Source organism: Streptomyces similanensis, assembly GCF_039543625.1.
GTDB lineage: Bacteria > Actinomycetota > Actinomycetes > Streptomycetales > Streptomycetaceae > Streptomyces > Streptomyces similanensis.
The window spans coordinates 130,433-187,771 of sequence record NZ_BAABKC010000039.1 but is presented as its reverse complement, the minus strand read 5'-3'; the positions used below and the strand labels follow the sequence as shown (position 1 = coordinate 187,771).

At 75.4% G+C, this 57,339-nt stretch carries 18 protein-coding genes (1 of these 18 running past the window's edge); 7 read left to right on the top strand and 11 right to left on the bottom strand.

The annotated features are described in order from the left end of the window. Positions 1-1,223: 1,223 nt before the first annotated feature. The gene (locus tag ABEB07_RS13570) at positions 1,224-1,589 is read right to left on the bottom strand and encodes a hypothetical protein (RefSeq protein WP_345668548.1); all 366 of its coding nucleotides are present in this window, start codon (positions 1,587-1,589) and stop codon (positions 1,224-1,226) included. A 481-nt stretch (positions 1,590-2,070) separates the two neighbouring features. Further along, the gene (locus ABEB07_RS13565; protein WP_345668547.1) at positions 2,071-2,712 is read right to left on the bottom strand and encodes a TetR/AcrR family transcriptional regulator; all 642 of its coding nucleotides are present in this window, start codon (positions 2,710-2,712) and stop codon (positions 2,071-2,073) included. 93 nt (positions 2,713-2,805) lie between these two features. Between ABEB07_RS13565 and ABEB07_RS13560 the strand changes: the two genes are divergently transcribed. Next, a complete protein-coding gene (locus ABEB07_RS13560) occupies positions 2,806-3,552 on the top strand; it encodes an SDR family NAD(P)-dependent oxidoreductase (protein ID WP_176151663.1) in 747 nt (248 codons plus the stop codon). Positions 3,553-3,654: 102 nt separating this feature from the next. On the opposite strand, the gene ABEB07_RS13555 is transcribed toward ABEB07_RS13560, so the two are convergent. The 7 genes from ABEB07_RS13555 to ABEB07_RS13525 all read right to left on the bottom strand — a co-directional run bounded on the left by ABEB07_RS13555 (position 3,655) and on the right by ABEB07_RS13525 (position 48,009). Then, complete coding sequence (locus ABEB07_RS13555) at positions 3,655-4,215, bottom strand: GNAT family N-acetyltransferase (RefSeq protein ID WP_345668546.1); 561 nt, start codon at positions 4,213-4,215, stop codon at positions 3,655-3,657. A gap of 137 nt (positions 4,216-4,352) precedes the next feature. After that, a complete protein-coding gene (locus ABEB07_RS13550) occupies positions 4,353-4,559 on the bottom strand; it encodes an MbtH family protein (RefSeq protein ID WP_164583607.1) in 207 nt (68 codons plus the stop codon). A 106-nt stretch (positions 4,560-4,665) separates the two neighbouring features. Further along, the gene (locus ABEB07_RS13545; RefSeq protein WP_345668545.1) at positions 4,666-24,600 is read right to left on the bottom strand and encodes a non-ribosomal peptide synthase/polyketide synthase; all 19,935 of its coding nucleotides are present in this window, start codon (positions 24,598-24,600) and stop codon (positions 4,666-4,668) included. A 13-nt stretch (positions 24,601-24,613) separates the two neighbouring features. After that, a complete protein-coding gene (locus ABEB07_RS13540) occupies positions 24,614-43,270 on the bottom strand; it encodes a non-ribosomal peptide synthetase (RefSeq protein WP_345668543.1) in 18,657 nt (6,218 codons plus the stop codon). 455 nt (positions 43,271-43,725) lie between these two features. Beyond that, a complete protein-coding gene (locus ABEB07_RS13535; RefSeq protein WP_345668541.1) occupies positions 43,726-45,078 on the bottom strand; it encodes a serine hydrolase domain-containing protein in 1,353 nt (450 codons plus the stop codon). A gap of 108 nt (positions 45,079-45,186) precedes the next feature. Continuing rightward, entirely contained in the window at positions 45,187-46,395 is a 1,209-nt protein-coding gene (locus ABEB07_RS13530) for a cytochrome P450 (RefSeq protein ID WP_345668540.1), read from the bottom strand. A gap of 1,242 nt (positions 46,396-47,637) precedes the next feature. Then, entirely contained in the window at positions 47,638-48,009 is a 372-nt protein-coding gene (locus ABEB07_RS13525) for a hypothetical protein (protein ID WP_176151656.1), read from the bottom strand. A gap of 513 nt (positions 48,010-48,522) precedes the next feature. On the opposite strand from ABEB07_RS13525, the gene ABEB07_RS13520 reads away from it, so the two are divergent. Both ABEB07_RS13520 and ABEB07_RS13515 read left to right on the top strand, forming a co-directional pair. After that, positions 48,523-49,479 (top strand): sensor histidine kinase, encoded by a 957-nt coding sequence (locus ABEB07_RS13520; protein WP_345668539.1) that lies wholly within the window; start codon positions 48,523-48,525, stop codon positions 49,477-49,479. Beyond that, positions 49,476-50,174, top strand: coding sequence for a response regulator transcription factor (locus tag ABEB07_RS13515; protein ID WP_345668538.1), 699 nt, complete (start codon positions 49,476-49,478; stop codon positions 50,172-50,174). Before ABEB07_RS13520 ends, ABEB07_RS13515 begins: the two co-directional genes overlap by 4 nt. 38 nt (positions 50,175-50,212) lie before the next feature. Here ABEB07_RS13515 and ABEB07_RS13510 read toward each other — a convergent pair whose 3' ends face one another. After that, complete coding sequence (locus tag ABEB07_RS13510) at positions 50,213-50,863, bottom strand: FMN-dependent NADH-azoreductase (RefSeq protein ID WP_176151654.1); 651 nt, start codon at positions 50,861-50,863, stop codon at positions 50,213-50,215. 129 nt (positions 50,864-50,992) lie between these two features. On the opposite strand from ABEB07_RS13510, the gene ABEB07_RS13505 reads away from it, so the two are divergent. Together ABEB07_RS13505 and ABEB07_RS13500 are read left to right on the top strand one after the other, a co-directional pair. Next, on the top strand, positions 50,993-51,388 hold the full coding sequence (locus ABEB07_RS13505; protein WP_164585077.1) for a winged helix-turn-helix transcriptional regulator: 396 nt from the start codon (positions 50,993-50,995) through the stop codon (positions 51,386-51,388). Positions 51,389-51,627: 239 nt separating this feature from the next. Further along, positions 51,628-53,583 (top strand): phosphocholine-specific phospholipase C, encoded by a 1,956-nt coding sequence (locus tag ABEB07_RS13500; RefSeq protein ID WP_345668537.1) that lies wholly within the window; start codon positions 51,628-51,630, stop codon positions 53,581-53,583. A gap of 80 nt (positions 53,584-53,663) precedes the next feature. Here the strand turns inward: ABEB07_RS13500 and ABEB07_RS13495 are convergent, their stop codons facing one another. Beyond that, positions 53,664-54,674 carry a metallophosphoesterase family protein gene (locus ABEB07_RS13495; RefSeq protein ID WP_345668536.1) on the bottom strand — a complete coding sequence of 337 codons (1,011 nt, stop codon included), beginning with the start codon at positions 54,672-54,674 and terminating at the stop codon, positions 53,664-53,666. Between the two features lie 200 nt (positions 54,675-54,874). Here ABEB07_RS13495 and ABEB07_RS13490 point away from each other — a divergent pair, with 200 nt between their 5' ends. Continuing rightward, positions 54,875-57,262, top strand: coding sequence for an SCO7613 C-terminal domain-containing membrane protein (locus ABEB07_RS13490; protein ID WP_345668535.1), 2,388 nt, complete (start codon positions 54,875-54,877; stop codon positions 57,260-57,262). Positions 57,263-57,330: 68 nt separating this feature from the next. Then, on the top strand, positions 57,331-57,339 hold the beginning of the coding sequence (locus ABEB07_RS13485) for a YciI family protein (RefSeq protein WP_345668534.1). It continues 540 nt past the right edge of the window; the window shows 9 of its 549 coding nt (coding positions 1-9); it begins with the start codon at positions 57,331-57,333; the stop codon falls past the right edge of the window.

Below are 57,339 nucleotides of genomic sequence, written 5' to 3'. Positions count from 1 at the left end.
GCGCGCGGTCTGCTCCGCAGACACGACGCGCCGCCGCTACGCGGCGGACAAACGCCGCGCTCCGCGCAGCGTAGCCGGCGACTCCGTCACCGGCGTGGCCAACTCCGTTGCCCACGGTCCGAATTGCTCCGCAATTCGGGCTATAAGAATTCGCTCCGCGAATTCCTGGGGCTGGCGATAGCACCCCTGCGGCTTGCATGAGCCCAGCTCAACTCTCTTCACCCATGCTTCATATGGAAGGAACCGGAACTCCGTTGTCGGGTAGAGGACTTCGGTTCTGCCGGATTCCTCCCCCTTCTGAGCCTGCTCCGCAGTCCCGTACGGGACGTTGGCGGGCACTCCGCGCACGCCAACTGTCAGCAGTAGTCAAAGGCGGGGGGTGGAGCGGGAGTCCGGGTGAGAATTGCTCCTGGCGGCCAGTCCGTTCTTCTTGAGCTGGTGGTTTACTGACAGGAGATTGAGCAGGAAGACAACGGAGCCTCCCCCTGTCGCCCATACATGCCATGACGTGGCATCCGGGTCCATCAGCGCCAGAACACAAGCGACGAGTTCAGCGGCAGTGACTGCCGCGAACGCCCACCTGAAGCACCGCAGCCTCTTCACCGTGCGCTCAGGTAACGGATAACGAGCTCTTGCCTGCATCTCCATGCTCAGCGCTTGCCCACTCGCCCCTGCCCCACGCCCGGTCGCGAGAGACTATCTTCCCTACGATCCGAGTCGTGCCCACTCGACTCCCTGAGCCAACTGAGCAACCAGCCTGTGCGTCACTTTTCTAGCCCGCTAGCTATAGAGGCCTCGATAGTACCCCTCCGGCTGGCGAAGCAATTCTTTCCGAAGATTCGCACAACTGAGGTGCGTTTCTTCCGGGCAATGAGAATTTCTGCGATCACGGCACAGACGGCGATAAAGACAAGACTTCCGTTTTGCGGTCCTCCTCGAACGCCGCGCCGATCTGCTCGGGAGTGTCTCCAAGGCGGATCTGCTGATTAAGAACCCGACGGGGAAGGGCCGCAAGCGGTGGACCATGCGCTGGAAGGCGCCCCTGACACGTTCCAGATCACCCCCGAGGACCGCCTGACCCCGAGCAACAACTGACCACTCAACAACCAAGATCAGCCGTTAAATTGACACACCCGCACCTGGATGGCTTTGCGGTTTCCCCAGGACAGCGCGCACCTTGCCATACCCCCGCCGGCGGGCGGGCCGGGTTGCGGGTTCCAACCTCAGTCGGCGTGGCGCACCACGTAGGCGGTGGCGACCGTTTCGGGTGTGTCGGAGTCCGCCAGGACCGCGAGGCGTGGCGCTGTCGTGGTGAGGCGGAACGCCTTCGTCACTGGCTGCGCGCAGTCGAGGCGCCTGACGGCCTTGGCGGTGCCGGATACGGCCGTGAACGTGACCGTTCCCTCTCCTGCGCAGGCCACCTCCACACGCAGCGCGGTGCCGGACTCGATGGTCTCGTCCAGGTTCTGTCCGGGGATCGCGAGTGTCCCGGACGCTATGAAGCCGTCGCCGTCCGTACTGAGACGGCCGGTGGTGCCGAGGAGGCGGCGGGCCTTGTCGTCGAGCCGCTCATGGTCGGGCCGGGACACCCTCTGTGCAGGGGATGCGGCCGGAGCGCTGGCGGACGTCTTCTTCGACGAGGAAGCCCTTGGCGTCTCGACCGAGCCGGAGCAGCCCGGAGTCACGGCCGTCAGGAGTGCGACGGCAGCCAGAGCCGTGGTGGTACGGCGGGTGCGCCGGTACATGGGGTCCCCCGATGAACGCGAGCCGGACCGGGCGGGTGCACGGGCCCCCGTGATCATCCCTTGCAGATCCCCGAACCGGAAGTACCTGCCCACACCAGTGGCACCGATCGTGCGCCCCATACCCTCCCCGGCACAGGGTGTCGCAGGGTTCTGGCTCAGCTTTCGTGCAGTGGCCCCAGTGAGTGACGGCTGAGCGCCTCAGGACGGTATGCCAAGTGGCCCGAGAACAGGCGTCGCCTGCCCGGGATGCGGAGCCTGCTCGACCCGGGTTCGCAACTCTTACTCGCGGTTTCTCGCTGATGTCCTGTGCGCCGGACGAAGTGTCTTAGTCGCGATCCACTCCCACGGGCGCCTGCTGGCGGGTGGGGGGCCAGTTGGTCAGTGCGGTGTCGGCCACTTGTTGGAGTTCGTTGCGGGTGGCGCCGCCGGCGGCCTGGACGGCGATGCCGTTCGCCACGGTCATGAGGTATCGGGCGAGTAGGTCCGGGTCGGTGTCAGGGGGCAGGTCGCCCTCGTCGACTGCTCGCTGGAACCGGTGGCGGAGGCGTGTGCGGCCTTCGTCGCGCCAGGCGATCAGCGCGTCCTGGGCGACCCGTCCGGAGTCGCCGGCGGCCAGCGAGCCCTGCACTCCCAGGCACCCGGCGGGGCAGCCGGGGCGGGTGGTGGCGCCGACCGAGCCGGTCAGGAACTCCGTGGCCACCTCCCGGGCGGTCGGCTTCTCCAGTGCGCGGGCCGCATAGGCGGCGGGGCCTTCGGTGTAGCGCTCCAGGGCCTTGCGGAACAGTTCTTCCTTGTTGCCGAAGGCCGCGTACATGCTCTTGCGGGTGATGCCCATGGCGCTGGTGAGGTCGGTCAGGCTGGCGCCTTCGTAGCCCTGCTCCCAGAAGACCTTCATGGCCTGTTCCAGGGCCTCATCGGCGTCGAAGCCTCTGGGGCGGCCGATCGGCGCTTTCCGGGTGGTCTCCACGGGTCCCATCCTAACGCCTCGATACCGATCGGTGCAGAAGTGCTACGGTTGAGTTCTACACCGATCGGTATCTAAGTTTCTGGAGTTCAGGAAATGGGACAGCTGGAAGGCAAGACCGCCGTCGTCACCGGCGGCAGCACGGGGATCGGCCTGGCCACCGCCGTGCGACTGGCGTCCGAGGGCGCCCATGTGTTCATCACCGGCCGCCGCCAGGACGTGCTCGACCGGGCCGTCGAGTCGATCGGCCCCGCGGTGACGGCGGTGCGGGGCGACATCGCGGAGCCGGCCGACCTCGACCGGCTGTACGACGCGGTCCGTGACCGCGGTCGGGGTCTGGACGTGCTGTTCGCCAACGCGGGCCTGGCCACACTCGCAACGCTGGCGCAGGCCACCCATGAACAGTTCGACCAGATCTTCGGCGTCAACGTCCGGGGCACGCTGCTCACCGTGCAGAAGGCGCTGCCGCTGCTCAACGACGGCGCCTCGGTGATCCTGAACGACTCCGTCCGCGCCGACGACGGCCGGGAGGCCTTCGGCCTGTACGCGGCGTCGAAGGCCGCGGTCCGGTCTCTCGCCCGGACCTGGGCCAACGAGCTGAGGAGCAAGGGAATCCGGGTCAACACGGTCGCGCCGGGCGCGATCGACACCCCCGGAGTCGACCTCGCCGTCGGTGAGGAGAACGCGGCCGCCGTCAAGGCCGAACTCGCCGCGGGAGTGCCGATCGGCCGCAGGGGGCGACCGGAGGAGGTCGCCGCCGCCGTGGCGTTCCTCGCCTCCGCGGACAGCAGCTTCGTGCTCGGCACCACCCTGCACGTGAACGGCGGCGAGAACCAGTTCTGACCCCCGCCGTGCCAGGGCCGGCCGCTTCGGCTTCCGCGGCGGGTGCTGTGCCTCGGGCAGTGGCTGGACGGTCAGGTGGCAGTGAGTACTCCCTGGTCGGAGTCAGGCCGGCAGGGGCGGTGCGGAGTCCGTCGTGGGGGGCGTGGCCGGAGTCGTCGAGGGCGTTGTGGGGATGATCAGGAGTTTGGTGACGGAGCCGTCGTCGCCGACGACGTCGCGCAGTTCGCGGAAGCCGAGCCTGCGGCACATGGACAGGCTGGCGGTGTTCTCCGCGCCGACCATGCCGTAGGCCTCCTTCAGGCCCAGTTCGTCGGCGGCGTACCGGAGCAGACCGCGGACCGCCTCGCCGCCCAGGCCGCGGCCCCAGTGTCCGGGGACGAGGGCGGTGACGAGTTCGTGTCCGTCGACGTTGCCGGTCTTCTTGACCTCCGCGTGGCCGACGTAGGCGCCGTCCAGCCACAGGCCCCACACGTCGAAGAGGCGCTGCGGGTACACGTCGTCGAGGATGGCGCGGAACAGTTCGCGGATCTGCGGTTCGGGCACGAGGTCCTGGCCCATCCAGCGGCACACCTCCTCGTTGCGCAGCAGGGCGACGAAGTGGTCCTCGTCCTGTGGGCGGTAGGGCAGGAACTCCAGGCGTTCGGTGCGCAGGGGCGGGGTCATGACGGTCTCCTCGGTTCGGGTGGTGCGCGGGGTGGCGGGCGGGGTGGTGGGGCACCGAGGGCGCCGGGGACCGTGGGGGGAGGCGCCGGGCCGGCGCGGTGCGCGCGGCCCGGCGTGCCGGTGGTGCGGCGGGCGGGTCAGGCTCCGGTGGGGCTGTCCATGCGCTCGCGCAGGCTGCGCGGCCGCATGTCGGTCCACACCTCGTCGACGTAGTCGGAGCACTCCGCCTCGGTGCCCTCCTTGCCGACGGGCTGCCAGCCGGCGGGCACCTCCACGTCGACGGGCCACAGGGAGTACTGCTCCTCGTCGTTGCGCAGCACCTGGTAGCGGGTGTTCTCGTCCATGTCGTCTCCTCGGGTCGTCATCGTGCGTCGTCGGGGGGTTGGGATCGTGTGCGTCCGGTCGGGGCCGGGGGTGCGCGGGACCGGCCGGGGCGGTCGGGGTGGTCCGTCACCGGCCTCCCCTGGCGTGCCGGGCGAGGCGGCGCAGGGCTTCGGCGAAGTCCTCGGCCGCGCGGCGCACGCTCGGTGTGTCGTGGATGGCGGGCCGGTGGTGCCAGGTGAAGGCGAGCCGGCCGTTCTGGACCGCGCCCACCACCTCCACCAGGTGTGAGCCGGGGTCGCGGGGGTCGTGGTCCTGGCCGAAGGAGCCGTGCTCGGTGCGGACCAGGCCGCCGTGCGCGGTCTCGGGGCGGGCGTCCCACTGGCCCAGGTAGTTGAAGACGACCTGGCTGTGGGCGCCGTCGCCGAGCCGTCGGCGCACCTCGGGCGGGCCGAAGGTGCGCAGGGCGCCGTAGCCGAGCCCGTTGCCGGGCACGGCGCGCAGCTGGCGGCGCACCGATTTGACCAGGCCGCGCCAGTCCCGGTCGGGGCCGAGGTCGTCGGGGGCGGTGACCTGGAGGGCGACGGGGTGGACGGTGGTGAACCAGCCGACGGTGCGCGAGAGGTCGACGCCGTCGAGCAGGTCCTCGCGGCCGTGGCCTTCGAGGTCGAGGCGGACCCGGTCGTGGCCGCTCCAGCGGGCCAGGGCCAGGGCGAGCGCGGCGAGCAGGACGTCGTTGACGCGGGTGCGGTAGGCGGTGGGGGCGTGGCGCAGCAGGGCGGCGGTGTCGTCCTCGTCGAGTTCGACGGCGACCACGGCGGTGGTGGCGGTGTCGGCGTCGGCCGGTGGGTCGGCGGGGGCCGGTTCGGCCTGTACGGCTTCTTCCCAGTGGGGCAGTTCGTGGTCGAGGCCGCCTTCGGCGACGTGGGCGGCCAGGCCGCGCGACCAGTCGCGGAAGCTGGTGCCGCGCTCCCCCAGGTCGATGTCCTGGCCCTGGACGGCCTGGTGGTAGGCGGTTTCCAGGTCGTCGCGCAGGATGCGCCAGGAGACGGCGTCGACGACCAGGTGGTGGGCGATCAGGAGGAGGTACGCCGGCCGGCCGGTCCCGGTGAACAGGGCGGCTCGCAGGTGCGGTCCGTGGGCGAGGTCGAAGGAGACGTGCAGGTCGTCGGCGGCCGCGGTCATGGCGGCGTCGGCTTCCCGCTCGTCCAGGCCGGTGAGGTCGTGGCGGGTGAGGACGTCGTAGGCGCCGGCGGGCGGCGGGTCGAACTGCCGCCAGCCGTCGGCCTCGTGGGTGAAGCGCATCCTGAGGGCGTCGTGGTGGTCGAGCAGCGCGTCGAGTGCGCGGCGCAGTGCCTCGGGGTCGGGGGCCGCGCCGAGTTCGAGCAGTGCGGACTGGTTGAAGTGGTGGTGTGCGGCGCGCGGGGTGGTCAGGAACCAGTTCTGGATGGGGGTGAGGGGGACTTCGCCGGTGGCGGGGCCGGTGTCGGCGCGGCGGGGGGCGTCGGTGACGACGGTGGCGAGTTCGGCGACGGTCTGGTGGGTGAACAGGTCGCGGGTGGCCAGGTGCAGGCCGTCGCGGCGCAGTCGGGAGACCACCTGCATGCTGAGGATGGAGTCGCCGCCGAGGGCGAAGAAGTTGTCGTGGGCGCCGATGCCCTCGACGCCCAGGACGTCGGACCAGATGCGGGCGATGCGCTGTTCGGTGGGGGTGCGCGGGGCGGTGCCCGTCTCGCCGGCCGTCCGGGCGGGGCCGGGGGCGGGCAGGGCGCGCCGGTCGGTCTTGCCGTTCGGGGTGAGCGGCAGGCGCGGCAGCGGGACGAACAGGGAGGGCACCATGTGCGGGGGCAGTTGCTCGGCCAGGTGCTGGCGCAGTTCGGTGACGGGTACGGCGGTGGCGGCCGGGTCGGTGGGCACGACGTAGGCGACGAGGCGGGCGGGGCCTTGGGCGCCGTCGGGTGCCTGGTCGGTGCGGACGACGACCACGGCGTCGCGTACGAGTGCGCTGCGGCGCAGGGCGCTTTCTATCTCGCCGGGTTCGATGCGGAAGCCGCGCAGTTTGACCTGGCCGTCGGCGCGTCCGGCGAACCGGAGTCGGCCGTCGGCGCTCCAGCGCACCAGGTCGCCGGTGCGGTACATGCGCTCCCCCGGCGCGCCGAACGGGTCGGGGACGAAGCGGGCGGCGGTCAGTGCGGGGCGGTGCAGGTAGCCGCGGGCGAGGCCGGCGCCGGCGACGTACAGCTCTCCGGTGACGCCGGGCGGGACGGGGTTGAGGGCGGCGTCCAGGACGTAGAGGCGGGTGGCGCCGGAGGGGCGGCCGATGGGCGGGGCGCCGGCGCCGGGGGTGAGGGGGCCGGTCCAGGTGGCGACGACGGTGGCCTCGGTGGGGCCGTAGGAGTTGATCATGCGGCGGCCGGGGGCCCAGGTGTCGACCAGGTCGGCCGGGCAGCTCTCGGCGCCGACGATCAGGGTGCGCAGGTCGGGCAGGTTCTCGGCGGTGCCGGGCGGGACGGTGGCGAGCGCGGCGGGCGGGATCAGGGTGTGGCTGATGCGCCGGTGGGCGAGGACCTCGGCCAGCCGCTCCCCGACCAGGGGGCCTTCTTCGCCGGTGACCAGGGTGGCGCCGCTGAGCAGGGAGGTGCACAGCTCCAGTACGGAGGCGTCGAAGCTGGGTGAGGCGAATTGCAGGACGCGGTCGCCTGGTCCTGCGGCGTACCGCTCGGCGGCGGCCGCGGCGAAGGAGGCGAGGCCGCGGTGGGTGACCGCGACGCCCTTGGGGGTGCCGGTGGAGCCGGAGGTGTAGATGACGTAGGCGGGGTGGTCGCAGGTGAGTGCGGTGGTGCGTTCGGTGTCGGTGGGCGCGGTGTCGGGTCCTTCGGCGCTCCACACCTGGGCCGGGTCGTCGAGGACGAGGTGGGCGCCCGCGTCGCGGATCATGAACGCGCGTCGCTGGGCGGGGTAGTCGGGGTCGACGGGCAGGAAGGCGGCGCCGGCCTTGGCGACGGCGAGCTGGGCCACGACCGTCGCGGCGGAGCGGGGCAGGGCGAGGGCGATGACGTGCTCGGGTCCGGCGCCGTCGCGGATGAGCCGGTGGGCGAGCCGGTTGGCGGCCTTGTCCACGTCCGCGTAGGTGAGCCGTCGTTCGCCGTCGGCGAGCGCCACCGCGTCGGGGGTGCGGGCCGCCTGGCGCTGGAAGAGGTCGGCGAGGGTCGCCTCGGGGACCGGGCGGAAGGCGCCGACTCCTTGTTCCAGCAGGGCTTTGGTCTCGTCGGGGCCGGTCAGCGGGAGGGCGCCCAGGGGGCGGTCGGGGTCGTCGGCGACGGCGGCGAGCAAGGTGGCGAGCTGGTCGGCCATCCGCTCGGCGGTGGCGGCGTCGAACAGGTCGGTGCTGTAGGTGATGAGGCCGTGGAGGGTGCCGGACGGCGTCTCGGCGAACTCCAGGGTGAGGTCGAACGCCGCGTGCTCGGAGTCGGGTTCGAGGTCGGTGACCTCCAGGCCGGGCAGGTCGAGTCCGGCGCCGGGGGTGTTCTGGAGGACGACCATCACCTGGAACAGGGGGCTGCGGCTGGTGTCGCGGGCGGGCCGTACCTCGTCCACGACTCGTTCGAAGGGCACGTCCTGGTGGGCGAAGGCGTCCAGGACGGTCTGCCGTACGTCGGTGAGGAACGCGCTGAAGGGCTGGGCGGCCTCGACGCGGGAGCGCAGGACCAGGGTGTTGACGAAGAAGCCGACGAGGCCCTGTGTCTCGGTCCGGTCGCGGCCGGAGGTGACGGTGCCGACGGCGATGTCCTCGCCGCCGGTGAGCCGGGCCAGGTAGCTCTGGGCGACGGCGACGAGTGCGGTGAACAGGGTGGTGTTGCGGTCGCGGGCGATCCGGGTCAGCGCGCGGGCGGTGCGGGCGGGCACCACCAGGCGGGTGGTCGCGCCGCCGCCGGTGCGCACCGGGGGCCCGGGGCGGTCGGTGGGCAGTTCCAGGGTCTCGATGCCGGTCAGGCGCTCCTTCCAGTGGGCGAGCTGCTCGTCGGTGCCGGTGGCGCCGGTGGTGGTGCGCTGCCAGTGCGCGTAGTCGGCGTACTGCACCGGCAGCGGCGGCAACTCGGTTTCTTCCCGGCCGAGTTCGGTGCGGTAGAGGTGGGCGAGGTCGCCGAGCAGGACGGAGGTCGACCAGCCGTCGGTGACGATGTGGTGCAGGGCGAGGGCGAGGACGTGCTCGTCCTCGGCGGTCCGGAACAGGGTGGTGCGCAGCAGCGGGCCGCGGCGCAGGTCGAAGGGGCGGGTGCGCTCCTGGGTGAGGTGCCCGCGCAGCGTCGCTTCGCGGTCGGCGGCCGGCAGGTGGGTGAGGTCGTGCAGCGGCAGGTGTGTCGCTCGCGGCGGGTGGACGATCTGTACGCCGTGGCCGTCGGCGCTGTCGAAGGTGGTGCGCAGGGATTCGTGGCGGGCGGTGAGGGCGTCGAGGGCGGCGCGCAGGGCGCCGGTGTCGAGGGCGCCGCGCAGGCGCAGGGCGAGCGCGGTGACGTATTCGGCGCCGCCCGGGGCGAACTCCTCAAGGAACCAGAGGCGTTGCTGGGCGTAGGACATGGGCGCCAGCGCTTCGCGGGCGACCGGGACGATGGGCGGCCGGACGTTGTCGTGCCGTGCGCCGATGAGTTCGGCGAGCGCGGCGGGGGTGGGGTGGGTGAAGACGGCGCGGGGGGTGAGGTCGGCGCCGAACTCCTCGGCGAGGCGGGAGGCGAGGCGGATGCTGAGGATGGAGTCGCCGCCGAGCTGGAAGAAGTCGTCCTCCACTCCGGGGGGCTGGATGCCGAGGACGTCGGCGAAGACGGCCGCGGTGCGGCGTTCGGCGTCGGTGCGGGGGGCGACGCGTGCGGGCCGGGGGGTGGCCTCGGGGACCGGGAGCGCGGCGCGGTCGACCTTGCCGTTGCCGCTGAGCGGGAGGGCGTCGAGGGGGACGAAGGCGGTGGGGACGAGGTAGTCGGGCAGGGTGCGGGCGGCGAAGTCGCGCAGTGCGCCGGTGTCCACGGCGGTGGTGCCGCTCGCGCCGACCACGTAGGCGACGAGCCGTTTGGCGCCGGGCCGGTCCTCGCGGGCGAGCACGGCGACGTCGGCGACGTCCGGGTGGGCGGCGAGCGCGGCCTCGACCTCGCCGGGTTCGATGCGGAAGCCGCGGATCTTCACTTGGTCGTCGGCGCGGCCGAGGAATTCCACGGCGCCGTCCGGCCGGCGGCGGGCGAGGTCGCCGGTGCGGTACATGCGGGCGCCGGGCGGGCCGAGGGGGTCGGCGAGGAAGCGGGCGGCGCTCTCGCCGGGGCGGCCGAGGTAGCCGCGGGCGACGCCTTCGCCAGCGAGGTACAGCTCGCCGGCGCAGCCGGGCGGGACAGGGCGCAGCCGGGCGTCCAGGACGTGGACGCGCATGTCGTCCAGGGGGTGGCCGATGGGCACGGTGGCGGGCACCGCGGCCGGGTCGGCGAGGGCGTAGGAGGTGGCGAAGGTGGTGGTCTCGGTGGGGCCGTAGCCGTCCACCACGGTCAGGCCGGGGCAGGCGGCGAGGACGTCGCGGACGGCCTGGGCGGGCACCACGTCGCCGCCGGTCCACACCTGGGCGAGGCCGCGGAAGCAGTCCGGGGCGTCCTGGGCGAGGAGCCGGAACAGGCCGGCGGTGAGCCACAGCGCGGTCAGCCGGCCGTCGGCGGCCAGGCGCCGCACCAGGGCGGCGTCGACGTCGCCCGCGGGGGCGACGACCACGCGGCCGCCGTTGAGCAGTGGCGCCCACACCTCGAAGGTGGCGGCGTCGAAGGCGGCCGGCGAGTGCAGCAGCACGCGTTCGCAGGCGCCGCCGGCGAAGCGGCTGTCGGTGGCCAGCGCCGCGATGTCGCGGTGGCGTACCGCGACCGGCTTGGGCCGGCCGGTGGAGCCGGAGGTGAACATGATGTAGGCGAGCCGGTCGGGGTCGACGGCCGGGAGCGCCTGGCCGGGCGGTGCGGTGCGGGCGGCGGCGACGTCGGCCGCGGTGAGGCGGACGGCGGCGCCGGCCTGGGCGAGCAGGGCGTGGCGGCGTTCTTCGGGGGCGCGGGTGTCGACGGGGACGTAGGCGCCGCCGGCGAGGAGGACGGCGAGCTGGGCGACGACCAGTTCGGCCGAGCGGTCGAGGGTGAGCGCGACGCGTTCCTCGGCGGCCAGTCCGTCGGCCAGCAGCCGGGCGGCGAGCCGGCCGGCCCAGTCGGCGAGGTCGGCGTAGGTCAGGTCGCGTTCGTCGTCGGAGATCGCGACGGCGTCGGGGGTGCGCCGGGCCTGTGCGGTGAACACGTGCGCCGGACCGGTCCGGGCGGGCGGGCGGGCGGTGGTGTTCCAGGTGGTCAGCAGTTCGCGGTCGGCGTCGGTGAGCAGGTCGAGCCGGGCGAGGTCGCCGTCGAGGCCGTCGGCGAGGGCGGTGAGCAGGGCGGCCAGCCGGTCGGCGGCGCGTTCGGCGGTGCCGTGGTCGAACAGGGCGGGGTCGTAGGCCAGGTCGAAGCCGAGCCGTTCGGTCAGGTGGGCGCGCAGGCACCAGGGGAAGGTGGTGGCGTCGTCGGCGCGGACCTCCTCGACGCGTACGCCGGTGCGGGCCGTCGCGGACTCGTCCACGGGGTAGTTCTCGAAGACCACCATGCTGTCGAACAGCGCTTCTCCGGGCGGGACTTCGCTGACGGCCTGGATGCGGGACAGGGCGAGGTGGTCGTGGCGGCGGGACTCGATCTGGTCGTCCTGGAGGCCGCGCAGCCAGGGCAGCACCGCGCCGAAGGGGACGCGGACCCGGGTCGGCACGGTGTTGATGAACATGCCGATCATGGTCTCGACGCCGGGGAGTTCGGCCGGGCGGCCGGAGACGGTGGTGCCGAAGACGACGTCGTCGCGGCCCGCCTGCCGGGCCAGGAGCAGCCCCCAGGCGCCCTCGACGAGGGTGTTGACGGTGAGGGAGGCGCGGGCGGCGGCCTCCCGCAGGCGCTGTGAGACGTCCTCGTCCAGTGCGCGGTGGACGGCGGCGCCGGAGCGGGCGCGGTGCGCCTCGGTGGGGACGCGGTCGTAGGGCAGCGGGGTGCGGGCGGTGAAGCCGGCGAGCGCCTCGGTCCAGTGCGCTTCGGCGGCGGCCGGGTCCTGTGCGGCGATCCAGTGCAGGTAGTCCGCGAACGGGCGGCGCAGCGGGGGCGCGGTGTCGGGGCCGCCGGTGAGGGCGGCGTAGCGTTCGCAGACCTCGGTGAGCAGTTGTCCGGTGCTCCAGCCGTCGAGGGCGATGTGGTGGGTGGACCACACCAGGAGTACTTCGTCGTCGGGCAGGGCGGCCAGGGTGAGGCGGGTCAGCGGTGCGGTGGTGAGGTCCATGCCGGCCGCGCGGTCGTCGGCGAGCAGCCGTTCGGTGCGCTCGGCCCGCTGGGCGGGGGTGAGTTCGCGCCAGTCGAGGTGGGTGACGGGCAGTTCGGCGCGGTGGTGGACCAGTTGCACGGGGTGCGGCAGCGCGGTCCAGTGGACGCTGGTGCGCAGGGCGGGGGTGCGGTCGGCGACCTGCTGCCACGCGGCGGCGAAGGCGTACGGGTCGGTGACGCCGGAGAGCCGGACGGCCGTGCGGTCGGCGTAGGCGCTGACGGTGTCGACCAGGCCGTGGAAGAGCATGCCGGACTGGAGCGGGGTGAGCGGCAGGACGTCCTCGGTGGCGCGGCCGTCGCCGACGAGCCGGTCCAGCTGGTCCTGGGTGAGGCGGGCCAGCGGGAAGTCGGAGGGGGTGCGGCCGCCGGCGCCGGGGCGGGCGCAGTGCGCGGCGATGTCGGCGAGGGCGGCCGCCGTCTCCTCGGCCAGGCGGCGCACGGTGGCCTCGTCGTAGACGGCCGGCGGGTAGGTCCAGCCGAGTTCGAGGCGGCCGTGCTGGACGACGCCGGTGACGTCGAGCAGGTAGGGGCGGTCCTCGTCGGGGTCGGTGTCGCGGCCGGCCGGGGGCAGGGAGCCGCGGATCAGGCCGTCGGCGGCGGGGCCGCCGGTGTCCCACTGTCCGTGGTAGTTGAAGCCGATCTGCGGGGCGGGGGCGGTGTCGAGCGGGCCGCCGGGCGTCAGGTGGCGCAGGGCGCCGTGGCTGAGGCCGTGGCGGGGCACGGCGCGCAGCTGTTCCTTGACCGAGCGGAGGGTGTCGTGCCAGCCGGCGTCGGGGTCGACGCGCAGGGCGAGCGGGAACTCGGCGGTGAACCAGCCCACGGTGCGCGAGAGGTCCACGTCGTCGAAGAGGTCCTCGCGGCCGTGTCCCTCCACCCCGAGCAGGACGCTGTCGCGTCCGCACCAGCGGGCGAGGGTGCGGCCGAGGGCGCTGAGCAGGACGTCGCCCACCTGGGTGCGGTAGACCTCGGGGACCTGCCGCAGCAGGGCGTCGGTCGTCGTCTCGTCCAGTGCGACGGTGACGGTGTCGGCGGCGCCGTGGGTGCGGGGGCCGGGCCGTCCGGGCGGCAGGGCGGCGGGTGTGTCGGCGGCGCGGGTCCAGTAGGAAAGGTCGGCGTCGAGTGCGCCGGAGCGGGTGTGCTGCTCCAGCCGGGCGGCCCAGTGGCCGAAGGGTGTTCCGTTGGGCGGGAGTTTGACCGGTTCGCCGGCCGCGGCGGTGCGGTGCGCGGCCTCCAGGTCGGCGAGCAGGATGCGCCAGGAGACGCCGTCGATCACCAAGTGGTGTGCGGTGAGGACGAGTTGGCCTGGGCGTCCGGGGCCGCGGTCGAGGAACAGGGCGCGGACGACGCGGCCTTCGGTGGGGTCGAGGGTGCGCTGCGCCTCGTCGGTGAGTCGCTGGGCCTGCGCCTCCAGGGCGATGTCGTCGAGCGTGCTCGTGTCGTGCCGGGTGAGGACGGGCTGCGGCGGCGCGGGCAGAGCTTCCTGCCGCCAGCCGTCGGGGGTGCGGCGAAAGCGGGTGCGCAGGGCCGGGTGGTGGCGTACGACGGCGTCCACGGCCTGGCGCAGGGCGGCCGGGTCGGTGTCCGGGGCCAGTTCCAGGCGCTGGGTCATGGTGAAGCGCAGCGGGTCGCCCGGGTCGCGGCCGTCGAGGTACCAGTGCTGGATCGGGGTGAGCGGCGCCTCGCCGGTCTCCGGCAGCGCGCTCGCCGGGACGGGCGGGGCGGACTCGGCGGTGCTCAGGGCGAGTTCGGCGATCGTCTGGTGGCGGAAGACGTCCTTGGTGGTGAGGGCGAGGCCGGCCTGCCGGGCGCGGGAGACGATCTGGATGCTGAGGATGGAGTCGCCGCCGAGCGAGAAGAAGTTGTCGCGGGCGCCGACCCGTTCGACGCCGAGCACCTCGGCCCAGATCGCGGCGAGGCGTTCCTCGGCGCCGGGGCGCGGGGCGACGTAGGCGGTGCTGCTGTCGGGCTGGGCGGGCGGGGCGGGCAGCGCCCGCCGGTCGGTCTTGCCGCCGGTGGTGCGCGGGATGCGGGCCAGCGGCACGAACGCGGCGGGCACCATGTGGTCGGGCAGGGTGCGGCGCAGCTCCATCCGCAGCGCGTCGGCCGAGGGCACGCGCTCGCCGACGGGCACGACGTAGGCGACCAGCATCAGGCGGCCGGCGTGTTCGCGGGCGGCGACCGCGGCGTCGGCGACGTCCGGGTGGGCCAGCAGGGCCGCCTCCACCTCGCCGGGCTCGATGCGGAAGCCGCGGATCTTGACCTGTTCGTCGACGCGGCCCAGGAACTGGAGCAGTCCGTCCCGGTCCCAGCGGGCGCGGTCGCCGGTGCGGTACATCCGCTCCCCCGGCGCGCCGAACGGGTCGGCGACGAAGCGCGCGGCGGTCAGGCCCGGCCGGTCCAGGTAGCCGCGGGCCACCTGCGCCCCGGCCAGGTACAGCTCGCCGGGCACTCCGGGCGGCGCCGGGCGCAGCCGGCCGTCGAGGACGTAGGCGCGCACGCCTCCGCCGGGGCGGCCGATGACAGGCCGGTCGGGGCTGTCCTGGACGCGGCCGTAGACGGCGTCGACGGTGGTCTCGGTGGGGCCGTACATGTTGAGGACGGTCACGCCGTGGTCGCGTTCGGCGGCGGCGAGGTCGCGCCACAGGGCGGCGGGGACTGCCTCGCCGCCGACGAGGAGCAGGTCCGGGTGGTGGCGGCCGGGCGCGAGCAGGCCGGCGGCGAGCAGTTCGCGCAGGAAGGACGGGGTGACGTTCACCCAGTCGAGGCGTTCGCTGTCGATCCGGTCGCAGAACGCCTCCGGATCCAGGCGTACGTCCTCGTCCACGAGGTGCACCTGGTGGCCGAGGGCGAGCAGCAGCGGGCCCTCCCAGGAGGTGTCGAAGGAGAAGGAGGCGCTGAGCGCGGCCCGCAGCCGGCGTCCGCCCCGGGTGTGCGCGGCGAGCAGTCCGTCGCGGTGGTCGTGGCAGAGGTTGACCAGCTGGCGGTGTTCGACCAGGACGCCCTTGGGGCGGCCGGTGGAGCCGGAGGTGTAGACGATGTAGGCGGCGTTCTCGGGCAGCAGCGGCCGGGCGCGGTCGGCGTCGGTGGGGTCGTGGGCGGGCAGCCGGTCCCAGGGCACGTCGTCCAGGGAGGTCAGCAGGGTGTGCGGGCGGGCGTCGGCGAGCAGCAGTCGCCGTCGTTCGGCGGGCAGTGCGGGTTCGAGGCAGAGCAGGGTGGCGCCCGCCTTGAGGACGGCGAGCACGGCGGCCACCAGGTCGGCGGTGCGCGGCAGTTGGACGGCGACGACCTGTTCGGGGCCGGCTCCCAGGGCGATGAGGTGGTGGGCGAGGCGGTTGGCGCGCTCGTTCAGCGCGGTGAAGTCGTAGGCGGTGTCGCGGGCCGTCAGGGCGGTGGCGTGCGGGGTGCGGGCGGCCTGCGCCTCGAACAGGGCGGGGAAGACGGTGGCGGGTGCGGGCAGCGGGATGCCGCGGCCCTGGCGCAGCACCTGTTCCTCTTCGGCGTCGGTCATCAGCGCCAGCGCGCCCACGGCCCGGCCGGGGTCGTCGGCCGCGGCCCGCAGCAGGGTGGTCAGGCGGGCGGCGAGGAGGCCGGCGGTCTCGGCGTCGAACAGGCCGGTGTCGTACTCCAGGTAGCCGGTGAGGCCGCCGTCGCGCTCGACGAAGTCGAAGGCGAGGTCGAAGGTGGCGGTGCGCACCGGCGGGGTGATCGCGCTCGCCTCGACGCCGGGCAGCCGGGGCGCCTCGGCGCCCAGGTTGTGCAGGGCGACCATGACCTGGAAGAGCGGGGTGCGGCTGGTGTCGCGTTCGGGCTGTACGGCGTCCACGACGCGTTCGAAGGGCGCTTCCTGGTGGGCGAAGGCGTCCAGGACGGTGCCGCGCACCTCGCCCAGCAATTCGTGGAAGGACTTCTCCTCGCGCACCTGAGAGCGCAGCACCAGGGTGTTGACGAACATGCCGACGACGTCGTGCAGTTCGGGCCGGTCGCGGCCGGCGGTGACGGTGCCGACCGTGATGTCCCGCTGGCCGGACCAGCGGGACAGCAGGATCTGGCAGGCGGTCACCAGCGTCATGTACAGGGTGGCGTCGGCGGCCCGGCCGCGTTCGCGCAGCCGTTCGGTGAGGTCGGCGGGCAGGGTGAAGGTCGTCAGGGCGCCGGTGCGGCCGCGGGTGGCCGGGCGCGGCCGGTCGGTGGGCAGTTCCAGCGGGGTGACGCCGTCCAGGACGCGGCGCCAGTGGTCGAGGTGGGCCTCGACGTGGTCGGCGCGGGCGCGCTGCCAGGCGGCGAAGTCGGCGTAGCGCACGGGCAGGTCGGGCAGGTCGGCCGGGCGGCCCTGGAGGGCGGCGGCGTACAGCTCGCCCAGGTCGCGGCCGATCACGCCGAGGGACCAGCCGTCGGTGACGATGTGGTGCACGGCCAGGACGAGGACGTGTTCGTCGGTGTCGACCTCGGCGAGGCGGGCCCGCAGCAGCGGTCCGGCGGCCAGGTCGAAGGGGGTGCTCGCCTCGTGGTGCAGCAGGGCGTCCAGTGCGGTGTCGTCCGGGCAGTGCGTGCGGGCGAGCTCGACCGGGGCGGGCGGGTGGACGATCTGCCGGGCGGCGCCGTCGTGTTCGGCGAAGGTGGTGCGCAGCGCCTCGTGCCGGGCGACCAGGCCGTCCAGGGCGCGGCGCAGCGCGCCGGTGTCGAGCGGGCCGCGCAGCCGCAGCACGGACAGGGTGGTGTACTCGGCGCCGCCCGGCTCAAACCGGTCGAGGAACCACAGGCGTTGCTGGGCGTGCGACAGGGGCGCCGGGGTGTGCGGGTCGGCGGCGGGGATGGTGTCGGCGGCGTCCGGGGCCGTGCCGTCGCCGAGGGCGGCGGCGAGATCGGCGAGGACGGGGTGGGTGAACAGCAGCCGCGGGGACACGTCGGCGCCGAAGGCGGTGCGCAGCCGGGAGACGACGCGGACGGCGAGCAGGGAGTCGCCGCCCAGGGCGAAGAAGTTGTCGTGCGCGCCGACCTCGTCGGTGTCCAGGACGTCGGTCCAGGCGGCGGCGACCAGGTGTTCGGCGGGGGTGCGCGGGGCGACGCGTTCGCCGTCGGCGGCGAAGCCGCCGGGTCCGGGCGCGGGCAGGGCGCGCCGGTCGAGCTTGCCGTTGACGGTGAGCGGCAGCGCGGCCATCGGCACGTAGGCGGCGGGCACCATGTGCGCGGGCAGCGAGCGTTCCAGGTGGGCGCGGAGTGCGGCGGCGGGCGGGGGCGGCGCGGCCTGGTCGCCGGCGCCCGTGCCGACGACGTGGGCGACGAGGCGGCGGGTGCCTGCGGCGTCCTCGTAGACGCCGACGGCGGCCGCCGCGACGCCGGGGTGGGTGTGCAGGGCGGCCTCGATCTCGCCGGGTTCGATGCGGTAGCCGCGTATCTTGACCTGCTGGTCGGCGCGGCCGAGGTAGTCCAGTGCGCCGTCCGGGCGCAGCCGGGCGCGGTCGCCGGTGCGGTACATGCGCTCGCCGGGCCGGCCGAAGGGGTCGGCGAGGAAGCGGGTGGCGGTCAGGCCGGGCCGGTTGAGGTAGCCGCGGGCCAGGCCCTGTCCGGCGACGTACATCTCGCCCACGGCGCCCGGCGGGACGGGGTGCAGGGTGTCGTCCAGGACGTGGACGCGCAGGTCGGGTATGGCGGCGCCGATCGGGCTGCCCGCTCCCGCGCCGGGGGTGGTGCGCTCCAGCGGGGCGTAGGTGACGTGCACGGTGGTCTCGGTGATGCCGTACATGTTGACCAGGCGGGGCGCGGTGTCCGGGTGGCGGGTGTACCAGTCGGCGAGGCGGGTGACGTCCAGTGCCTCGCCGCCGAAGATCACCGTGCGCAGGGCGAGCCGGGCGCCGGTGTCGGGGTGTTCGGCGTCGGCGCGGATGAGCGGGTAGAACGCGGACGGGGTCTGGTTGAGGACGGTGACCCGTTCGTCGGCGAGCAGGCGCAGGAAGTCCTCCGGGGAGCGGGCGGTGTCGTCGGGGACGACGACGAGCCGGCCGCCGTGCAGCAGCGGCCCCCACAGTTCCCATACGGAGAAGTCGAAGGCGTAGGAGTGGAACAGCGTCCACACGTCGTCGGGACCGAAGCCGAACCACTGCCGGGTGCGGGTGAACAGCCGGACGACGTTGGCGTGCGGGATGACGACGCCCTTGGGGCGGCCGGTGGAGCCGGAGGTGTAGATGGCGTAGGCGGGGCTCTCGGGCAGCGGGCGGCGGGCCGGGTCGGCGGGGCCCGCGGCGGGGCGGCGGGCCAGGTCGGCGCGGACGTCCGGGTCGTCGAGGGCCAGCACAGCGACGGCGGTGTCGGCGGTGTCCACGGCGGCCGCCGTGGTGGTGACCAGGGCCACCGGGGCGGTGTCGGCCAGGAGGTGGGCGACGCGTTCGGCGGGGAGCCGCGGGTCCACGGGCAGATAGGCGGCGCCGGTCTTCAGGACGGCGAGGACGGCGGTGACGAGATCGGCGCCGCGGGGCAGGGCGAGGGCGACGTACCGCTCGGGTCCGGCGCCGAGTTCGGCGAACCGGTGGGCGAGGCGGCCGGCGCGGGCGTCCAGGGTGGCGTAGTCGACGCGCTCCTCGCCGCAGGTGACGGCCTCGGCGGCCGGGGTGCGGGCGGCTTGTGCCTCGAAGAGGTCCACCAGGGTCAGCTCGGGGCGGTCCGCGGTGTCCGCGGCGTCCGGCGCCGGGCGGAGTTCCTCGGCGGGGGTGCGGGCGAGGGCGCGCAGGGGGCGGTCGGGGTCGTCGGCGAGCTGGGTGAGCAGCAGGCACAGCCGGTCGGCGAGGGAGCGTACGGTCGCGGCGTCGAACAGGTCGGGCTCGTAGGCGAGGTCGAAGCCGAAGCGTTCGCCCTGGTGGGCCCGCAGGAGGAGCGGGTAGTTGGTGGCGTCGCGGCCCGAGACGTCCGTGAGGCGGATTCCGGAGGCCGCCGAACGGGCCTGGTCGAAGGGGTAGTTCTCGAAGGCGACCATGCTGTGGAACAGCGGGCTGCCGGACGGCACGTCGCTCAGGCCGGTGAGTTCGGCCAGGGAGACGGCGGCGTGCCGGCGGGCCTCGGCCTGGGCCTCCTGGAGGTCGCGCAGCCAGGCGGCGGCGGTGCGGGCGCCGTCGACGCGCACCCGGGTGGGCAGGGTGTTGATGAACATGCCGACCATCGACTCGACGCCGGGCAGGTCGTCGGGGCGGCCGGAGACGGTGGTGCCGAACAGCACGTCCGGCTCGGCGCTGTAGCGGGACAGCAGCAGCGCCCAGGCGCCCTGGACGACAGTGCCGAGGGTGAGTCCCGCGCCGCGGGCGGTGCGGGCGAGCCGGGCGGAGGTCTCCTCGGACAGGGCGCCGATGTGCACGGCCGCCGAGCGGGTCTCGTGCCCGGGGCGCGGGGCGCGGTCGGCGGGCAGCGGGGTGGGGGCGGCGAAACCGCCGAGTACGCCGCTCCAGTGGGCGCGGGCCGTCTCGGCGTCCTGTCCGGCCAGCCAGCGCACGTAGTCGCCGAAGGGGCGGCGCACCGGCGGCGGCGCGCCGGCGCCGGTGGTGAGCGAGGCGTACTCCTCGAAGACCTCGGTGAGGACCTGGGCCAGGCTCCAGCCGTCGAGGATCAGGTGGTGGGAGGTCCACAGCAGGTGCAGCCGGGCGTCGGGCAGGCGGATCAGGGTCAGCCGCATCAGGGGCGCGGCGGCCAGGTCGAGTCCCCGGGCCAGGTCGTCGGAGCGCAGCCGGTCCAGGCGTACGGCGCGTTCGTCGGCGTCGAGGCCGCGCCAGTCGAGGACGGTGAGGGGCACGGGCACGTCGCGGTGCACGACCTGGAGCGGGACGGGGACGTCCTCCCACACCACCGAGGTGCGCAGGGCGGGCGTGCGGTCGGTCACCCGCTGCCAGGCGGCGGCCAGGGCGTCCGGGTCGTTCACGCCCTCCAGCAGCAGCGCGGCCTGGTCGACGTAGACGTCGTCGGGGCCGCCGACCAGGCGGTGGAAGAGCATGCCCTCCTGGAGCGGGGTGAGCGGGAGCAGGTCCTCGATCCGGCGGCCGTCGCCGGCCAGGCGGTCCACGCGGGCCTGGTCGAGGCGGGCCAGCGGGAAGTCGGAGGGGGTGCGGCCGCCCGCGCCGGGCCGGGCGCAGTGCTCGGCGACGGCCGTGAGGGCGCGGACCATGCCGTCGGCCAGTTCTTCCACCGTCGCGGCCCGGTGCACCTGGTCGCTGTAGTGCCAGGTGATCTCCAGTTCGCCGTCGGCCACCAGGGCGGAGACGTCCAGGAGGTGGTCCAGCGGCTCGTCCGGCTCCGTCTCCCGGCCGGGCGCCTGGCCGGTGGGCGCGAAGTCGCCGCCGCCGGGGGCCTCCCACTGGCCGTGGTAGGTGAAGCAGACCCGGGGCAGCGGCACCTCGCGCAGGGCGCGGGCGTCCGGGTGCGGCGAGCCGAGGTGGGCGAGGGCCTGGTAGCCGAGGCCGCGGCGGGGCACGGCCCGCAGCTGCTCCTTGACGGCCTTGAGCGTGGCCCCCCAGTCGCCCCGGGGGCCGGGGGTGAGCGTGACGGGGTACTGGGTGGTGAACCAGCCGACGGTGCGCGACAGGTCGGCGCCCTCGACGAGGTCCTCCTCGCGGCCGTGGCCCTCCAGGGCGACGGTGACGCGTTCGGCGCCCGTCCAGTCGGCGAGCACCCGGCCCAGGGCGCTCAGCAGCACGTCGTTGACCTGGGTGCGGTACGCGCCCGGCACCCGGCGCAGCAGCGCGTCGGTGGTGGCGCGGTCCACCCGGGTCCGCACGGTGCGCACGGTGCCGGCGAGCGGGGCGCCGGGCAGGTCGGCGGGCAGCGGGGCGGGGGCGGTGGCGACCTGGGCCGTCCAGTACGGCAGGTCGTCGTCGAAGGCGCCGGCGCGCACCTGTTCGGCCAGGCTGCGGGCCCAGTCGGCGAAGGCGGTCTGCTCCGGCTCCGGGCGGGGCTCCTGTCCCGCCGCCGCCCGGCGGTAGGCGTGCTCCAGGTCGGCGAGCAGCACCCGCCAGGAGACGCTGTCGACGGCGAGGTGGTGGGCGGTCAGGAACAGGCGCGGGCGGGGGTGGTCGCGGCCCGGGAGCAGGACGGCGCGCAGCAGCGCTCCGGTGGCCGGGTCCAGTGCGGCACGGGCGGTGTCCGCGGCTTCGGCGTCCACGGCTTCGGCGTCCACGGCTTCGGCGTCCGCCGCCTCGGTGGGTGTGGCGGGCGTGGTGGGGCGGGTGAGGAGGCCGGTGGCCGGGCCGGTACCGGGTTCCTGGCGCCAGCCGTCCTCGGTGCGGGTGAAGCGGGCGCGCAGCGCGGGGTGCCGGGTCACGACGGCTTCCAGCGCGCGTTCCAGCGCCCGGTCGTCCAGGTCGGCGGGCAGGTCGAGCAGCATCGACATGCTGAGGCGGCGCGGGCCGTGGGTGGCGAGGAACCACTCCTGGACCGGGGTGAGCGGGGCGGGTCCTTCGTCGTGCCGGGGGCGCCGGGGTGCGGGCAGGGCCGAGCTCCGGCCGGACGCGGCGGCGGCGAGGTCGGCGACCGTCTGGTGGCGGAAGACGTCCTGGGAGCCGATCCGCAGCCCCGCGGCGCGGGCGCGCGAGACGGCCTGGATGCTCAGGATGGAGTCGCCGCCCAGCTCGAAGAAGTTGTCCGTGACGCCGACCCGGCCGACGCCGAGCACCTCGGCCCAGATGCCGGCCAGGGTCTCCTCGGCGGGGGTGCGCGGGGCGACGTACTCGTGCCGCCGCTCGGCGTCCTCGACGTCGGGGGCGGGCAGGGCGCGGCGGTCCAGCTTGCCGCTGGTGGTCAGGGGCAGCGCGGGCAGCGCGGTGAAGGAGGACGGCACCATGTGGTCGGGCAGCACCCGGCGCAGGGCGGCGCGCAGATCGGCGGGCGCGGGCGCCGCGTGACCGGAGGCGGGGACGACGTAGGCGGCGAGCCGGGTGTGGCCGCCGGGGTCGGTCAGGCCGACGACCGCCGCCGCGGCGACCTGTTCCAGGTCCAACAGGGCGGCCTCGATCTCGCCGGGTTCGATGCGGTGGCCGCGCACCTTGACCTGGTCGTCGGCGCGGCCGAGGTAGTCCAGGCGTCCGTCGGCGGTCCAGCGGGCCAGGTCGCCGGTGCGGTACATGCGGGCGCCGGGCGGGCCGTAGGGGTCGGCGAGGAAGCGGGCCGCGGTCAGGGCGGGGCGTCCGGCGTAGCCGCGGGCCAGCTGTTCGCCGGCGAGGTACAGCTCGCCGCCGACGCCGGGCGGCACCGGGCGCAGCCGGTCGTCCAGGACGTACGCGTTCACGCCGGGCAGCGGGCGGCCCACCAGCGGGCGGTCGGCGGCCTCGATACGGCAGGCCAGCGCGTCGACGGTGCATTCGGTGGGGCCGTAGAAGTTGTAGGCGGCCACGTCCGGCAGCGCGGCCAGTTCGCGCCACAGGGCGGGGCCGAGGGCCTCGCCGCCGAGCATCAGCACGCGGGGGTGGTGGCGGGGGTCGGTGAGCAGGCCGGCGGGCAGCAGTTGCCGCAGGTAGGAGGGGGTGACGTCGAGGAAGTCGACGCGGTGTTCGACCACGTACTCCACCAGGGCGGCCGGGTCCCTGCGGGTCTCCTCGTCCACGAGGTGCAGCGGGTGGCCGTCGGCCATCAGCAGGACGCCTTCGAGGGAGGTGTCGAAGGAGAACGACGCGGTCAGCGCCACCCGCAGCGGGCCGCCGCCGGCGTCCGCGACGAAGCCGGCCCGGTGGGCGGCGAGCAGGCGCGTCGCCGAGCGGTGCGAGACGGCGACGCCCTTGGGCCGGCCGGTGGAGCCGGAGGTGTAGATGACGTACGCGGTGTTCCGCGGATCCAGGCCGTCGCGGGCGGGCTCGGTGGCCGGGGCGGTGTCGGGTACGGCGCGCAGCGTCTCCTCGTCCAGGACCAGGGCGGGGCGGGCGTCGTCCAGCAGGTAGGCGACGCGTTCCTCGGGCAGGGCTGGGTCCAGGGGCAGATAGCCGGCGCCGGACTTCCAGACGGCGAGGATCGCGGTGATCATGTCGGCGGTGCGCGGCAGTCTGAGCGCGACCAGCCGTTCGGGGCCGGCGCCGAGGGCGGTGAGGTGGTGGGCGAGGCGGTTGGCGCGGGCGTTCAGGGTGGCGTAGTCGAGGCGTTCGCCGCCGGCGACGAGGGCGAGGGCGTCGGGGGTGCGGGCGGCCTGCCGGGCGAACAGGTCGGGGTAGGTGGTGTCCTCGACGGGGCCGGGTTCGGTGACGCCGGTGGCGACGGTCCGCAGCGCCTCCTGCTCGGACAGCAGCGGCAGGGCGCCCAGCGGGCGGTCGGGTGCGGCGGCGGCGCCTTCGAGCAGACGCAGCAGCTGCCCGGCCATGCGCTCGGCGGTGGCCGCGTCGAACAGGTCGGTGCGGTACTCCAGCAGGCCGGTCAGCGCTTCGCCGTCGGGGACGAACTCGACGCTGAGGTCGAAGGTGGCCGCCTGCCGGGGCACGGTGACCGGGGTGGTGGCCAGGCCCTCGGGGGCGGTGGCGGCGGGCGGGTCGGGGTGCAGCAGCACCATCACGTCGAACAGCGGGTTGCGGCCCGCCTCCCGGACCGCGCCGACCGCCTCGACGATCCGCTCGAACGGCGTGTCGCCGTGTGCGAAGGCGCTGCCCACGGTGTCGGCGGTGCTGGTCAGCAGGTCGCGGAAGGAGGCGGCGGGCTCGACGCGGGTGCGCAGGACGACCGTGTTGACGTAGAAGCCGACGGCGCGTTCGAGGTCGGTGCGGGTGCGGCCGGGGGTGAGCGAGCCGACGGTGATGTCGTCGCGGCCGGACCAGCGGGCCAGCAGGGCCTGGGTTGCGGCGACCAGGGCGGTGTGCAGGGTGGTGTGCCGCTCCCGGGCCAGTGCGCCGAGCCGGGCGGTGAGCGGTGCGGGGACGGTGAAGGTGTGCACGGCGCCCGCGCCGGCCTCCTCGCCGCGCCGCGGCCGGTCCATGGGCAGTTCCGGGGCGACCGCGCCGGCCAGGTGCTCGCGCCAGTGCGCGAGGTGGCGCTCCAGGCGCTCTCCGGAGAGCCGGTCGCGCTGCCACACGGCGAAGTCGGGGTACTGGACCGCGACCGGCGGCAGGTGCACGTCGTCGCCCTGGGCCAGGGCTGTGTAGGCGGTGCACAGCTCGTCCAGGACGACGCCCATCGACCAGCCGTCGATGACGATGTGGTGGGCGGTCAGCAGCAGGACGTGGGCGGTGTCCGACTCGCGCAGCAGCAGGGCGCGCAGCAGGGGGCCGTGGCGCAGGTCGAAGGGGCGGGCGTACTCCGCGAGCAGGTCGGCGTCCAGGTCGGCGGTGTCCCGCAGCGGCAGCGGCACCGGGGCGGCGGGGTGCACGCTCTGCGCGGGCCGGCCGTCGCTCTCGTCGAAGGTGGTGCGCAGCGCCTCGTGCCGCTCGACCACGAGGTCCAGGGCCCGCTGGAGGGCGACGTGGTGCAGCGGGCCGGTCAGGCGTACGGCGACCGCGCTGTTGTAGCGGGCGTCGCCGGGGCGCAGCCGGTCGAGGAACCACAGGCGCTGCTGGGCGAAGGACAGCGGCAGCGGACGGTCGCGGTCGGCGCGCGCGATGCCCCGCGCGGCGGCGTCCGGGGCGGCGTTGCGGGCCCGTCCGGCCAGCCGGCGGCGCAGCGCTTCCCGCATCTGTTCGGGCAGGGCTTCGGCGCGGTCTCGCTTCGAAGGGTTCGAAGACGTCATGGTCGTCGGTTCCTCACCGTTCGTCGTGGTCGTGGCCGCCGTACGCGGCGTCTTCGAGTTCGCTGAGCACCTGTTCCTCCACCAGTTCCGCCAGGGCGGCGACGGTGGCGGAGGTCAGGACGTCGCGGGGGGTCAGCTCGGTGCCGAAGGCGTCGTTGGCCCGGGAGGCGATGAGCAGGGCGCGCAGGGAGTCGCCGCCGAGCAGGAAGTAGTCGTCCTCGGCGCCTACGGTCCGGCCGAGCGCCTCCTCCCAGATCTCGGCCAGCACCTCCTCGGTGGGCGTGCGGGGCGGCACGTGTCCGGCCGTTTCCTCCTCGGCGGCCGGCGCCGGGGCGGGCAGCGCGGCCCGGTCGGTCTTGCCGTTCTCGGTGAGCGGGAAGCGTTCCAGCGCCACGAACGCCGAGGGGACCATGTAGCCGGGCAGGGTGCGGGCGGCCAGGGCGCGCAGGTCGGCCGGGGCGGGCGCCTCGTGGCCCGGCGCGGTGAGCAGGTGGGCGACCAGGCGCGGCAGGCCCGGTTCGTCCTCGCGGACGCTCACCACCGCGTCCAGTACGGCCGGGTGGGCCGTGAGCGCGGCCTCGACCTCGCCGGCCTCGATGCGGTGGCCGCGCAGCTTGAGCTGGTGGTCGGTGCGCCCCAGGTAGTGGGTCTCGCCGCGGGCGTCGCGGCGCACCAGGTCGCCGGTGCGGTACATGCGGGCGCCGGGCGGGCCGTAGGGGTCGGCGACGAAGCGGGCCGCGGTGAGTCCGGGCCGGCCGAGGTAGCCGCGGGCCAGGGTGGGGCCGCTGAGCCACAGTTCGCCGGGTACGCCGTCGGGCACCGGCCGCAGCCTGGCGTCCAGGACGTAGGCGCCGGTGGCGGGCAGCGGGCGGCCGATGGGCGGGGCGGCGCCGTCGGGCCGCAGGGGCGCGGACCACAGGGCGACGACGGTGGCCTCGGTGGGGCCGTAGGAGTTGACCATGCGGTGGTGCGGGGCCCAGCGGGCGACGAGGTCGGCGCCGCAGGCGTCGGCGCCGACGATGAGCGTCTTGAGGTCCGGGAGGCGGCCGGGGACGTCGGCGGGCACGGTGGCGAGCGCGGCCGGCGGCAGCAGGGTGTGCGTGATCCGCTCGGCGCGCAGCACCTCGGCGAGTTCCGCGCCGAGCAGCGGTCCCGGGCGGGGCACGACCAGGCGGGCGCCGTGCGGGAGGGACATGCACAGTTCCAGTACGGAGGCGTCGAAGCTGGGGGTGGCGAAGGCGAGGACGCGGTCGCCCTCGGTCACCTGGTAGTGGGCGGCCTCGGCGGCGGAGAACGCGGCGAGGCCGCGGTGGGTGACGACGACGCCCTTGGGGGTTCCGGTGGAGCCGGAGGTGTAGATGACGTAGGCGGGGTCGTCCAGGTGGAGGGGGCGGGCGCGGTCGGCGTCGGTGGGCCGGTGGGCGGGCGCCCGGTCCGTGTCCTCGGGCGCGGTCAGGAGGTCCGCGATCTCCTTGGCGTCCAGGGTGAGGGCGGGGGCCGCGTCGTGCAGCATCAGCGCGATCCGCTCCTCCGGGTAGCCGGGGTCGACGGGCAGGAACGCGGCGCCCGTCTTGGTCACGGCGAGCTGGGCGAGCACCATGTCCGCCGAGCGCGGCAGGAGGAGTGCGACGAGGCCGCCGGGGCCCGCGCCGCGGGCGATGAGCCGGTGGGCGAGGCGGTTGGCGTGGGCGTCGGTCTCGGCGTAGGTGAGCAGCCGTCCGGGTTCGGCGAGCGCGGGCGCGTGCGGAGTGCGGTCGGCGGCGGCCTCGATCAGGTCGGGCAGCAGGGCCGGGGGCGCCGGGTCGAGGGCGGGGCGGGCCGGGCCGTGCAGGAGCCGGGCGCGCAGCGCGGACGGCAGGACGTCGAGGTCGTCCAGGCGGGCGGTGTCGTCGCCGTCGGCCAGGGCGCGCAGGGTGTGCAGCAGTTGTTCGGCGAGCGAGCCGGCGGTGGCGGCGTCGAAGCACCGTTCGTCGTAGCCGAGTTCGACGGCGAGCCGGTCGCCGGGCGAGATGACGACGGTGAGGGGGTAGTTGGTGGCCTCCCGGGCGTCCAGGTCGCGGACGGTGAGGCCGTGGGCGCCGGCGGTGGCGTCGCCCACCGGGTAGTTCTCGAAGACCACCAGGGAGTCGAACATGCCGGTGCCGTGCGGAAGTTGTGTCAGGCCGTGCAGTTCGCCGAGCGGCATGTGGTCGAAGCGGCGGTCCTCGGCCCGGGCCTTCTGCACGGTGCGCAGCCAGGCCCCGCAGCGGGCGGAGCCGTCGACGTCGATGCGGGCGGGCAGGGTGGTGATGAACAGGCCGGTGACGGTGTCGGCGCCGGGCAGGTCGGCGGGGCGGCCGGAGACGGTGGCGCCGAAGCACACCTGGCGCTCCCCGCTCCAGCGCGCCAGCAGCAGCGCCCAGGCGCCCTGTACGACGGTGTTGAGGGTGAGCCGGTGGCGGCGGGCGAACTCCTGGAGCCGGCCGGTGTCCTCGGCGGCCAGCCGGTGCGAGAGCCAGGCTCCGGAGCGGGCCGGGTGTCCGGGGGCGGGCCTGCGGTCGTAGGGCAGCGGGGTGGGGGCGGCGAGGTCGGCGAGGACGCCGCTCCAGTGCGCACGGGCGTGGGCGGTGTCGCGGCCGGCCAGCCAGGCGGCGTAGTCGGCGAACGGCCTGCGCTCGGGCAGCCGGGGCGCCTCGCCGCGGGCGAGGGCGGCGTGCGCGGCCATGACGTCGGACAGGACGTGGAAGACGCTCCAGCCGTCCAGCAGGACGTGGTGGAAGGTCCACACCACCCGTACGGCGTCCGGGCCGAGCCGGATCAGGGTGACGCGCAGCAGCGGCGCCCGGTCCAGGTCGAGGCCGCGGGCGCGTTCGCCGGCGAGCAGCCGCTCCAGTTCCGCCGTGCGCCGCTCCTCGGGCAGCTCGCTCCAGTCGAGTTCGGCGACGGGCAGGGTGACGTCGCGGTGGACGATCTGGAGCGGCACGGGTACGTCGCGCAGGGCCACGGAGGTGCGCAGCACGGGGGTGCGCTCGACGACGTGCCGCCAGGCGTCGGCCAGGACGCGCACGTCGCGGGCGCCGTCGGCGACGAAGGTGATCTGCTCGACGTACAGGCCGTGTTCGGCGTCGTCCAGGCCGTGCACGACCATGCCGGTCTGGGTGGGGGTGAGCGGGTAGACGTCGGCGACGCCGGCGCCGGTGCCGACGAGGCGGTCGACGGCGGCCTGGTCCAGGGGGGCGAGCGGGTAGTCGGAGGGGGTGCGGCCGCCGGCGCCGGGCCGGGCGCAGTGCCGGATCACGGCGCGCAGTTCGTCGGCCAGTTCGCCGGCGAGGCGGGCGACGGTCTCGCGGTGGTGCACCTGGTCGGAGTAGGACCAGGTGAACTCCAGTCGTCCGCCGCTGACTTGGCCGAGCACGTCCAGCAGGTGGGGTCGCTCGGCCGTACGGTCCATGCCGCCGGTGAGGCCGCCGTGCGGGGCGTGCAGCAGGCCGCCCGGGGGGGTGCCGGCGTCCTGCTGGCCGAGGTAGTTGAAGCAGATGCGCGGCAGGTCGGGCAGGCCGGCGCCGGCCGTGGGGTGCAGGAAACGCAGGGCGCCGTGGCCCAGGCCGCCGTGCGGCACGGCCCGCAGGCTCTCCTTGACGGCCTTGAGGGCGGCGCCGGTGTCCGCGTCGCGGGGCACGTCGAGGGCGACCGGGTACAGGGTGGTGAACCAGCCGACGGTGCGGGCGAGGTCGACGTCCGCGAACAGTTCCTCGCGTCCGTGTCCCTCCAGGGTGACCGCGACCCGGTCGCGGCCGGTCCAGCGGGCCAGGACGCGGCCGAGCGCGCACAGCAGGACGTCGTTGATCCGGGTGCGGTAGACCTCCGGCACGTCCTGGAGCAGCCGGCGGGTGTCGGCCTCGTCCAGGCCGGCGGTGACGGTGCGCTCCTCGGCGGCGGTGTTGCGGCCGGCGCGGTCGGTGGGCAGGGAGGTGTCGGCGTCCAGGGCGTGCCAGTGGGCGAGTTCGGCGTCGAAGCCGCCGGCGGCGGTGTGCGCGGCCAGCCGCCGGGCCCAGGCCGGGAAGGAGGTGCTCTTGGCGCCCAGGCCGGGCCGTTCGCCCGCGGCCAGGGCGCGGTAGGCGCTGTCCAAGTCCTCCAGCAGGATCCGCCAGGACACCGCGTCCACGACGAGGTGGTGCGCGGCCAGCAGCAGCACCGGGCGCCCGCCGTCCTCGGGCCGGTGCAGCGCGGCCCGCAGCAGCGGTCCGGCGGCCAGGTCGAATCCGGTGGCGAGCGCGTCGGCCGCGCCAGGGGCCGGGGCGGTGTCGTGGACCTCCAGGTGCGCGGCGGCGCCGGGCGCGTCGGCGTGCTGGCGCCATCCCGCGTCGCCGTCCGGCGTGAAGCGCAGCCGCAGCGCGTCGTGGTGCTCCAGCAGGGCGGCCAGGGCGCCGCGCAGCAGCGTCTCGTCGGCGTCGTGGGCGAGTTCCCAGGAGACGGCCTGGGTGAAGTGGGCGGGGTCGCCGGGCAGGGTGTCGAGCAGCCAGTGCTGTACGGGAGTGAGCGGGGCGTCGCCGGTCACCGGGCCCTGTTCGGCGGTGGCCGCCTGGAGGGGCAGCCGTTCGGCGGCGGCGGCGAGTTCGGCGAGGCTCTGGTGGGTGAACAGGTGGCGCGGGGTGAGGGCGAGGCCCGCCCGGCGGGCGGCGGAGACGATCTGGATGCCCAGGATGGAGTCGCCGCCGAGGGTGAAGTAGTTGTCGTCGGCGCCGACCTCGGGCACCCCGAGGACATCGGCCCAGATGGCGGCGAGGGCCTGTTCCGCCGGGGTGCTCGGCGCGCGCCGGACACCCTGGGCTGCGGCCGCCCACCGCGGGTCGGGCAGCGCCCTGCGGTCGAGCTTGCCGGTGGCGCCCAGCGGCAGCCGCTCCAGCGGGACCACGAGGGCGGGGACGAGGTGGTCGGGCAGGCTGCGGGCGAGGAAGGCGCGCAGCTCGGCGAAGTCCGGCAGGCCGCCCTCGCGGGGCACCGCGTAGCCGACGAGGCGGCGGTGGCCGTCGTGCTCGACGACCCGGGCCGCCGCCTGGGCGACGGCCGGGTGGCGGGCCAGCGCCGCCTCCACCTCGCCGAGTTCGATGCGGAAGCCGCGCACCTTGACCTGGTCGTCGCCGCGGCCTAGGTAGACGAGGTCGCCGTCGGCGCTCCAGCGCACCAGGTCGCCGGTGCGGTACATCCGGCTGCCGGGCGGGCCGTAGGGGTCGGGCAGCAGCCGGGCGGCGGTCAGGCCGGGCCGGCGCAGATAGCCGCGGGCCACGCCGTCGCCGGCGAGGAACAGCTCGCCGGGGGCGCCGACGGGCACCGGGCGCATCCGCTCGTCCAGGACGTAGGCGCGCGCGGCGCCGACGGGGCGGCCGATCGGCGGGTCGCGGTCGGGGTCGGCGGGGTCGCAGGTGAAGGCGGTGGCGTAGACGGTGGCCTCGGTGGGGCCGTAGATGTTGCGCACCTGGCAGCCGGGGATCGCCTCGCGCACCCGGCGCACCGTGCGGGCGGGCAGCCCCTCCCCCGCCAGGACGACGGTGTCCGCGCCGACCTGGACGGCGCCCTCGGCGAGCAGCCGGTCCAGGGCGGAGGGGACGGCGCTGATCAGTCCGGCGCGCCAGGGGCCGGGGCGTTCGGCGAGGGCGAGCAGGTCGCGCACCACCTCCACGCAGCCGCCGGACAGCAGCGGCGAGAAGATCTCGAAGACGGACACGTCGAAGTTGAGCGAGGTGGACGCCACCACGTGTGCCAGGCCGCGGCCGGTGAATTCGGCGGCGGCCCAGTCGGTCAGCGCCAGCACCGAGGCGTGGGCGACGACGACGCCCTTGGGGCGGCCGGTGGAGCCGGAGGTGTGGATGACGTAGGCGGGGTGGGCGGGCAGCAGGGGGGCGCGGCGGTCGCCGTCGCCGACGGGGGCGGCGGACAGGGCGTCGTCCGCGGCCGGTGCGGCGGCGGTGCTGGGTACGGCCGGTGCCGCGGTGGTGCCGGGTGCGGCCGGTGCGGCGTCGGGGGCCGTCTCGTCCAGCAGGATGCGGGTGTACGGGCCTTCCGGCAGGCGTCCGGCGGTGCTCGGGGCGGCGATCGCCGCGTCGGGCCGTACGTCGTCGAAGAGGAACGCGACGCGCTCGGCCGGGTACTGCGGGTCCACCGGCAGGTAGGCGGCGCCGCTCTTGAGGACGGCCAGCAGCGCCACCACCAGCTCCGCGGTGCGCGGCAGGCACAGGGCGACGAACCGCTCGGGGCCCGCGCCGGCGGCGATGAGGCGGCGGGCCAGCCGGTTGGAGCGCTCGTCGAGTTCGCGGTAGGTGAGGAGCCGGTCGCCGCCGCGCACGGCAAGGGCGTCGGGGGTGCGCGCCGCCTGCCGTGCGAACGCCTCGGGCAGGGTGGCGTGCGGGGCGCGCGCGGGCGTCCCGCCGAACCGGGTGAGCAGGTCGAGGCCGCGTCCGGCGTCCAGCAGCGGCAGGTCGCCCAGGCGGCCGTCCAGGTCGGCGGCCATCGCGGTCAGCAGGGTGCGCAGGCTCTCGCCCAGTCCTTCGACGGTGGCGGCGTCGAAGGCGGCGGGGTCGTAGTCGAGGTTGACGGACAGGGTGCGGCCGGGCGCGACGACCACGCTGAGCGCGTAGTTGGTCGGCTCCAGGTCGCGTTCCTGCTCCATGGCCAGACCGTGCCGGGCCAGCGCGTTCTCGTCGAAGGGGTAGTTCTCGAACACCACGATGGAGTCGAACAGGCCGGTGCCGCCGGGGATCTCGCTCCACGCCTGCAACTGGGCCAGCGACACGAAGTCGTGGCGGCGCGCCTCGGACTGGGCGGTCTGGAGTTCGCGCAGCCACTCCAGCAGCGGCCGGCGGCCGTCCACCCGGGCCCGGGTGGGCAGGGTGTTGATGAACAGGCCCACCATCGAGGTGACGCCGGGCAGTTCGGCGGGGCGGCCGGAGACGGTGGTGCCGAACACCACGTCGTCTCCGCCGCCGTAGCGGGACAGCAGCAGCGCCCAGGCGCCTTGGAGGACGGTGTTGACGGTCAGGCCCGCCTGCTGGGCGGTCTCCCGCAGCCGGGCCGAGATCCCGGCGTCCAGGGTGACGCGCACCGTGCCCGACGAGGAGTCGCGGTGGGCGCCGGCGGGCCGCCGGTCGCGGGGCAGTTCGGTGGGGGCGGCGAAGCCGGCGAGGACGCCGCGCCAGTGGCGTTCGGCGCGGCCGGCGTCCTGCGCGGCCAGCCAGCGCAGATAGGCGGCGAAGGGCCTGCGGTCGGGCACCTCGGGGCCGCGGCCGGCGGCGAGGGCGGCGTAGCGTTCGCAGACCTCGTCGAAGACCTGGGCGGCGCTCCAGCCGTCGAGCAGGACGTGGTGGAAGGTCCACACCATCCGCACCCGGTCCGCCGCGAGCCGGATCAGGGTCAGCCGCATCAGGGGCGCGGCGGCGAGGTCGACGCCGGCGTCCCGGTCCTCGGCGAGCAGCCTCTCCAGTTCGGGTGCGCGGCGCTCGTCGGGGAGCGCGCTCCAGTCGTGGTGGGCGACGGGCACGGTGGCGCGGTGCTGGACGACCTGGAGCGGTTCGGGGGTGTCCTGCCACACCAGGCGGGTGCGCAGGGCCGGGTTGGCGTCGGCGGTGCGCTGCCACGCCTCGGCGAGCAGCCGCGGGTCCCCGACGCCGTGCAGGACCAGCTGCACCTGGTTGACGTAGGTGCGGCCGTCCGGGTCGAGCAGGCTGTGGAAGAGCATGCCCGCCTGCATCGGCGTCAGCGGGTACACGTCGGCGACGGCGCGCCCGTCCCCGCAGATCCGGTCCACCGCCGTCTGGTCCAGGCGGGCCAGCGGGAAGTCGGAGGGGGTGCGGCCGCCCGCGCCGGGGCGGGCGCAGTGGGCGACGATGTCCTCGACGGCGTCCAGCATGGCCTCGGCGAGCCGGGTGACCGTGGCCCCGTGGTGGCGTTCCCGGCTGTGGTACCAGGTGATCTCCAGTCGCCCGTCCTCCACGCGGGCCACCACGTCCAGCAGGTGGGCGCGTTCGGTGCCGGGCGCCTCGGCGCCGCCGAGTCCGCCGGGCACCGCGCCGACCAGGGCGGCGCCGTCGGCGGTCCAGTCGAAGCGGCCCAGGTAGTTGAAGCTGACGGCGGGCTCGGGGGCGCCGGTGAGCCGGGGGTCGCGGGCGAGGTGGCGCAGGACGCCGTAGCCGAGGCCGCGTTCGGGTACGGCGCGCAGCTGTTCCTTGACCGCTTTCAGCGCGGTGCCCCAATCGGCGGCGGGGACGGCGAGGGCGACGGGGTAGAGGGAGGTGAACCAGCCGACGGTGCGGGACAGGTCGACGTCCTCGAACAGCCGGTCCTCGCGGCCGTGGCCCTCCAGGCCGACGGCGACGGTGTCGTGGCCGCTCCAGTCGGACAGCACCCGGCCGAGCGCGGTGAGCAGGACGTCGTCGACGCGGGTGCGGTAGACGCCGGGGACCTCGCGCAGCAGGGCGGTGGTGCGGGCGGCGTCCAGGCGTACGGTCACCTCGCCCACGTCGGCCGCGGTGTTGGGGCCGTCGCCGTCCACGGGCAGCGGTGCGGCGCAGTGCCGGGCGGTGCGCTCCCAGTGGTCGAGCTGGGCGGCGAACCGGTCGGTGCGGGCGCGCAGCCGGTCGGCCCACTCCTTGACGGAGGTGGTGCGGGCGGGCAGCCGTACGGGCTCGCCGGCCGCGGCCTGCCGGTAGGCGGTCTCCAGGTCCTCCAGCAGGACGCGCCAGGAGACGCCGTCCACGACCAGGTGGTGCACGGCCAGCAGCAGCCGGTCCGGGCGGGCGCCGCCGGTCGTGAACAGGCGGGCGGTGAGCAGCGGGCCGCCGTCCAGGCGGAATCCGGCGTGCGCGGCGGCGGTGAGGTCGGCCTCGGCCCGGTCGGCGTGGTGCGGGTCGAGCGGGCAGACCTCCAGCAGGTCGGGTACGGGGGCGTCGGCGGGGCTGACGTGCTGGCGCCAGACGCCCTCGCCGCCGGGGCCGTCGAGGGTGAACCGGGCGCGCAGGGCGTCGTGGTGCGTCCACAGGGCGGCCAGGGCGCGGCGCAGGGCGTCCTGGTCGACGGGGGCGGGCGCCGCCACGACGACGGACTGGTTGAAGAACTCTGGGTGGGCGGGGCGGGGGTCGAGGAACCAGTGCTGGATCGGCGTCAGCGCGGCCTCGCCGTCGACCGGTTCGGCGCCGGCGACCTGGGTGGCCGTTCCGGTGACGGCGGCCAGTTCGGCCACCGTCGGGTGCCGGAACACCTCGCGCGGGGTGAGGGCCAGGCCGGCCGCGCGGGCGCGGGAGACGACCTGGATGCTGAGGATGGAGTCGCCGCCGAGCATGAAGAAGTTGTCGTCGGCGCCGACCCGCTCCACGCCGAGCAGTTCGGCCCAGATGCCGGCCAGCAGGCGTTCGGCCTCGGTGCGCGGGGCGCGGTAGGCCCGGTCGGCGCCGGCCGACCAGTCGGGGGCGGGCAGCCGCCGCCGGTCGACCTTGCCGTTGGCGGTCAGCGGCAGTTCGGGCACGGTGACGAACGCGGCGGGCACCATGTAGTCGGGCAGGCCGTCCGCGAGGTGGGCGCGCAGCTGCGCGGCGCTCGGCGCGCTCGCTCCGGCGACGGGGACGACGTAGGCGGCCAGGCGCTTGCGTCCGCCGTCCTGGTGGAGGCTGACGACGGCTTCGGCGAGGTCGGGGTGGGCGGTGATCCGGGCCTCGATCTCGGCGGGCTCCACGCGGAAGCCGCGGATCTTGATCTGGTCGTCGGCGCGGCCGACGAAGTGCAGCTCCCCCTCGGCGCTCCAGCGCACCACGTCGCCGGTGCGGTACATGCGGGCGCCGGGCGGGCCGTACGGGTCGGCGAGGTAGCGGGCGGCGGTCGCGCCGGGGCGCCGCGCGTAGCCGCGGGCCAGGCCCGCGCCCGCGATGTACAGCTCGCCGGGGATGCCCGGGGGCTGCGGCTGGAGGGCGGCGTCCAGGACGTAGACGCGGGTGTTGTCCAGGGGGCGGCCGATGGGCAGGACGGCGGGCAGCGGGTCGCCGGCGCGGAAGGGGCGGCGGGTGGCGAAGGTGGTGGTCTCCGTGGGGCCGTAGCCGTCGACCACGGTCAGCCCGGGGCAGGCGTCCAGGACGCGGCGGACGGCCGCGCCGGGCACGGCCTCGCCGCCGGTCCACACCTGGCGGGCGCCGCGCAGGCAGGCGGGGTCCTCCTGGGCGAGCAGGCGGAAGAGTCCGGCGGTCAGCCACAGGTGGCCGACTCCCTGTTCGCGCACGGCGTGGCGGACCGCCGCCGCGTCGAGGTCGGCCGGCGGGGCGAGGACGGCCGTGCCGCCGCGCAGCAGCGGCACCCACACCTCGTAGGTGGCGGCGTCGAAGGCGTGCGGGGAGTGCACGAGGACCCGGTCGTGGCCGTCGAAGGCCCGGTCGAGGGCGAGCGCGACGACGTCCCGCTGGCGCACCGCCACGCCCTTGGGGACGCCGGTGGAGCCGGAGGTGAACATCACGTACTGGATGTTGTCGGGGTGCACGGGGAAGGCGGTGGGCGTGGTCGTGCCGGAAGGCGGCGTCGCCGGTGTGTCGATCCGTACGACCTCGCCGTCGGGCAGCGCCTCGCGCGCGGTGCGCTCCCAGGCGGCGTCGGTGAGCAGGAGGTCCGCTCCCGCCTCGGCGAGGGTGCGGCGCAGCCGGTCGGCGGGCGCGCGGCCGTCCAGCGGGACGCACACGCCGCCGGTGCGCACCAGGGCGAGCTGGGTGACGATCAGGTGGACGGAGCGGTCCATCAGGACGCCGACCGGGCGCTCGGCGCCCACGCCGAGTCCGGCCAGCAGGGCGGCCGCGGCGGCGGCGCGCTCGTCGAGTTCGCGGTAGGTGAGGCGGTCGTCCCCGGCTTCCAGGGCGACGGAGTCGGGGGTGCGGGCGGCCTGGGCGGCGAAGAGGGCGGCGACCGTGGCCTCGGGCAGGTCGGTCGCGGTGTCGTTCCACTCGCGCAGCACCTGTGTCCGGCGCTCGGGGGTGAGCAGCGGCAGCCGGGCGGGCGGCAGCGCGGTCGCCGCGGGCATGCCGGTCAGCAGCACCGAGAGGTACTCGGCCGTGCGGCGCACGGTGGCGGCGTCGAACAGCCGCGGGTCGTAGCCGAGGCGTAGGGTCAGTTCGGCGCCCGGGTAGGCGACCAGGCTCAGCGGGTAGTTGGTGGTCTCCACGCCCGTCAGGTCGGTCAGCCGCAGCCCGTGGGCGGCGGCGAGTCCGTCGTCCACCGGGTAGTTCTCGAAGACGACGATGGACTCGAACAGGTGGGCCCGCTCGGGCAGTTCGGTCAGGGCGCGCATCCGGGTGAGCGGCAGGTGGTCGAAGCGGCGGTCCTCGCTCTGGTCGCTCTGGAGCAGGCGCAGCCAGTCCAGCAGCGTCCCTTCGGCGGGGACGGTCGCGCGGGTGGGCAGGGTGGTGATGAACAGGCCGGTCATGGCGTCGGCGCCGGGCAGCTCGGGCGGCCGGCCGGAGACGGTGGTGCCGAAGACGACCTCCTCGCGGCCCGACTGGCGGGCCAGCAGCACCGCCCAGGCGCCCTGGACGAGGGTGTTGAGGGTGAGGCCGGAGCTCCGGGCGAGGTTCTCCAGCGCGCGGGTGGCGTCGGCGGGCAGCGTCAGGCGCACCTCGCGGGTGGACTCGGCGCGGTGGCTCTCGTGCGGCTCGCGGTCGTAGGGCAGCGCGGTGGTCTCGTCGAGCCCGGCCAGGCGGCCCCGCCAGTGCCGTTCGGCCTCCTGCGCGTCGCGGGTGGCGAGCCAGGCGAGGTAGTCGCGGTAGGGGGGACGCTCGGGGAGGGCGTCCGGCGCGGCCCCGGCGTGGCGCGCGAACACGTCGGTGAGCACCTGGAACAGGCTCCAGCCGTCCAGGACCAGGTGGTGGAAGGTCCACACGACGCGGACCGCGGTGTCGGAGACGCGGGCGAGCACCAGCCGCTGGAGCGGGGCGCGGGTCAGCTCGATGCCGTCCTCGCGGTCGCGGGCCAGCAGCGCCCGCAGCCGGTCGTCGCGCTCGTCGGGCGTCAGGGTGCGCCAGTCCAGGTGGGTGACCGGCACGGCGGCGTGGCGCTGGACGACGAGCAGGGGCGTGGGCACGTCCTGCCAGACGGCGCGGCCGCGCAGCACCTCGGTGCGGTCGGTCACGTGCTGCCAGGCGTCGGCCAGGGCTCGTGGTGCGGGGACGCCGTCCAGGACGAAGGTGAGCTGCTGGAGGTAGACGCCGCGGTCGTCCTGGGAGACGCCGTGGAAGAGCATGCCGCTCTGGGTCGGCGTCAGGGGCAGGATGTCCTGGACGGCGGCCGGGTCGTCGCCGGTGACGCGGTCCACGGCCGCCTGGTCGAGCCGGGCCAGCGGGAAGTCGGAGGGGGTGCGTCCGGCGGCCCCGGGCCCGCGGGCGTGGCGGGCGAGGTCGGCGAGGGCGTCGGCGTGGCGCCGGGCCAGGGCCTCGACGGTGTCCCGCCGGTGCAGCCGGTCGGAGTAGAACCAGGTGAACTCCAGTGCGTCGCCGTCCAGTCGGCCGACGACCTCCAGGGGGTGCGGGCGGGGGGCGTCCGGGTCGGCGTCCAGCTCCAGCGGCCGCAGCACCGACCGGTACAGGCCGTCGGCGCCGTCCGCGAGGCCCATCCGGCCGAGGTAGTTGAAGCTGACCTGGGCGGCGGGCGCGTGCGGCGTGCCGGGGCCGGCCAGGCGGCGCAGGACGTCGTGGCCGAGGCCGTGCCGGGGTACGGCCCGCAGCTGCTCCTTGACCTGCTTGAGCACGGTGTCCCAGCCGGTGTCCTCGGGCACGGCGAGGGCGACGGGGTGGCGGGTGGTGAACCAGCCGAGGGTGCGGCTGATGTCCAGGTCGGGGAAGATCTCCTCGCGGCCGTGCCCCTCCACGTCGACCAGCACCCGTTCGTGTCCGCTCCAGGCGCACAGCGCCCGGCCCAGCGCGCTCAGGAGCACGTCGTTGGCCTGGGTGCGGTAGGTGTCCGGCAGGGTGCGCAGCAGGGCCGCGGTGTCCTCGGCGTCCAGGCGTACGGTGACGGCTTGCGCGGAGGCGTAGGTGTCGGCGCCGCTCAGGTCGGCGGGCAGGTCGCCGTGGGCGCCGGCGACGGCCCCGGCCCAGTACACCGTCTCGTCGGCGAAGCCGCCGGCGGCGGCGTGCGCGTCGAGCCGGCGGGCCCACTGGCGCAGCGGCGAGGACGGGGCGGGCAGCGCCGAGGCGCCGTCCCGGCCCTCGCGGCGGGCGCGGTAGGCGCGGTCGAGGTCTTCGAGGAGCAGCCGCCAGGAGACGCCGTCGACGACCAGGTGGTGCACGGCGAGGTGCAGGGCCGGGGCCCGGCCGGGGCCGCGCCGGTGCAGCACGGCCCGCAGCAGCGGTCCACGGGCGAGGTCGAACGGGCCGAAGTGCGGGGTGTCGCTCTCGGGTCCGGTGTGGCGGGCCAGTTCCAGGCGGGGGGCCCGCTCGGCTATGTGCCAGCGGACGCCCGCGGGGTTGCCCGCGGCGTCCTCGTCCGGGGTGAAGCGGGAGCGCAGGGCGTCGTGGTGGGCGACCAGGTCGTTGAGCGCGTCCTCCAGCGCCGCCTCGTCCAGGTCGTCGGGCAGTCGGACGGTCAGCGCCTGGGCGTAGTGGCCGGCGCGTTCGCCGAGCGCCTCGAACAGCCAGTGCTGGATGGGGGTGAGGGGTGCGGCGCCCGCGGCGGCCTCCGGTGCGGGGGCGGCGGCCGGTACGGGCGTGGCGGCGTCCGCGCAGCGGGCGAGGGCGGCGACGGTCTGGTGCCGGTAGACGTCGCGGGAGGTGATCGCGAGGCCCTCGGCGCGGGCGCGGGCGACGACCTGGATGCTGACGATGGAGTCGCCGCCGAGTTCGAAGAAGTTGTCGTCGACGCCGACCCGTTCCACGTTCAGCACGTCCGCCAGGATCGCGGCGAGGGCGCGCTCGGTGGGGGTGCGCGGGGCGACGTGCCGCACCGCGCGCACGGCGGGGCCCGGGTCGGGCAACCGGCCCCGGTCGACTTTGCCGTTGGGGTTGAGCGGCAGCTCGGCCAGCACGACGACGGTCGAGGGCACCATGTAGTCGGGCAGCGTGCGGCCCAGTTCGCGGCGTACGGTCTCGGGCTCGACCCGCTCCCCCGCCGACGGGACGACGTAGCCGACCAGGCGGCGGTGGCCGTCGGCGGCGACGGCGGCGGCCTCGGCCACGCCGGTGCAGCCGCGCAGCGCCTCCTCGACCTCGCCCAGTTCGATGCGGAAGCCGCGCACCTTGACCTGCTGGTCGATGCGGCCGACGTACTCCAGCTCGCCGTCGGCGCGCCGGCGCACCAGGTCGCCGGTACGGTACATGCGCTCCCCCGGCGCGCCGAACGGGTCGGCGACGAAGCGGGCGGCGGTCAGTCCGGGGCGGCCCAGGTAGCCGCGGGCGAGGCCGGGGCCGCCGAGGTACAGCTCGCCGGTGACCCCGACCGGCTGCGGGCGCAGGGAGCGGTCCAGGACGTAGGCGCGGGTGCGGGCCACCGCCCGGCCGATGGGCGGGGCCTGGTCGGGCAGCCGTTCGCCGCCGAACCAGGCCGTGGCGTACACGGTGGCCTCGGTGGGGCCGTAGATGTTGGCGATCTCACAGCCGGGCATGGCGGCGCGCACCTCGTGCGCCGTCTGCGCGGACAGGGCCTCGCCGGCCAAGACGACGGTGTCGGCGGTGACCGGCGGCGTGCCGCCCGCGAGCAGGCGGGACACCACGGACGGCACGCCGCTGAGGAGTCCGGCGCGGCGGGCGGCCGGCTCGTCGGCGAGGGCGGGCAGGTCGGCGACGACCTCGACGGTGCCGCCGGCGGTCAGCGGGCACAGCAGCTCGAAGACCGAGACGTCGAAGTTGAGTGAGGTGGCGGCGATGACGTGGCCCAGGCGGTCGGCGCCGAACCGTTCGCGCACCCAGGCGGCCAGTTCGGCGACGCTGCGGTGGGTGACGACGACGCCCTTGGGGCGGCCGGTGGAGCCGGAGGTGTAGATGACGTAGGCGGGGTGGTCCGGCAGCGGGGGGCGGGCCGGGGCGAAGGCGTCCGGGTGGGCGCCGTCGTCCTCCCGCGCGCAGTCCTCCAGCAGGAGCGGCGCGTGGTCCTCGGGCAGGGCGTGCGCGGTCTCGCGGGTGGCGACGACGAGGGCGGGCCGGGCGTCGGCGAGCATGAAGCGGACGCGGTCGGCCGGGTAAGCGGGGTCGACGGGGAGATAGCCCGCGCCGCACTTCAGGACCGCCCACAGGACGGTCACCAGGTCCGCGGTGCGCGGCAGGCACAGGGCGACCAGGGACTCCGGGCCGGCGCCGCGGGCGGCGAACAGGCGGGCCAGGCGGTCGGAGCGCCGGTCGACCTCGGCGTAGTCCAGCCGGTCGGGGCCGCAGACGACGGCGGTCCGGTCGGGGGTCAGGGCGGCCTGGGCCCGCAGCAGTTCGGGGAGCGTCGCGCCGCCGGTCTCGCGGGCGGGCAGCGCGGGCGGGTTCCAGGCGTCCACCAGGGTGCGCTGCTCGTCGTCGGCGAGCATGGGCAGTTCGGCCAGGGTGCGGCCGGGGCCGTCGGCCATGCCCTCCAGCAGGCGGTGCAGGTGGCGGGTCAGCCGGGCGACGGTCGCGGCGTCGAACAGGTCGGTGTTGTACTCGACGGTGAGGGCGCAGCCGCCGTCGGCGCCGGCCTGCGGGGCGAACTCCAGGACCAGGTCGAAGCGGGCGGCCGGGCGGGGCAGCGGATGGTCCGCGAAGCGCACGCCGCCGGAGCGCGGCGGGAGCACGGGCGCGGTCTGCTGGACGACGAGGGCCTGCACCAGCGGGGTGCGGCTGGCGTCGCGGGGCGGGGCCAGTTCCTCGACGACCCGGTCGAAGGGCACCGTGTCGTGGGCGAAGGCGTCCAGCACCGTGGCGCGCATGCGCTCCACGAAGCCGTCCACGGTCGTCTTCTCGTCCACGTCGCCGCGCAGCACCACGGTGTTGGCGAAGAAGCCGGGCACGTCCTCCAGTTCGCGGTGGGCGCGGCCGTTGGTGACGGTCCCGAAGGCCACGTCGCGCTGGCCGGAGTAGCGGGAGAACAGCAGGGCGGCGGCCGCGGCGTACAGGGTGAACGGGGTGGTGCCCCGGCCCTGGGCCAGGCGGCGCAGCCGGGCCACCAGGTCGGCGGAGAGGCGGTGGCGGTGGGCGGCGCCGGCGGTGGTGCGCTCGGGCGGGCGGGGCCGGTCGGTGGGCAGCTCCAGGTGCTGGAGGCCCGACAGGTGCCGTTTCCAGTAGGCGAGGTCGGCGGTGTGCGTGCCGGTGGCGCGCTGCCGCTGCTCCCACACGGCGAAGTCCGGGTACTGGAGGGCGGGTTCGGCCAGGCCGTCGCTCTCGCCGGTGGCCTCCGCGTGGTAGAGCGCGGCCAGTTCGCGGGTGAGGACGCCCACCGACCAGCCGTCGGTGACGATGTGGTGCTGGGCCAGCAGCAGCAGGTGGTCGTCGGCGGCCAGGCGCAGCAGCAGCGCCCGGGTGAGCGGGCCGGTGGCCAGGTCGTAGGGGCGGCTCAGCTCCTCGGTGAGCGCCTGCTCGGCCGCCTCGGCGCGGCCGTCCTCGGGTACGGCGGTGAGGTCGGCGGTGCGCAGCGGCAGGTCGGGCTCGGGCGCGATGTGCTGGACGGCCTGGCCGTCCACCGAGGCGAAGGTGGTCCGCAGGGAGTCGTGGCGGGCGGCGAGGCGGTGCAGGGAGCGGCGCAGCGCGTCGGCGTCGAGCGGGCCGCGCAGCCGCAGGGAGAGTCCGGTGTTGTACTCGGCGCCGCCGGCGGCCAGGTCGTCCAGGAACCACAGCCGGCGCTGTGCGCTGGACAGCGGCAGCGCGCCCTCGCGCGGGGCGGGGCGCACCGGTTCGCGCGGCGCGGTGGCGCCGGCCTCGGCCAGCGGGGCCAGGGCGGCGACGGTCCGGGCGGTGAAGACGTCCCGCACGGTGAGCCGGACGCCCAGTTCCTCGCGGATCCGGGCCAGGACGCGGGCGGCGAGGATCGAGTCGCCTCCCAGGTCGAGGAAGTCCTCGTGCACGCCCACCTCGTCCGCGCCCAGGACCTCGGCCCAGACGTCGGCCAGGGCGCGTTCGGCGGGGGTGCGCGGTGCGGTGCGGCCGGCGGCGGCGGTGCGGCCGGGGGCGGGCAGGGCGCGCAGGTCGATCTTGTTCTGCGCGGTGAGCGGCAGCCGGTCCAGGACGACGACGGCGGCGGGCACCATGTGGGCGGGCAGCGCGCCGGCCGCGGCCGCGCGCAGGGCCGCCGGGTCGGGGCGGCGGCCCTGGGCGGCCGGGGTGACGTAGCCGACCAGGCGCCGGCGGCCCGGTTCGTCCTCGCGGACCACGACCACGGCCTCTTCGACGCTGTCGTCGCGGCGCAGCGCCGCCTCGATCTCCCCGGGTTCGACGCGGAAGCCGCGGATCTTGATCTGCCGGTCGAGGCGGCCGAGGAACTCCAGTTCCCCGGCGGCGTCGCGGCGGACCCGGTCGCCGGTGCGGTACATGCGCGCGCCGGGCGGGCCGGCGGGGTCGGCGAGGAACCGGGCGGCGGTCAGGCCCGGGCGGCCCAGATAGCCGCGGGCCACCGCGTCGCCGCCGATGAACAGCTCGCCCGCGGTGCCGTCGGGCACCGGACGCAGCGCGGCGTCCAGCACGTGGACGCGGGTGTGCGGCAGGGCCCGGCCGATGGCGGGCGTGCCCGAGCCGGCGGTGAGCGGGCCGGTCCAGGTGGCGACGATGGTGGCCTCGGTCGGGCCGTAGGAGTTGATCATGCGGCGGCCGGGCGCCCACCGGTCGACGAGTCCGGCCGGGCAGGCCTCGGCGCCCACGATCAGGGTGCTGAGCAAGCGTGCGGTGCCGTCCGCCGGGTCGGGCAGGGTGGCCAGGGCGGCCGGCGGGATCAGGGCGTGGGTGATGCGGTGCCGGTCCAGTACGGCGGCGAGTTCGTCGCCGAGCCAGGGGCCCTCGGGCGGGACGACGAGGGTGGCGCCGGACAGGACGGAGATGAACAGCTCCAGGACGGAGGCGTCGAAGCTGGGCGAGGAGAACTGGAGGACCCGGTCGCCGGGGCCGACCGCGTACTGGGCGGCGGCGGCGGAGACGAAGCCGCCGATGCCGCGGTGGGCGACGGTGACGCCCTTGGGGGTTCCGGTGGAGCCGGAGGTGTAGATGACGTAGGCGGCGTGGTCGGGGCCGGCGTCGGCCGGGCCGTCCGCGCGGTCGGCCGTGCCGTCCTGCGGCACGGCGGGCTCCCGGTCGAGTGACTCCGCCGCCCGCCGGGGGTCGTCCAGGACCACCGCGGGCGCGGCGTCGGCGAGCATCAGGGCGCGGCGCTCGGCCGGGTAGGCGGGGTCCACCGGCAGGAAGGCGGCGCCGCAGCGGGCGACGGCCAGTTCGGCGGCGATCAGCTCCATGGACCGCGGCAGGACCAGGGCGACCACCCGGTCCGGTCCGGCGCCGAGCCCGCGCAGGTGGCCGGCCATCCGGTCGGCCCGCGCCGACAGTTCCCGGTAGCTCCAGGTCCGCCGGCCGTCGGTGAGGGCCGGCGCGTCCGGGGTACGGGTCACCCATGCGGCGAACAGCTCGCCGAGCGTCGGGAAGGGCCGCGTCGCCGGGGACACGGCGCCGTCCGGCGCTTCGGCGGCGGGGCCGTCCTGCGGCGCGTGGGCCGCTGGTGCGGGCTTGTCGTGCAGGTCCGTCATGGGAGAAGTCCTTCGCGGGGCGGGGCGACACGGCGCGGGCGGTGGCGGGCGGCGCACGGGCCCGCCGGAGCGGTGCGGGCGGCGCGGTCAGGCGGTGGGACGCGGTGCGGGGCGGGGCTGCGGGTGGGACTCGGTGCGGTGCGGGCGGCTCGGGCAGGCGGATGGATGGGACGTGGTGCGGTGCGGGGCTGCGGGTGGGACGTGGTGCGGGGCGGTACGGGCGGGTGGGGACAGTGGGACGCTGTGCGGTGTGCGGGCACGGAGGGCCGCCCCCCGGGGCCCGGGACGCCGGTGGGCGGGGGCCGGGAAGGGCCTGGCACGGCGTCGGCCGGCCGGTGTCGGCGGCACCCGGTCAGAGGCGCGCCGGGCCCGGCCGCGGCGCCGGGCGGGCGTGCGTATGGGCCGTCGCGCCGTGGGCCGTGGGCCTTGATGCCGTGGGCCGTGGTGCCGTGGGATCAGCCGTCGTCGGTGCGGCGCGCGGTGCGTCCGGATATCTGTATCCGGTCGATCGTGCCGGTGGCGGGGTCGCGGTGGAAGCGTCCGCCGGGTTCCAGGCGGCCGCTGGCCGGGTCGACGAGATCGCAGGTCAGATCGGCGTAGCAGACCAGGGGCAGGGCGAGGTCGCCGTCTATGGACAGGGCCGGTGAGCCGTCCGGGCCGGGCGCCACGCGGTAGTGGGCGGCGCCGTTGCGGTAGGCGCCGGTGCAGTCGGGCACGGCGACGGGGCGGCCGCGGTGGACCGGGCGGGCGACGGCGGGCACGCGGACGCCGGTGAGGGCGGCGAGGTCGTCGGCGAGGTCGCGCCACAGGGCGGTGGCGCCGCCGGAGTTCCCGGTGAAGGCGACCACCACGCCGTTCTCGGGGTCGACGCGCAGGTGGCAGGAGGTGCCCTGGGCGTTGCCGTCGTGGCCGCACCACACGCGGTCGTCCTGCCGGAACAGGGCCAGTCCGGGCGCCCAGCCGTCGGCGAGTCCGGCGGGTCGGGCCGCGGGGTCGGCGCGGCGCATCTCCTTGGCGACGGCGGGCGGCAGGACGTCGGTGCGGCCGGCCAGGGCGTTGCCGAACGCGACCAGGTCCTGGGCGGAGGCCAGCAGCGCGCCGGCCGGGGCCTCCAGCGGAGCCAGGTTCTGGCGGGCCGGGCGGGCCAGGCCGGTGGCGGTGTTGACGGCGTGTCCGGCGGCGGCCGGCCGGCCGGGCACGCTGTCGCCGATGAAGGCGGGGCGGGCGCCGAGGGGTTCGAGGAGCAGGGCGCGGACGGCCTCGTGCCACGGCATGCCGGTCACCTCCTCGACGAGCCGGCCCGCGGCGACGTATCCGGCGTTGGAGTAGGAGAAGTCCGTGCCGGGGGTGAACAGCGCGTCGCGGGCGGTGCAGACGGCGGCGAGGTAGCGGGCGGTGGTGGTCGCGGCCGCGGTGTCGGAGTCGGGACCGGTGGGCAGTCCGCCGGTGTGGCTGAGCAGGTGGCGTACCGTCACCTGGGGCATCTGCCGCAGCTCGGGCAGGTGTTCGGCGGCGGGTTCGTCCAGGTCGAGGTCGCCGTCGTCGACGAGGAGCATGACGAGCGCCGCGGTGTAGGGCTTGGTGAGCGATCCGAGCGGTACGGCCGTGTCGGCGGTGAACGGCGCGCCGGTCGCGGTGTCGGCCGTGCCGGTGTGCAGCACGAGCACGTCCGTGCCCGTGTCCAGGGCGAGTTGGGCGCCGGGCACGTGATGGGTGCGGGCGAGTGCGTCGAGGCGGTCCTGGAGTTCCCGGTGTAACGGGGACGGGGCCCAGGAGGCGGTCGTGGTGACGGGGACGGTGTACGGCATGAGAAGGGGACTCCCGTTGGATGGGTCTCATGTGCGGGTGTGACGGCGGGCCCGATCGAGCGGTGAGGGTGCCGGCCGGTGTGTGTGCGGCTCGCCGGAGGGGCGGCGCTACGTCCTGCTGACCTGGACGGGCAGATGCCGTACGCCCACGATGACGGCCGGGTTCTGGAAGGTGACGTCCTCGTAGGAGGGCACCGCCAGCGTGCGGAACCGTTCGTTCAGCAGCCGCAGGGCGATACGTGCTTCCAGGCGGGCCAGCGGCGCGCCGAAACAGAAGTGGATGCCCTGGCCGAAGGTGAGGTGCGGGTTGGGGTTGCGGCCGACGTCGAACGTGTCGGGCGCGGCGAAGCGGGCGGGGTCCCGGTTGGCGGCGCCCAGGTGTGCCATCACCAGGCTGTCGACGGGCAGTTCACTGCCGTGCAGGACCACGGGGCGGGCGACGCGGCGCCCGAGTTCGGGGAAGGGGGGCAGCCAGCGCAGCACCTCCTCGATGGCCTGCGGCAGCCGGGAGGGGTCGGCGCGCAGCGCGTCGGCCGTGCCGGGGTGTCGGTCGAACATGACGGTGGCGTTGCCGAGCAGGGCGGTGGTGGTGATGTGTCCGGCGACCAGCAGCAGGGCGACGAAGCCGACCATCTCCTCGTCGGTGAGGCGGACGCCGTCCACCTCCGCGGCGATGAGGCGGCTGGTGAGGTCGTCGCCGGGGTCGGCCCTGCGGCTGCGGATGTGGTCCAGCATGTAGCTGTTCATGGCGCGGACCGTGGGGGCGATGGCCTCCAGCGCCCGTTCCAGGTCGTCCATGTCGGGCGTCTCGCCGAGCTGGTCGCCGCCGAACAGGACGGCGGCCCAGTCCTGGAAGAGGCGGTGCTCCTCGGCCGGGATGCCGAGCAGTTCGGCGATGACGATGATGGGAAGCGGGTAGGCGAGCGCGTCGACGAGGTCGAAACGGTCACGGTCGCCGACGGCGTCGAGCAGCCGCTCGCAGACGGCCTCGATGCGGGGGCCGAGCCCCTGGACGACGCGGGGGGTGAACGCCTGGCTGACCAGGGTGCGGTACTTGCGGTGCTTGGGCGGGTCCATGGCGACGAAGTTGCCCTGGCGCAGGGCGTCGAAGTCGGGCTGGGCGGGGGCCAGGGCGGAGAGGTCCGAGGAGAAGGTCGCCGGATCGCCGAGCACCGTGGCGACGGTCTCGTGGTCGAGTACCTGCCACACACCCTGCGTCTCGTCGAACCGCACCGGTCCGGCCTTGTGTAAGTCCCGCCAGCGGTCGGGTAACGCCTCCAGGAGATGGGGTTCACCCGACACTCTGTTGCTTATCACCTTTACTCCTTGGTAACACGTGGGTACGGCGACCGGGCAGGCGGGATCGTCGTCGGCCGGCGGGGAACTCGGGCACGGCTGCGCCGTCGTGGGAACCGGTGCGGGGCGGTCGGCGGCGCGCGCGGCGCCCGGACGCCATCCGGCGTTCAGCGGCGGGGTGTGTCGTGTCTCAACACATCAGGTACGACGCGCTACGGCTCCGCGACCGGCCAAGACCCCCGGTCGGGCACTGTCGTACGGCACAGCGGTCCGGCATGGCACTTCCCCTCGACGCCACCTCCCGCGCGGCGACCGCGCGGGTTCCCCCCGGCTCGTGAACGGAGGACCGGGTCCGGGTGCCCCGCGTGCGGAAACGCGCGGGTCGATCCGCGCCATTCCACGCTCGCATGAAGCGCACCCCCGATACACCCTTGCTCCGTCGCAACTCGGCCACAGTCTTCACTGTGCGTCATTCGTAAGCAACCCCCTGAAGTTAAACGCAGAGTATGCACCCGATGTACCGGCGTCACTCCGTGGCGATCCTGGCGGACATGTGGCCGATTGCACACCCCACCCGCATCACCGCCCCGGCGTGTGCCCCGCGACTCGTATGTCAAACCGGCGAATGTCACGGCGGTTTCGGCCAGGTGTCGACGACCTCGGCACACACGCTTTCCGGAAGGGCGATTCCGCTCGCTCCGGCGGACGCGCCGGCGGACATGTGTCGCCCGGCGCGCGCCGAAGGTGTGCCCGGGTGTGCCCGAACGCGCCCGCGCAGGTGTGGAATGGGGTTGCCACTGGCATGTGCCGACGCCGCGAACCGCCCCGGAAAAAGTTGGAGCGGCGCCTCGCGGCCCGTGGACGGCGCGCTGCGCACCGGCTGACGGCCGTACGGCAGGTGCGCCGGCGGCGTCCTCCGCTCCGGCATCGGCCGGGCCGTCTACGCGCTCTCCGCTGAACAACTCAGGCGACTCGCACCGAAGTCGGGCCGGGGGCCGACGGTGACGCAGGAGGGACCGGCCCTGTTCGAGCAGGCGCGTCTGCTCCTCCTCGACGCCGGTGGCCGGACGAGTCGAGGGCCCCGCTCGTCAAGGAGCGCGCGCGACGCGCACGACGGGGCTCGCGTGCAGCGTGGCCTGTCGTCATGCCGGGCAGGACGGCGGACGCGCGGGAGGGCGGTCTCACACCTCGCACCGACAGCGGGCGCCCCGTGGCCGGTCACGGTCACGGGGGCGTCGGGCCGGGAAGGTGTTCCTCGGGGCGTCAGAAGGGCGGGCAGCCGAACCAGTTGACCGTGCCTTTGTGGGGGTCGGAGGTGTAACCGAGGCATCTGATGGTCCTGTCGTGCAGGGTCCTGGTCCGGTCCACTCCTCCGTCCAGGGTGTCGCCCTTGTAGCGGGTCTGCACGAGGGTGTCGATCTCGACGGTGTACCAGCGATTCCGGTGGGACGGGATGTCGCAGCGGAGGGCGGTCACGTTGCGGCTGGGGCCGTTGTCCCACATGTCCTGCTGGGCGCGGTCGCAGTGGGCGCCCGCGGCGGCGACGGCGGGGGAAGCGGCGGTGCCGAGCAGGGCCGGCGCGGCTATGGTGATCGCCGCGGCGACGCCGAGAAGGTGCTTCGCGGTCGGGTTCATCGGTGGGTCCTCCTGCCGGTGGGGTGATGGCACGGAGACGTCGCGTCCCCGCTGGGTGATCATCACTCCCGGCCGGGTGTCCGGCCCGGCGGCAGGTGGTCCGTTCCCCCGCCCCGGTGACCTCGGTGCTGCCAATGCAGCAGGCCGCCGGCCCGGCGGGCGGGGCTCCCGGACGCGAGATACGTGTGCGTCGCGCCGTACCGCGGCGGCCACCGTGCGGCGGCCGGGGGTGACGGCGGCCGCCGGGACGCCCGTCGCGGAGCTGGGTCTGACCCCGCGGGTGCGTTCGGTGCTGCGGACGCCGGCCGCGGGGCGGGCGGTGATGGCCGTCGTCCAGGAGCGCGTGCTGGTGGTGTCGGCGCGGACCGTGCGGCGCGAGGGACGGCGGCTCGGCACGCTGCTCACGGTCCGGGACCGTACGGCGGTGGAGTCGCTGACCCGGCAGCTCAACGCGGTGCGCACCATGAGCGGTGCGCTGCGCGCGCAGCGGCACGAGTTCGCAACCGCCTGCACGTGCTCTTCGGACTGCTGCGCTCCGGGCAGCCGGCCGAGGCGACCGGCTATCTTCAGGCCCTGCTCGGTGCGGGCCCGCTGGGTGAGACCCTGCCGGACTTCGATGCCGAGGCCCTGCGGGACTCCTCGCTGCGCGCCTTCCTGTCCGCCAAGACGGCGGCGGCGCGGGAGCGCGGGGTGACGCTGGTGCTGGGCGGGGGCACCTGGGTGCGTCGGACGGTCACCTCGCCCGTCGACGTGACCACGGTGCTCGGCAACCTGGTGGACAACGCCGTCGACGCGGCGTGGTCGGGACGGCGTACGCCGCGCCGGGTGGAGGTCGAACTCATCGGTGTGGGCGACGAGTTGCTGATCACGGTGGCCGACAGCGGCGACGGTGTGGCCCCGGCGCGGCTGACGGACCTGTTCGACGAGGGGGTCTCCACCAAGGAGGCGGGCTCCGACGCCCTGGTCGGGCGCGGCGTCGGGCTCCCCCTCGCCCGCCAGGTCGCCCGCGCCCGCGGCGGCGACCTCCGGCTCACGGAACCGGGCGCGCCTCACGATTCCCCGGCGTGCGGCACGGCGGCGGGCCGTCCCGGCGCGGCGGCCGCCGGCGCCGCCGGCGAGCCGGACGACCGGGTGGCCGGCGGGGCCGTCTTCGTGGCCCGTCTGCCCGGGGTACTGGCCGACGACGAGACCGTTCCCGACCCGGACGACGAGGACGGTCGGCGAGCGCCGGACGACGAGGACGGCCACCGGCGGCCGGCCGGCGAGGACGGCCACCGGCCGCCGGACGGGCCCGGCACGGCGCCTTCCGGGCGGCAGGCCGGGTCCGGTACGAGGCGCGCGGGCGTCCCGGTCCCGCGACCCGGCGGCGGGGGCGGGTCCGGCCGTAGCTCCTCCCCCGTCCGTACCGATGCCCCCACCGGTGCCGACGCCCCCACCCATACCGACGTCCCTCCGGAGCGCGCCACGTGACCACCAGCCCCGCGTCCGCCGATCCGCGGCGGCCGCTGTCCGTCCTGGTCGTCGACGACGACTTCCGGGTCGCCGCCCTGCACGGCGACGTGGTGGCGGAGACGCCGGGTTGCGTGGTCGCCGGCACGGCCCACTCGGCCGGTGCGGCGCTGCGCTTCCTGGAACAGGACGAGGCGCCGGTCGATCTCGCGCTGGTGGACCTGTACCTGCCGGACGGGCCGGGCCTGGAGCTGCTGCGCGCGCTGCCCTGCGACGCGTTCGTGCTCAGTGCGGCGTCCGAGGGGCGCACGGTGCGTACGGCGCTGGCGGCGGGCGCGCTCGCGTATCTGATCAAACCGTTCCCGCCGGACGCGCTGGGGCGGCGGCTGCGCGGCTATGTGCGCTACCGGCAGCTGACCGACGCGGACACCCTGGACCAGCGGGCCCTGGACGACGCGCTCGCCGCCCTGCGCGGGGCCGGCGACGGCGGCCGCCGGGCCGCCACCGCCGCACACACCGTGACCCGGGAGCTGGTGCTCGGCGCGCTCCGGGAGGCCGCCGGTCCGCTGTCCGCCGGTGAGGTCGCCGCGATGATCGGCGTCTCCCGCGCCACCGCGCAGCGCTACCTGGCCGACATGGTCGGCCGCGGCGCGCTCCGGATGCGGCTGCGCTACGGGGTGGCGGGGCGGCCGGAGCAGGAGTACCGCGAGCCGTAGGGCCGGTGTCGGGTGCGGGGCCGGGTGCGGGTGCGGGATCAGGCCGCGGAGCGCTCCGCGAGCCGCTCGGCCTTCCTGGCGGCCTCCTCCAGGGCGCGGTCGCGGGATGCCTCGAACAGCGGGACCAGTTCGGCCATCGCCGGGTTGTGCGGGGCCATGGTCAGCTCCGGGACGATGAAGTCCACGTCCAGACCGAGACCGCCGCCGAGGACGGCCGCGAGGTAGTTCTGCACGTACTCGAACGACTCGCGCGGGGTGCCCGGCGCGTAGGAGCCGCCCCGGCTGGCCACGACGGTCACCGGGGTGCCCTGGGCGGACGGGCTCTCGCCGGCGGTGCGGCCCATGAGGATCACGTTGTCGAGCCAGGCCTTGAGGGTCGAGGGGATCGAGTAGTTGTACATCGGGGCGCCGATCAGCACCGCGTCGGCCTGCTCCAGCTCCTCGATGAGGCGTACCCGCTCGGCGAAGGCGGCGGCCTGCCCGGGGGTGTGCGAGGCCGGGTCGGCGAAGCCGGCGGTGTGCGACTCGGCGGTGATGTGGGGAACGGGCCGCGCCGCGAGGTCGTGGTAGACGACGGTGCCGTCGGGGTGCCGCTTCTGCCAGTGCGTGCGGAACACCTCGGTGACGGCGCGCGAGGCCGATGCCTCGCCCGGGAACACGGAGGAGTCGATGTGCAGCAGGGTGGCCATGTCTGTCTCCAGAAATGAGGACGGGCAGCCCGCCGGGGAGACGAGCCGCTGAAGAATCGTACTCGACTATATTTAACATAGGGACTTACTTTTTTTCACCGCTCTACGTTGGGGTAGTACCCTGCTCCCATGGCGGCGGCGGAGCGGAATCACGACAGCGCGGCGTGCACGCAGGTGGACGACGGCATCACCCGGGTCTTCCAGCTGCTCGGCAAGCGGTGGAGCGGCCCGATCGTGGCCGTACTGGTGGGCCGGCCCGCGCACTTCACCGATCTGCGCCGGGCGATCCCCGGCATCAGCGAGCGCATGCTCTCCGACCGGCTCACCGAACTCGGCGCCGCCGGTCTGGTCCTGCGCGAGGTCGACGAGGGGCCTCCGCTGCGCGTCTCCTACCGGCTGACCGAGGCCGGGTCCGCCCTGGAGCCCGCCCTCAGGGAACTGGCGCAGTGGGCGAAGACCCATCTGCCGGACACCGGGCCGTGCGCGGGGGCGCTCCCGGAGCGACCTGCCGACGCGCGGATCTGAGGCGCTCCTCACCCGCGAGGACCGGGCCGTCCGGGCCGCGGCGCGTCCCGCCCCCGGGGTGGGCGCCGTGCCGCCACCGGGTCATGGGCGTGCCAAGTCTTCTTCATCTTCGCCTGGTTGACCGTACTTTCCGGGCGGACGACGGGTGATGTTCACGAGCCCGTCATCGCGGCCGGGGACCGGCGTCACCGCCTGCCCCGAAGGTGACCACGCATCCCCCGCCCCGACCGGAGGTCGTCGTGTCACCCATCAACCGCCGTACATTCCTCGGATCCGCCGGCGCCCTCGGCGCCGCCGTGGGTCTGGACGCGCTGCCCGCCGTTCTGCGCGAGGCGAGCGCGGCCGCCGCGGGCGGCACCCTCGACTCCGTCGAACACGTCGTCATCCTCATGCAGGAGAACCGCTCCTTCGACCACTACTTCGGCACGCTCAGAGGCGTCCGCGGCTTCGCCGACACCTCCCGGCTGCGCTTCCCCGCCAACGCCCACGTCTTCCAGCAGAAGACCTCGGGACCCGCCGGCGGCTCCGTGCTCCAGCCCTGGCACCTGGACACCGCCACCACCGACGCGCAGCGGGTGAGCGACCTCGACCACTCCTGGTCCGGCACGCACAGCGCGTGGAACAACGGCCTGTACAACAACTGGATCCCGGCGAAGACCGCGAAGTCGATGGGCTACTACACCCGCGCCGACATCCCCTGGCAGTTCGCGCTCGCCGACGCCTTCACCCTGTGCGACCAGTACTTCTGCTCGGTCCAGGGGCCGACCAATCCCAACCGCCTCTACCAGTGGTCGGGTTGGGTCGACCCCAACGGCACCGCCGGCGGCCCCGTCACCGACAACAGCGAGAAGGGCTACACCTGGACGACCTACCCCGAGCGCCTGGAGGCGGCCGGCGTGGCGTGGCGGGTGTACCAGGAGACGGACAACTACGACGACAACCCCCTCGCCTGGTTCACCCGGTTCAAGAGCGCCGCCACCTCCTCCTCGCTGTACCAGCGCGGGATGCTCAAGACCACCGACTCCATCGCCGCGTTCACCGCCGACGTCGCCGCCGGCAAGCTCCCGCAGGTCTCCTGGGTCGTCGCCCCCGCCGCCAAGTCCGAGCACCCGTCCTACCCGCCGGCCTACGGCGCCGACTACTCCGCCGGGATCCTCGCCGCGCTCGCCGCGCACCCGGACGTGTGGGCCAAGACGGTGGTCTTCCTCAACTTCGACGAGAACGACGGCTTCTTCGACCACGTGGTGCCGCCCGTCGCGCCGTCCGGCACCGCGGACGAGTTCATCGGCGGCAAGCCCATCGGCCTGGGGCCGCGCGTCCCCATGACCGTCATCTCGCCCTGGAGCACCGGCGGCAAGGTCTGCTCCGAGACCTTCGACCACGGTTCGGTGCTGCGGTTCGTCGAGGCGTGGACCGGGGTGAGGGAGACGAACGTCTCCGCCTGGCGGCGCACCGTCTGCGGCGACCTCACCTCCGCCTTCGCCTTCGCGGCCACCCCGTCGGTCTTCCCCGGGACCCTCCCCGACACCAAGGCGCTGGTCGCCAAGGCGAACGCGCAGGACTCGCTGCCCGACGCCACGGCCCCCGCCAGTTCCACCCTGCCGCCCCAGGAGACCGGCGACCGTCCGGCGCTCCCGCTCGGCTACCGCTTCGACACCACTTCCTGGACCGACGCCGCCACCGGCCGGATCTGGTTCAAGACCACCGGCAAGGGCCGCCTGGGCGGCGGCTTCGCGGCGTACACCGTCAACCACCGCACGTTCCAGCAGTGGCGTTACACATGTGCGCCCGGCGGCTCGGTCTCCGACTACTTCAGCGCCCAGACCTACGGCGGCGGCCTCTACGACGTCGACCTCATGGGACCCGACGGGTATGTGCGCGGCTTCCAGGGCGACGTGCGCACCTGGAGCGACGCCGCCAAGGCCCACCCGGAGGCCCAGGTCACCGACAACGGCGACGGCGCCACCCTCACCGTCCAGCTCACCAACGCCGGTGGCGCGTCCGCCGTCTTCACCGTCGGCGCCAACACGGCGCAGGGCGCCTCCGGGGGCGCCGCGCAGACGGTCACCGTGGCGGCGGGCGGCAGCTGGACGGGCACCCTGCGCACGGCCGCCGGCCGGTACGACGTGACCGTCACGGCGAACACCGGGGACGGATTCGCGCGGCGGTTCGCCGGGCGGGTGTACCCGGCCTGATCCCGCGCGGGCGCGCACCGGCCGCGCGCGGCGGCACCGGAGCGGGGACGCTCCGGTGCCGCGACGGGTGCGGACTTCGCTCAGATGCGGGTGGCCAGCGGCACCGTGACCTGCTTGAGCCACGTGCCGGTGGCGAAGTCGCGCGCCTTGAGGACCACGCGGTCGCGGTGCACCTCGACCTGGAGACCCTGGTTGAAGACGCCGTCGACCGCGTTCTCGCCGCCCTGTCCGTTGTCCGTGAAACCGGTCTGCACGGCACCGGTGTTGACGACCGAGAAGCCGTCGAGATTGGCCGTGCCGGGCACTACGCGGCGCACGTACCAGTCGGACAGTCCCAGGTCCCAGTGGGTGTGCCCGCTGAAGAGGAACACGTCACGGTGGCGGCCGAGGAGACCGAGCAGGCGGTCGGCCTGGAGGTAGTCGCTCAGGTACAGCTTGTTGCGGGTGCCCGAGACCGTGTCGGGCAGCGGGTGGTGGGTGATCACCATGACGGGCCGGCGCCGGCGCGCCCAATGGTCCAGCCGGTCCGCCAGCCACTGGAACTGCGCCTCGCTCAGCCACACCTCGTCCCACAGCTTCGGGTCGTGGTAGTGCATGTAGCGCTCGGTTCCGATGGTGAGGACGGGGATGCCGCCGAACGTCGTCTCCGCGTACACCCTGCCGCGTTCCGCGAACCGGTGGAAGCTGCGGAACAGCGAGTCCTCGGTGGTGCCGTTGGGCCAGGTGGCCTGGGCCAGGGTGTCGGGGTCGGCCCACTTCGGCACGTAGAACTCATGGTTGCCGATGGCCCAGGCGATGTCGCGCGGGTGCGGGTTGCGGGCCAGGACCCGGCGCACTTCGGCGTACTCGGCGTCGTAGCCGCGCGGGGTGATGTCCCCGGCCACGGCGAGTCCCGAGCTGTGCGGGTTGGTGGCGTGCATGTCCTTGAGCGCGGTGGCCAGGTCGCCGAGGTCGCCCTGGATGTCGCTGATGACGTTGAAGGCGGTCAGCGGGCCGTCGCCGCGCTGTGTGCGGGCTTCGGCGGATGCGGGGGCGAGCGCTCCAAGGGCGACGGCGCCGGCCGTCGTGGCGAACAGGGCTCTGCGTTGCACGGGAGGGTCCTTCCGGTCTCGGCGCCCGGCGGGGACGCCGGGCGCCTGGTGCACAAGGGTCCAGACCCGTTATCGATACGCGACCCACGTCACCGTCGAGTGAACACCGAACGACAGGTGGCGCGGTATCCGGCTACCTGAGTACTCGCTGAGTACGCGCGCTCATGCCGTACGACGTGGCGCGGCCCAGACTGCGAACCATGACACACGTTCCGTCACCGGCCGAGGAGCTGCGGCTCATCGACGCCGAGCTGTGGCGACTGGACGCCCGCCGCGCGCAGTTGCGGGCGCGCCGGGCCTGGCTGGTAGCCCGACTGCCCGCGCCCACGCCCACGCGACCCGGTCCCGTACCGCCCCCCGCCACGCCCGCCTCGCCCCGCCCCGAGACCACCGCGCCGCGCGTGCAGAACACGCTGCTGCTCCTGGGCGGCCTGCTGCTGACCATCGCGGCGGTCGCCTTCACCCTGGTCAGCTGGGGACACCTGGGGATCGCCGGACGCTCGCTGGTGCTGGGCGCGGTGACGGCGGCCGCCCTGGCCGCTCCGCTGCCGCTGCTGGGGCGCGGCCTGCGCTCGACGGCCGAGGCGGTGGCCGGGCTCGCGCTGGCGCTCACCGTGCTCGACGCCTACGCGCTGCACGCGGTCGCCCTCACCGGGGTGGACGGCACGGCGTACGCGGCCGCGGCGTCGGCGGTGCTGGCGGCCGGCTGGGCGGGTTACGGGCTGCTGCCGCGCACCGCGGCGCTGCGGCTGCCGCTCCCGGCCGCGCTGGCCGCCGCCCAACTGCCGCTGCTGCTGGCGGCGGTGGCGGCCGACGCGGGGCGTTACGGGATCACCGTCGCGCTGCTCTTGACGGCGGCGTGCGACACGGCGGTGGCGCTGCGCGCCCCGGCCGCGGTGCCGCGGATCGGCGCCGCGGTGGGCGCGTACGGCATGGGGGCGTGGGGCGTGCTGGGAGCGGCCTGGCTGTCGTGGACGGCCGGTGGTCCGGGCGCCGGGGCGGGTGCGGCGGCGCTGCTGCTGTTCGCGGCCGGTGTCGCGCTGGCGGCGGTCCGGCGGGAGCGTGCCGCGGGGCACGCCGTCGGGTTGTCCGTCGCGGCCGGTCTGCTGGTCGTCACCGCGCTCGGCGGGACCGTCCGTCCGACGCTGCCGGCCTCTTGGACGGTACCCGTCCATCTCGCCCTGGGCATCGCACTGTTGGCGGTGGTACGGACCGGGCGGGTGCCGGAGCCGGTGCGGCGCGGTCTCGTCCTGGCCTCGGCCGCCGTGCAGGGCCTGGCGGTGCTGTGGGCGCTGCCCGTGCTCGCGGTGGTGCTGCTGGGGCCGGGCGGCTGGGCGCCCCGGGTCTGGTCGGGCGCGCCGGCCGGTGCCCGGGAGGCCGTGACGGTCGGCGCGCCGTGGCCGCCGCAGCCGGCGGCGACGCCGCTGGTGCTGGCGGCCGTCGCCGTCGTCCTCGCGGTCGTGGTGCGCGATTCGGCGTGGCGGCCCAGGGCCCTGGTGGGTGCGCTGGTCCTCGGATGGTCCGCGCTGCTGGTGGCCCCGGCGGTGCTGGCCGCGCCCTACCCGGTGGCACTCGTCGTGGAGGCGCTGTTGACGGCGGCGCTGCTCGCGGTGGCGGCGCGGTGGCGGGTGACGGACGGCGCCGGCCCGGCCGTGTCGGTGCTCGCCCTCGTCACGTCCGTCTCGCTCGCGCTGCTCGCGCTGCCGGCGCGGTCCGCGACGCTGGGGGTGCTCACCGTCCTCGCGGCGCTGTTCGCGGCGGCTTCGGTCACGCGGCGCACGTCGGCGCTGACGGCGCCGGCCGCGTTCGGGTACGGCGCCGCGCTGGCCTGCGCGGTGGGCGCGGCGGCGGGCTGGAGCGCGCAGCACACCGCGCTGCTCGTACTGGTGGTCCCGGCGGTGGCGGCGCTGCTCGCCGCGCGGATCCCCGACGCGCGCACGACGGTGGCGGTCGAGGCCGCGGGTGCGGCCGCCGTCCTCCTGGCGATCGGGCTGGCGGCCGGCGATCCGGCGATGCTGGCCCTGGTGCTGTCCCTGGCCGCGGTGCTCGCCGCCGGGACGGCCGTGCGCGCCGACCGCCGTCCCGCCGCCCACGCGGCCACCGCGCTGTTCGCCCTGGCCGCCTGGGTGCGGCTGGCGGCCTGGGGCGTCACGGCGCCGGAGGCGTACACGGTGCCGGTGTCCGTCCCGGCGCTCGTGCTGGGTGCGCTGCGCCGGCGCCGCGATCCGCGGGCGTCGTCGTGGGTGGCGTACGGGCCCGGTCTCACCGTCACGCTGCTGCCGAGCCTCGCGGCCGCCTGGGCCGACGCGCACGCCGTCCGGCCGTGGCTGCTGGGCGTGGCGGCGCTGCTGGTGACCCTGGTGGGCGCCCGGCACCGGCTGCGGGCGCCGCTGCTGCTGGGCGGCGCGGTGCTCGTGCTGGACGCGCTGCACGCGTGGGCCCCCTACCTGGTGCGGGTCGCCGACGCCCTGCCCCACTGGGTGCTCCCCGCGCTGGCCGGACTGCTGCTGCTCGCCGTCGGCGCGACGTACGAACGGCGGCTGCGGGACGTACGGCGGGTGCGGGAGGTGCTGGGACGGATGAACTAGCCGCGCCGCGCGAGCCCGTCGGGGAAACCCGCTCGACCCGGTCGCCGTCGCGGAGAGATCCTTCGAGCATGGAGTTC

What these genes read in the sequence shown, in the direction of transcription:
- ABEB07_RS13545 (WP_345668545.1), bottom strand. Translation starts at nt 24,600, where the DNA reads ATGACGTCTTCGAACCCTTCGAAGCGAGACCGCGCCGAAGCCCTGCCC.
- ABEB07_RS13505 (WP_164585077.1), top strand. Translation starts at nt 50,993, where the DNA reads ATGGCGGCGGCGGAGCGGAATCACGACAGCGCGGCGTGCACGCAGGTG.
- ABEB07_RS13490 (WP_345668535.1), top strand. Translation starts at nt 54,875, where the DNA reads ATGACACACGTTCCGTCACCGGCCGAGGAGCTGCGGCTCATCGACGCC.
- ABEB07_RS13525 (WP_176151656.1), bottom strand. Translation starts at nt 48,009, where the DNA reads ATGAACCCGACCGCGAAGCACCTTCTCGGCGTCGCCGCGGCGATCACC.
- ABEB07_RS13510 (WP_176151654.1), bottom strand. Translation starts at nt 50,863, where the DNA reads ATGGCCACCCTGCTGCACATCGACTCCTCCGTGTTCCCGGGCGAGGCA.
- ABEB07_RS13535 (WP_345668541.1), bottom strand. Translation starts at nt 45,078, where the DNA reads ATGCCGTACACCGTCCCCGTCACCACGACCGCCTCCTGGGCCCCGTCC.
- ABEB07_RS13560 (WP_176151663.1), top strand. Translation starts at nt 2,806, where the DNA reads ATGGGACAGCTGGAAGGCAAGACCGCCGTCGTCACCGGCGGCAGCACG.
- ABEB07_RS13550 (WP_164583607.1), bottom strand. Translation starts at nt 4,559, where the DNA reads ATGGACGAGAACACCCGCTACCAGGTGCTGCGCAACGACGAGGAGCAG.
- ABEB07_RS13555 (WP_345668546.1), bottom strand. Translation starts at nt 4,215, where the DNA reads ATGACCCCGCCCCTGCGCACCGAACGCCTGGAGTTCCTGCCCTACCGC.
- ABEB07_RS13540 (WP_345668543.1), bottom strand. Translation starts at nt 43,270, where the DNA reads ATGACGGACCTGCACGACAAGCCCGCACCAGCGGCCCACGCGCCGCAG.